The 57671-nt window shown below is 42.7% G+C and carries 55 protein-coding genes, 1 tRNA gene and 1 pseudogene (1 of these 57 running past the window's edge); 28 read left to right on the top strand and 29 right to left on the bottom strand.

Going from position 1 to position 57671, the window contains the following annotated elements:
- The 4 genes in view from nadE to BUB99_RS14465 are tightly spaced (at most 34 nt apart) and all read right to left on the bottom strand, a layout consistent with a single transcriptional unit that may run on beyond the window.
- Nucleotides 1–581, bottom strand: the 5' portion of a protein-coding gene (gene nadE, locus BUB99_RS14480) for an NAD(+) synthase (RefSeq protein ID WP_073123494.1). Its footprint begins 1282 nt before the window's first position; only the first 581 of its 1863 coding nucleotides appear in the window; the start codon lies at nucleotides 579–581; its stop codon lies off the left edge, out of view.
- A 12-nt stretch (nucleotides 582–593) separates the two neighbouring features.
- Nucleotides 594–1310 (bottom strand): ribonuclease III, encoded by a 717-nt coding sequence (gene rnc, locus BUB99_RS14475; protein WP_073123492.1) that lies wholly within the window; start codon nucleotides 1308–1310, stop codon nucleotides 594–596.
- A 26-nt stretch (nucleotides 1311–1336) separates the two neighbouring features.
- A complete protein-coding gene (fabF, locus tag BUB99_RS14470) occupies nucleotides 1337–2590 on the bottom strand; it encodes a beta-ketoacyl-ACP synthase II (protein WP_073123490.1) in 1254 nt (417 codons plus the stop codon).
- Between the two features lie 34 nt (nucleotides 2591–2624).
- Nucleotides 2625–2861, bottom strand: coding sequence for an acyl carrier protein (locus tag BUB99_RS14465; protein WP_073123488.1), 237 nt, complete (start codon nucleotides 2859–2861; stop codon nucleotides 2625–2627).
- Between the two features lie 893 nt (nucleotides 2862–3754).
- Between BUB99_RS14465 and infC the strand changes: the two genes are divergently transcribed.
- The 3 genes from infC (at nucleotide 3755) to rplT (ending at nucleotide 4968) form a co-directional block, all read left to right on the top strand.
- Nucleotides 3755–4315 carry a translation initiation factor IF-3 gene (gene infC, locus BUB99_RS14460; RefSeq protein WP_073123486.1) on the top strand — a complete coding sequence of 187 codons (561 nt, stop codon included), beginning with the start codon at nucleotides 3755–3757 and terminating at the stop codon, nucleotides 4313–4315.
- A 16-nt stretch (nucleotides 4316–4331) separates the two neighbouring features.
- Nucleotides 4332–4526, top strand: coding sequence for a 50S ribosomal protein L35 (gene rpmI / locus BUB99_RS14455; RefSeq protein ID WP_073123484.1), 195 nt, complete (start codon nucleotides 4332–4334; stop codon nucleotides 4524–4526).
- A gap of 97 nt (nucleotides 4527–4623) precedes the next feature.
- Nucleotides 4624–4968, top strand: coding sequence for a 50S ribosomal protein L20 (gene rplT / locus BUB99_RS14450; RefSeq protein WP_073123482.1), 345 nt, complete (start codon nucleotides 4624–4626; stop codon nucleotides 4966–4968).
- Nucleotides 4969–5496: 528 nt separating this feature from the next.
- Here the strand turns inward: rplT and BUB99_RS14445 are convergent.
- The gene (locus tag BUB99_RS14445; RefSeq protein ID WP_073123480.1) at nucleotides 5497–5997 is read right to left on the bottom strand and encodes a xanthine dehydrogenase family protein molybdopterin-binding subunit; all 501 of its coding nucleotides are present in this window, start codon (nucleotides 5995–5997) and stop codon (nucleotides 5497–5499) included.
- Between the two features lie 237 nt (nucleotides 5998–6234).
- Between BUB99_RS14445 and BUB99_RS14440 the strand changes: the two genes are divergently transcribed.
- Genes BUB99_RS14440 through BUB99_RS14430 form a run of 3 tightly spaced genes read left to right on the top strand, consistent with a single transcriptional unit; the run spans nucleotide 6235 to nucleotide 10414 of the window.
- A complete protein-coding gene (locus BUB99_RS14440; protein WP_073123478.1) occupies nucleotides 6235–8679 on the top strand; it encodes a YfhO family protein in 2445 nt (814 codons plus the stop codon).
- Nucleotides 8680–8688: 9 nt separating this feature from the next.
- A complete protein-coding gene (locus tag BUB99_RS14435; protein ID WP_073123476.1) occupies nucleotides 8689–9885 on the top strand; it encodes a glycosyltransferase family 4 protein in 1197 nt (398 codons plus the stop codon).
- Nucleotides 9875–10414 (top strand): class I SAM-dependent methyltransferase, encoded by a 540-nt coding sequence (locus BUB99_RS14430; protein ID WP_073123474.1) that lies wholly within the window; start codon nucleotides 9875–9877, stop codon nucleotides 10412–10414. Before BUB99_RS14435 ends, BUB99_RS14430 begins: the two co-directional genes overlap by 11 nt.
- A gap of 173 nt (nucleotides 10415–10587) precedes the next feature.
- Here BUB99_RS14430 and BUB99_RS14425 read toward each other — a convergent pair whose 3' ends face one another.
- The 3 genes from BUB99_RS14425 to BUB99_RS14415 all read right to left on the bottom strand — a co-directional run bounded on the left by BUB99_RS14425 (nucleotide 10588) and on the right by BUB99_RS14415 (nucleotide 13576).
- Nucleotides 10588–11988 (bottom strand): BspA family leucine-rich repeat surface protein, encoded by a 1401-nt coding sequence (locus BUB99_RS14425; RefSeq protein ID WP_073123472.1) that lies wholly within the window; start codon nucleotides 11986–11988, stop codon nucleotides 10588–10590.
- Nucleotides 11989–12241: 253 nt separating this feature from the next.
- Nucleotides 12242–12763 carry a lactoylglutathione lyase family protein gene (locus tag BUB99_RS14420; protein WP_073123471.1) on the bottom strand — a complete coding sequence of 174 codons (522 nt, stop codon included), beginning with the start codon at nucleotides 12761–12763 and terminating at the stop codon, nucleotides 12242–12244.
- 306 nt (nucleotides 12764–13069) lie between these two features.
- On the bottom strand, nucleotides 13070–13576 hold the full coding sequence (locus BUB99_RS14415; protein ID WP_073123469.1) for an FKBP-type peptidyl-prolyl cis-trans isomerase: 507 nt from the start codon (nucleotides 13574–13576) through the stop codon (nucleotides 13070–13072).
- Between the two features lie 149 nt (nucleotides 13577–13725).
- Between BUB99_RS14415 and BUB99_RS14410 the strand changes: the two genes are divergently transcribed.
- The 3 genes from BUB99_RS14410 (at nucleotide 13726) to BUB99_RS14400 (ending at nucleotide 15918) form a co-directional block, all read left to right on the top strand.
- Nucleotides 13726–13935, top strand: coding sequence for a hypothetical protein (locus BUB99_RS14410; protein ID WP_073123467.1), 210 nt, complete (start codon nucleotides 13726–13728; stop codon nucleotides 13933–13935).
- A gap of 207 nt (nucleotides 13936–14142) precedes the next feature.
- Complete coding sequence (locus BUB99_RS14405; protein WP_073123465.1) at nucleotides 14143–15291, top strand: BamA/TamA family outer membrane protein; 1149 nt, start codon at nucleotides 14143–14145, stop codon at nucleotides 15289–15291.
- A 51-nt stretch (nucleotides 15292–15342) separates the two neighbouring features.
- On the top strand, nucleotides 15343–15918 hold the full coding sequence (locus BUB99_RS14400; RefSeq protein ID WP_073123463.1) for a DUF4136 domain-containing protein: 576 nt from the start codon (nucleotides 15343–15345) through the stop codon (nucleotides 15916–15918).
- Between the two features lie 654 nt (nucleotides 15919–16572).
- Here the strand turns inward: BUB99_RS14400 and BUB99_RS14395 are convergent.
- A tRNA-Ile gene (locus tag BUB99_RS14395) sits at nucleotides 16573–16646 on the bottom strand.
- Nucleotides 16647–16725: 79 nt separating this feature from the next.
- On the opposite strand from BUB99_RS14395, the gene BUB99_RS14390 reads away from it, so the two are divergent.
- Both BUB99_RS14390 and BUB99_RS14385 read left to right on the top strand, forming a co-directional pair.
- A complete protein-coding gene (locus tag BUB99_RS14390) occupies nucleotides 16726–17343 on the top strand; it encodes an HAD family hydrolase (protein ID WP_158584120.1) in 618 nt (205 codons plus the stop codon).
- Nucleotides 17336–18073: pseudogene (locus BUB99_RS14385) on the top strand (site-2 protease family protein); the annotation flags it as partial. The gene BUB99_RS14390 and the pseudogene BUB99_RS14385, both read left to right, overlap by 8 nt.
- A gap of 398 nt (nucleotides 18074–18471) precedes the next feature.
- Here BUB99_RS14385 and bshB1 read toward each other — a convergent pair.
- The 4 genes from bshB1 to BUB99_RS14365 all read right to left on the bottom strand — a co-directional run bounded on the left by bshB1 (nucleotide 18472) and on the right by BUB99_RS14365 (nucleotide 22180).
- Nucleotides 18472–19188, bottom strand: a complete 717-nt coding sequence (gene bshB1, locus BUB99_RS14380; protein ID WP_073123459.1) for a bacillithiol biosynthesis deacetylase BshB1 — start codon at nucleotides 19186–19188, stop codon at nucleotides 18472–18474.
- Between the two features lie 22 nt (nucleotides 19189–19210).
- Nucleotides 19211–20233 (bottom strand): peptidoglycan DD-metalloendopeptidase family protein, encoded by a 1023-nt coding sequence (locus BUB99_RS14375; protein WP_073123457.1) that lies wholly within the window; start codon nucleotides 20231–20233, stop codon nucleotides 19211–19213.
- Nucleotides 20234–20251: 18 nt separating this feature from the next.
- Nucleotides 20252–21199 (bottom strand): thioredoxin-disulfide reductase, encoded by a 948-nt coding sequence (trxB, locus tag BUB99_RS14370; protein ID WP_073123455.1) that lies wholly within the window; start codon nucleotides 21197–21199, stop codon nucleotides 20252–20254.
- 117 nt (nucleotides 21200–21316) lie between these two features.
- The gene (locus BUB99_RS14365) at nucleotides 21317–22180 is read right to left on the bottom strand and encodes a sigma-70 family RNA polymerase sigma factor (protein WP_073123453.1); all 864 of its coding nucleotides are present in this window, start codon (nucleotides 22178–22180) and stop codon (nucleotides 21317–21319) included.
- Between the two features lie 432 nt (nucleotides 22181–22612).
- Here BUB99_RS14365 and BUB99_RS14360 point away from each other — a divergent pair, with 432 nt between their 5' ends.
- Nucleotides 22613–26869 (top strand): PAS domain S-box protein, encoded by a 4257-nt coding sequence (locus BUB99_RS14360; protein ID WP_073123451.1) that lies wholly within the window; start codon nucleotides 22613–22615, stop codon nucleotides 26867–26869.
- A gap of 113 nt (nucleotides 26870–26982) precedes the next feature.
- Entirely contained in the window at nucleotides 26983–27987 is a 1005-nt protein-coding gene (locus BUB99_RS14355) for a PAS domain-containing protein (RefSeq protein WP_139281023.1), read from the top strand.
- 14 nt (nucleotides 27988–28001) lie between these two features.
- Here BUB99_RS14355 and BUB99_RS14350 read toward each other — a convergent pair whose 3' ends face one another.
- Entirely contained in the window at nucleotides 28002–28637 is a 636-nt protein-coding gene (locus BUB99_RS14350; protein WP_073123447.1) for a response regulator transcription factor, read from the bottom strand.
- A gap of 207 nt (nucleotides 28638–28844) precedes the next feature.
- Here BUB99_RS14350 and BUB99_RS14345 point away from each other — a divergent pair, with 207 nt between their 5' ends.
- From BUB99_RS14345 to BUB99_RS14290, 12 genes are all read left to right on the top strand, one after another.
- Nucleotides 28845–29219, top strand: a complete 375-nt coding sequence (locus tag BUB99_RS14345; protein ID WP_073123445.1) for a response regulator — start codon at nucleotides 28845–28847, stop codon at nucleotides 29217–29219.
- 225 nt (nucleotides 29220–29444) lie between these two features.
- On the top strand, nucleotides 29445–29828 hold the full coding sequence (locus BUB99_RS14340; RefSeq protein ID WP_073123442.1) for an STAS domain-containing protein: 384 nt from the start codon (nucleotides 29445–29447) through the stop codon (nucleotides 29826–29828).
- Entirely contained in the window at nucleotides 29825–30205 is a 381-nt protein-coding gene (locus BUB99_RS14335) for a response regulator (protein ID WP_073123440.1), read from the top strand. The genes BUB99_RS14340 and BUB99_RS14335 overlap by 4 nt, the downstream gene beginning before the upstream one ends.
- Nucleotides 30202–32232, top strand: a complete 2031-nt coding sequence (locus BUB99_RS14330) for a chemotaxis protein CheA (protein WP_073123438.1) — start codon at nucleotides 30202–30204, stop codon at nucleotides 32230–32232. Before BUB99_RS14335 ends, BUB99_RS14330 begins: the two co-directional genes overlap by 4 nt.
- Nucleotides 32229–32741, top strand: coding sequence for a chemotaxis protein CheW (locus BUB99_RS14325; RefSeq protein ID WP_073123436.1), 513 nt, complete (start codon nucleotides 32229–32231; stop codon nucleotides 32739–32741). Before BUB99_RS14330 ends, BUB99_RS14325 begins: the two co-directional genes overlap by 4 nt.
- 2 nt (nucleotides 32742–32743) lie before the next feature.
- Nucleotides 32744–33286: a chemotaxis protein CheW gene (locus BUB99_RS14320; RefSeq protein ID WP_073123434.1), complete on the top strand. Its 543-nt coding sequence runs from the start codon at nucleotides 32744–32746 to the stop codon at nucleotides 33284–33286.
- 30 nt (nucleotides 33287–33316) lie between these two features.
- Complete coding sequence (locus BUB99_RS20440; protein ID WP_073123432.1) at nucleotides 33317–35299, top strand: methyl-accepting chemotaxis protein; 1983 nt, start codon at nucleotides 33317–33319, stop codon at nucleotides 35297–35299.
- 9 nt (nucleotides 35300–35308) lie between these two features.
- Entirely contained in the window at nucleotides 35309–36184 is an 876-nt protein-coding gene (locus BUB99_RS14310) for a CheR family methyltransferase (RefSeq protein ID WP_073123584.1), read from the top strand.
- Complete coding sequence (locus BUB99_RS14305) at nucleotides 36181–37071, top strand: sensor histidine kinase (RefSeq protein ID WP_073123430.1); 891 nt, start codon at nucleotides 36181–36183, stop codon at nucleotides 37069–37071. The genes BUB99_RS14310 and BUB99_RS14305 overlap by 4 nt, the downstream gene beginning before the upstream one ends.
- Before the next feature lie 71 nt (nucleotides 37072–37142).
- Nucleotides 37143–37544, top strand: coding sequence for a chemotaxis protein CheD (locus tag BUB99_RS14300; RefSeq protein ID WP_221407513.1), 402 nt, complete (start codon nucleotides 37143–37145; stop codon nucleotides 37542–37544).
- Nucleotides 37541–38602 (top strand): protein-glutamate methylesterase/protein-glutamine glutaminase, encoded by a 1062-nt coding sequence (locus BUB99_RS14295; protein ID WP_073123428.1) that lies wholly within the window; start codon nucleotides 37541–37543, stop codon nucleotides 38600–38602. The genes BUB99_RS14300 and BUB99_RS14295 overlap by 4 nt, the downstream gene beginning before the upstream one ends.
- A gap of 12 nt (nucleotides 38603–38614) precedes the next feature.
- The gene (locus tag BUB99_RS14290; protein ID WP_073123426.1) at nucleotides 38615–39235 is read left to right on the top strand and encodes a hypothetical protein; all 621 of its coding nucleotides are present in this window, start codon (nucleotides 38615–38617) and stop codon (nucleotides 39233–39235) included.
- Between the two features lie 276 nt (nucleotides 39236–39511).
- Here BUB99_RS14290 and BUB99_RS14285 read toward each other — a convergent pair whose 3' ends face one another.
- The 8 genes from BUB99_RS14285 to BUB99_RS14250 form a co-directional block, all read right to left on the bottom strand.
- On the bottom strand, nucleotides 39512–39697 hold the full coding sequence (locus BUB99_RS14285) for a hypothetical protein (protein ID WP_073123424.1): 186 nt from the start codon (nucleotides 39695–39697) through the stop codon (nucleotides 39512–39514).
- 440 nt (nucleotides 39698–40137) lie between these two features.
- Nucleotides 40138–41109, bottom strand: coding sequence for a VOC family protein (locus BUB99_RS14280; protein ID WP_073123422.1), 972 nt, complete (start codon nucleotides 41107–41109; stop codon nucleotides 40138–40140).
- Between the two features lie 21 nt (nucleotides 41110–41130).
- Complete coding sequence (locus BUB99_RS14275; RefSeq protein ID WP_073123420.1) at nucleotides 41131–41424, bottom strand: 4Fe-4S dicluster domain-containing protein; 294 nt, start codon at nucleotides 41422–41424, stop codon at nucleotides 41131–41133.
- 173 nt (nucleotides 41425–41597) lie between these two features.
- Nucleotides 41598–42470 carry an SDR family oxidoreductase gene (locus tag BUB99_RS14270; RefSeq protein WP_073123418.1) on the bottom strand — a complete coding sequence of 291 codons (873 nt, stop codon included), beginning with the start codon at nucleotides 42468–42470 and terminating at the stop codon, nucleotides 41598–41600.
- Nucleotides 42467–42868 (bottom strand): hypothetical protein, encoded by a 402-nt coding sequence (locus BUB99_RS14265; protein WP_073123416.1) that lies wholly within the window; start codon nucleotides 42866–42868, stop codon nucleotides 42467–42469. The genes BUB99_RS14270 and BUB99_RS14265 overlap by 4 nt, the downstream gene beginning before the upstream one ends.
- A gap of 5 nt (nucleotides 42869–42873) precedes the next feature.
- Entirely contained in the window at nucleotides 42874–43407 is a 534-nt protein-coding gene (locus BUB99_RS14260) for a YceI family protein (protein ID WP_073123414.1), read from the bottom strand.
- 70 nt (nucleotides 43408–43477) lie between these two features.
- On the bottom strand, nucleotides 43478–43882 hold the full coding sequence (locus BUB99_RS14255; RefSeq protein WP_221407512.1) for a DoxX family protein: 405 nt from the start codon (nucleotides 43880–43882) through the stop codon (nucleotides 43478–43480).
- Between the two features lie 72 nt (nucleotides 43883–43954).
- Nucleotides 43955–44473 carry a Crp/Fnr family transcriptional regulator gene (locus BUB99_RS14250; RefSeq protein ID WP_073123412.1) on the bottom strand — a complete coding sequence of 173 codons (519 nt, stop codon included), beginning with the start codon at nucleotides 44471–44473 and terminating at the stop codon, nucleotides 43955–43957.
- A gap of 530 nt (nucleotides 44474–45003) precedes the next feature.
- Between BUB99_RS14250 and BUB99_RS14245 the strand changes: the two genes are divergently transcribed.
- Entirely contained in the window at nucleotides 45004–45408 is a 405-nt protein-coding gene (locus tag BUB99_RS14245; protein ID WP_073123410.1) for a DUF4345 domain-containing protein, read from the top strand.
- Between the two features lie 4 nt (nucleotides 45409–45412).
- Here BUB99_RS14245 and BUB99_RS14240 read toward each other — a convergent pair whose 3' ends face one another.
- The 4 genes from BUB99_RS14240 to BUB99_RS14225 form a co-directional block, all read right to left on the bottom strand.
- Nucleotides 45413–46006, bottom strand: coding sequence for a Crp/Fnr family transcriptional regulator (locus BUB99_RS14240; RefSeq protein ID WP_073123408.1), 594 nt, complete (start codon nucleotides 46004–46006; stop codon nucleotides 45413–45415).
- A gap of 389 nt (nucleotides 46007–46395) precedes the next feature.
- Complete coding sequence (locus BUB99_RS14235) at nucleotides 46396–47781, bottom strand: pectate lyase family protein (RefSeq protein ID WP_073123406.1); 1386 nt, start codon at nucleotides 47779–47781, stop codon at nucleotides 46396–46398.
- Nucleotides 47782–48251: 470 nt separating this feature from the next.
- The gene (locus tag BUB99_RS14230; protein WP_073123404.1) at nucleotides 48252–48971 is read right to left on the bottom strand and encodes a hypothetical protein; all 720 of its coding nucleotides are present in this window, start codon (nucleotides 48969–48971) and stop codon (nucleotides 48252–48254) included.
- 672 nt (nucleotides 48972–49643) lie between these two features.
- The gene (locus BUB99_RS14225) at nucleotides 49644–50621 is read right to left on the bottom strand and encodes a hypothetical protein (RefSeq protein ID WP_139281022.1); all 978 of its coding nucleotides are present in this window, start codon (nucleotides 50619–50621) and stop codon (nucleotides 49644–49646) included.
- Nucleotides 50622–50693: 72 nt separating this feature from the next.
- Here BUB99_RS14225 and BUB99_RS20435 point away from each other — a divergent pair, with 72 nt between their 5' ends.
- Nucleotides 50694–50846, top strand: coding sequence for a hypothetical protein (locus tag BUB99_RS20435; protein ID WP_170863812.1), 153 nt, complete (start codon nucleotides 50694–50696; stop codon nucleotides 50844–50846).
- 363 nt (nucleotides 50847–51209) lie between these two features.
- On the opposite strand, the gene BUB99_RS14215 is transcribed toward BUB99_RS20435, so the two are convergent.
- The 3 genes from BUB99_RS14215 to BUB99_RS14205 all read right to left on the bottom strand — a co-directional run bounded on the left by BUB99_RS14215 (nucleotide 51210) and on the right by BUB99_RS14205 (nucleotide 55923).
- On the bottom strand, nucleotides 51210–51533 hold the full coding sequence (locus BUB99_RS14215) for a hypothetical protein (protein ID WP_073123394.1): 324 nt from the start codon (nucleotides 51531–51533) through the stop codon (nucleotides 51210–51212).
- A 242-nt stretch (nucleotides 51534–51775) separates the two neighbouring features.
- Nucleotides 51776–52705 (bottom strand): endonuclease/exonuclease/phosphatase family protein, encoded by a 930-nt coding sequence (locus tag BUB99_RS14210; RefSeq protein WP_073123391.1) that lies wholly within the window; start codon nucleotides 52703–52705, stop codon nucleotides 51776–51778.
- A 674-nt stretch (nucleotides 52706–53379) separates the two neighbouring features.
- Nucleotides 53380–55923, bottom strand: coding sequence for a DUF5686 and carboxypeptidase regulatory-like domain-containing protein (locus tag BUB99_RS14205; protein ID WP_170863811.1), 2544 nt, complete (start codon nucleotides 55921–55923; stop codon nucleotides 53380–53382).
- A 253-nt stretch (nucleotides 55924–56176) separates the two neighbouring features.
- On the opposite strand from BUB99_RS14205, the gene BUB99_RS14200 reads away from it, so the two are divergent.
- Complete coding sequence (locus BUB99_RS14200; RefSeq protein WP_073123387.1) at nucleotides 56177–57658, top strand: acetyl-CoA carboxylase biotin carboxylase subunit; 1482 nt, start codon at nucleotides 56177–56179, stop codon at nucleotides 57656–57658.
- Nucleotides 57659–57671: the final 13 nt, after the last annotated feature.

Here is a 57671-nt window from a genome sequence, read left to right as displayed (position 1 = left end):
AATGAAAAATGACTGGCACTCGGATTGAGTATAAGGTCAATATTTTTTTCTTTCAGTCGTTGTGCGGGTCTGTCTTTGCTCCAGGCATCTTCACATATTTCAAAACCTACCTGAAGCCCGCTGATGTCAAACGTAATGTCACCAATGGGGTAGTCACTTTCTTGAATACTGATGGTTTTACTTGTGTTCTTAGGCCAAGGGCTAAACCATCTTTTCTCATAGTGTATGCCATCGTTGGCTAGTGCTTGTTTGGCGTAGAATCCTTGAATCTGTTGGTCTTTGATTACGCAGCATGTGTTGTAGGTCTGTCCTTCAAGTATGATTGGCAACCCGACTACCACGGTGATGTCATAGCAGTGATCTAGCAGTTTTAAGAGTTGAGAAAGGGCTTCTTCTAAGACCCACTCTGCTAAGAATAAATCTTGGCAGCCATAGGAGGTGATACATAGCTCGGGTAGGCACAGCAGCTCAACTTGATTGTTTCTGGCATCATCTATGGCCGTTTTGATGTGGTCTATGTTACCTTTCCAATCTATGGGAGTTTGGTTTAGGCAAGCACCGCCGATTCTCATTTGCGTCATGGGCTGACTGGTTTATTCGATTTTGAGTACTTGACAGCATTTTTCGGCAGCTGCTTGTTCAGCTTTTTTCTTGCTGAGTCCATAGCCTGTACTGATTTCTTTTTTGCCGACGAAAAGCTTTGCTTCAAATTTTTTGAAGTGCTTTTGACTGTCTAGTTCTACTACTTCGAAGGATAGCTTTTTATTTTCCTTCTGTGACCATTCGATCACTTTACTCTTGAAATTCGTGTCGGTACTAATCACCATGTCAATATCTACATGAGGAATGATTAGTTTTTTGAGGATGAAATTTTTGGTGAATTGATGTCCTTTGTCTAGATATACTGCACCGACTAGCGCTTCTAGTGCATCACCATAGATGGATTTGAAGGATTGTTTGTTACCCTTCAGGTGGCCGTTGTATTCTAAAATTTCCTCTAGGCCTATTTTTTTTGAGAGTTGATTGAGGTTCTCACGGTTGACGATACGAGACCGTACTTCAGTGAGGAACCCTTCGTCTTTGAAGGGATACTTGTTGAATAGATACTCTGCCACGACAACACCGAGCACAGCATCCCCTAGGTACTCTAAGCGCTCGTTAGACTCCAAGAAACCCTTGCGTTTCTCCTGTGCAGCAGACGTGTGTCTCATGGCTAAGTAATACAAATCAATATTGGAGGGACTTCCTCCAATGATTCGTTTTACATAGTTAGAATAACTGCGATTCTTAGATTTTTTAAATAGAAACAGATTAGTTCAACTTTAGTTATCAACTATTACCCTTCAAATTTACGGAATATGATAGACGTATTGTGTCCACCAAATCCAAATGTGTTGCTCAAGGCAACTTTAATATCTCTATTTTGGGCTTTGTTGAATGTAAAGTTTAGCTTGGCATCAAATGCTTCATCATCAGTGAAGTGGTTGATGGTCGGCGGGGCTACTTGGTTTTGGATCGCCATGATACATGCTGCAGCTTCGATGGCTCCAGCGGCACCTAATAAGTGACCTGTCATCGACTTGGTCGAAGATATGTTGAGGTCATAAGCATGCGCTCCAAATACGTTTTTGATTGCCGAAGATTCGCTCAAGTCTCCTAGTGGAGTAGAGGTTCCGTGCACGTTGATATAGTCCACTTCTTCGGGTGATATGTTGGCATCTTTGATGGCATTTTTCATCACATTGGTAGCACCTATTCCCTCTGGGTGAGGGGCGGTCATGTGGTGAGCATCTGCAGACATACCACCACCGATCAACTCGGCATATATTTTTGCACCTCTTGCTTTGGCATGCTCTAGTTCTTCTAGAATCAAACAAGCGGCACCTTCTCCTAGGACAAATCCATCTCTGTCTTTGTCGAAAGGTCTTGATGCAGTTTCTGGAGAATCATTTCTCTCGGACAATGCTTTCATGGCATTGAACCCACCGACTCCTGATTCGGTCACTGCTGCTTCTGATCCACCTGAGATAAACATATCAGCCATGCCTAGTCTAATATAATTAAAGGAGTCCAGTAGTGCATTGGTACCAGAGGCACATGCACTCACCGTAGTGAAATTCGGTCCACGGAAACCGTATTTGATTGAGATCATGCCTGGTGCAATGTCTGCAATCATTTTAGGGATGAAAAATGGGTTGTATTTAGGTGTGCCATCTCCTGCAGCGAAGTTCATTACTTCGTCTTGGAAGGTTTTTAGTCCACCGATACCAGCTCCCCAGATCACACCAGCTCTATCTACGTCTATCTTGTCCAAGTCGATTCCAGAATCCTGCACTGCTTGTTCTGCCACGATATGGGCATACTGAGTGAATGGATCCATCTTGCGTGCTTCTTTTCTGTCAAAATGATCCAATGGATCATAATTCTTGATTTCGCATGCAAATCGTGTTTTGAATTTTTCTGCGTCGAAACGCGTGATAGGCGCAGCGCCGCTTACACCAGTAGATAATCCCTGCCAATATTCGTCAGGATTGTTACCTATTGGTGTAAGAGCTCCAAGGCCGGTAACTACAACTCGCTTTAATTGCATCTCTGTGAGTTCCCTATTTAGGTATAATTAAAAATTACTTTGCGTTCTCTTCCAAGTATGTGATAGCCTGACCAACAGTACCGATGTTTTCAGCTTGATCGTCTGGAATAGAGATGTTGAATTCTTTTTCGAATTCCATAATTAACTCTACTGTGTCTAGTGAGTCTGCACCAAGATCGTTCGTGAAGCTTGCTTCAGCATTAACTTCAGACTCCTCTACGCCTAACTTGTCGATAATAATTGATTTTACTTTTTGTGCTATATCAGACATTATTATTGTTTTTTGGTTTAAAAATCTGTGCAAAGAAATGAATTAAAAGCATTAATGCCAAACAAATTTATTCAATCTTAAAACGCTCTATTTGTGGCAATGCAGGGGTGTTTGTAACTCCCCTATAATGAGTTGCTTAAGAGCGTTGATTGTGAATGGCGTTTCAGTCTTAATTATGCAATTGAGGAATTAAAGGTTGAAAAGCAGACCGTTAAAAGGATAGATGGTCAATGTGCCGATTAGAATTTTACTAAACGTAAAATTTTAATCTAATAGGGTTAAGAACGTAAGCTATTGCTGACCTTCAGCTCCAAAGAAAGCCTAAACTCCTTTAGCTATAATGCTTTTTCCTGTCAGCCGTAATCCCGATGTAAATTAGGTGGGTATACATCTATATATAAGGTCTGCTGGAAATAAAGTCCTCTGGCGAAGTAAAGTGTAGATAGTCTCAAAGGCCTGTTTATGATGGCTGTCTAGTTTTTAGCCGTTGGTTTCCTTTAGTTTGTGCTGAAGAAATGGCCAAGAGCCATAATAGGTCATTAGATTAAGCATGATGTTTGTAAAACTGTGTATTCTTAAGTCAAGAGTTAGAAACTTATGCTGATCCATTGGGGGGTGGAGATGCTTTAGTCTGAGACGTGGGGATGAGATGTGCCATCTTTTGCGTGTTGGGCTATGATGTTTGTTGTCTTTTTTGCTTTCTTGAAATGTCCTTGCTAGAGATCATAGAGTATATTGTGAGGATGAATAATTTGTATCGATAAGATTGAAGAGTATTGTTGTTCTATAATAATTGTCTATAATTGATTTAATACTGAATGGAAGTATTGGTTTTGTTTTATAAAAGTCGATATTTGCAGTTCGAAATTTTTAAACCATAAACTTTAAAACAAATCGCTAAACAAAGATATCAGAGAAGGGGTTTTCGAGGTAGAGTAGAAGAGCCCTATAAAGTAAATGATAAAATAACCGCTCGAGAAGTTAGAGTCGTGGGTGAAAATGTAACCGTGGACGTGTATTCGTTGAACGAGGCATTGAAGCTTGCTAAAGAGCAAGGTCTGGATCTTGTTGAGATTTCTCCAAAAGCTGAGCCTCCTGTTTGTAAAATAACGGATTATTCTAAATTCAAGTACGAACAAAAGAAGAAGCAAAAGGAGATCAAATCAAAAGCGCACAAAGCAGTTTTGAAGGAAATCCGATTCGGTCCTAACACGGATGATCATGACTTTCAGTTCAAATTGAAACATGCCGTTAAGTTCTTGGAAGAAGGCGCTAAAGTGAAAGCTTATGTTCACTTTGTGGGTAGAACCATTGTCTTTAAGGAAAGAGGGGAAATTTTGTTATTGAAATTTGCGCAAGCTCTAGAAGAGTACGCCAAGGTGGAGCAGTTGCCTAAGCTAGAAGGAAAGAGAATGTTCCTGATGCTGTCACCTAAAGCTTTAAAGAAGAAATAAATAGTAAATAAATAAAATGCCAAAAGTTAAAACTAAAGCTGGAGCGAAGAAGCGTTTCAAATTGACAGGCAGTGGTAAGATCAAAAGAAAGCACGCTTTCAAAAGCCACATCCTGACCAAGAAGGAAACGAAGCAGAAGAGAAATTTGACAAAAATGGGTCAAGTCCATAAGTCAGATGTCAACAATGTTAAAGACATGCTTCATATTTAATCACGCCTAGGGCGAGATTAGGTTCAAATTTTCACCAGATGATTGGTACTAAGTTCGGTTTAATCACTGACGCCAATAATCAAAAAAGTTAAAAATTATGCCAAGATCGGTAAACACAGTAGCGAGTAGAGCTCGTAGAAGAAAGGTTCTGAAGTTAGCCAAGGGTTACTTCGGAAGAAGAAAAAATGTATGGACAGTTGCCAAAAATGCCGTTGAGAAAGGTTTAGGCTACTCATACAGAGATAGAAAAGTAAAGAAAAGAGAGTTTAGAAAGTTGTGGATTCAGAGAATCAACGCAGGTGCAAGAGAGCACGGTCTTTCTTATTCTCAGTTTATGGGTAAAGTTTCGGCTGCTCAGATTGAATTGAATAGAAAAGTATTGGCTGATTTAGCAATGAATCACCCAGAAGCTTTCAAAGCAGTTGTTGATCAAATCAAATAATCGACAACTCATATAATATCAAGAACCTCGGTCAATGGCTGGGGTTTTTTTATGTCCAGATTTTGATCATCTTCGTGTGAAACGGATCACCCTGTATTTCTGGGGGAGAGGTAGTCGATCACTTCGTTATTCAAGATTCATTGTGCGAAATTCGTGATTGTTTATTTTATAAAATAATCACCTATTATGAGTCTTTGAGGTAATATTTAAATGATTGGAATAATGAATATCGAATGCTCAATGTCGAATATTGATTTTTATCCTCAGAAATACCTACTGATCTAGTTTTAGTCTGTGTTTTAGAGATGCTCAGATTGCTTCGTTTTTCAAAATTTAGCATTTTGAAATCTGTCTGACATGTGATGATTTTTCCATTTTGTGCTTTTGCAAAGCGAGCTCAATTATGTGTAGCATTTTTATTGTGATTGGGTAATGAGCCAGCTTAATATAAGTGAGGCAAACGGATTATTTCACTAAGTCTCCCTATCCACTGGCTAAGTCAACAAATCCTTCGCTGAGGGACTCTCTTTAGGATTTGGGTTGTCGGTGTTGGAGGTAGAGTTCGGGGATGAGGGGGATGTCTCCTTGTTTGGCCTCTGTGATCAGTTCGCCCAGTTCGAAATCAAAGGATTTTTCCTTCTGTACTACTTTACCAGATTCCATTTTGCAGTGGGTGGGGCAGATGTTCCATCGATTGGCTGCTGCGTTGATGAGCATAGCGCGTGTGGTGGCACTGAGGGCTAGGATGGCTTGGGTACAGGCCGTGCTGGAGTGGCAGTTCGCATAGTCTCTGACGAGGGTGACTTGATCGAGTGGGATACGGAGTTGCTGTGAGACGAGTTGGGAGATGGCAGGGAGGTCATGTTTGCTGTACAGGGTAGCTTGGCTCTGGGGAGTGATGGCTAGGAGAGCGATACACTGTGCTGCCTCCGTGAGCGTATCGATCTGTACTACGCGTCGACCTGAGAATCCAGCATCTGTTTTGATACCGATCACAAATTCTCGGTTGGGGTCTAGTGAAGGTTTCATAGTATAGTAGAATCGTTTAATTATAGGATGCTCCGTCTATAGACTTAGTTGCATGTCTCGTGGTTTTTTGTCTAGGATCAAGGGTAGAAACGTCAGGTCAAACGACAAACCAGAGCTGCCCAATTCATAGTGCCTGTTATTTGGTGCAATCACTCAGATATTTGTTTTCGGAGAATCTATTCAGCCATGTTTTGTATAATATTACGACTTGAAAATTTTCAATTCCAGTTTCATCTCATGAAGAAATTCGATCTTAAAAAGGATATCCTTCCTCACCTCATCGCTGTATTGGTGTTTTTGATAGTTACGGTGGTTTTTTATGCCCCAGTATTTTTTGACAACAAAGAACTGCCTCAGCACGATATCACCCAGTGGGAGGGTAGTGCGCAGGAGTTAACGTCTTTCAGAGACCAAACAGGGGAAGAGGGCCTGTGGACCAATTCGATGTTTGGCGGGATGCCAGGTTATCTGATCAATGTGGAGTTCTCGGGTGAGTTGACCAAAGATATACACCAGGTGCTGAGTCTGTTTCTCCCTCACCCGACGGGGATTATTCTTATTGCATTTCTATCCTGCTACATCATGTTGCTCGTCTTGGGGGTACGTCCTTGGATTGCGATAGCAGGGGCTCTTGCTTTTGGTTTGACCTCATTCAACATTATTTCTATCGGAGCGGGACACAACTCGAAAGTTAGCGCAGTGGCTTATATGCCCTTGGTGATCGCTGGAGTGTATGCAGCCTTTCATCAGAAGCGCCTCATGGGTTTTGTCTTGACGGCATTAGGACTGGCGCTGCAGTTGCGTGTCAATCACCTACAGATTACCTATTATTTGATGCTGATGGTGTTGGTTTTTGGTTTGTTTCAATTGATTCAGAGTGTAAAAGAGAAGACGCTGCCTGAGTTTGCCAAGACGGTGGGCTTGCTGTTGGTCGCGGTACTGATGGCAGTAGGAGCTAACTTTGGACGCTTATGGACGATCATGGAATACAGTCCATACTCCATGCGAGGCAAGTCAGAACTGACCGTAGATGGAGTGAATGAAAAGAGTGGGTTAGAAAAAGATTATGCATTCCAGTACAGCAATGGCATCTTGGAGCCTTTGGTGCTCTTTATTCCGAATTTCTTTGGTGGTACTGCGCAGGAAGATCTCGGCAAGAACTCTAACCTAGAGCAAGCTTTGAAAAAACAAGGTGCGAGTCGCCAGCAGATCCAACAGTCTGTTCAAGCCGCACCTGCCTACTGGGGCGATCAGCCACTCACGGCACCTTATTATGCCGGGGCGATCGTAGTGTTTTTGTTTGTACTTAGTTTGTTGGTTTTGGATCGAAAATATACCCGATGGGTGGAGGTACTGGTGATTCTGTCTATCGTGCTCAGTTGGGGAGATAACTTTGAGACCTTTAACTATCTGGTCTTTGATTACTTGCCAGGCTACAACAAGTTTCGGTCAGTAACCTTCGTGATCATCATCGCGATTTTAACGATGGTGTTGTCGGGTTTCATGGGATTGGAAAAAGTACTCTCCGAGGAGTGGGATCAGGCGATGCAAAAGAAATTTATACTTTCGGTAGCCATAGCAGGTGGTTTTGCGCTACTGGCAGCACTGTTGGCAGGGATGGGGTCTTATCGTGGCGCGATAGATGAGCGGTTGGCTTCTTATCCAGCGTGGTATCTAGAGGCACTGCGTGCGGATCGTGCCTCACTTTTGCGTGTGGATGCATTTCGAACTTTGTTTTTCGTCATCGCTGCTGCGGCTGTGATTTGGCTATCCCAAAAGCAAAAACTATCCAAAGGACTGGCTTATGGTCTGATCATTACCTTAGTCTTGATTGACATGTTCGGCGTTGCGAAGCGCTATCTCAACGGGGACAGTTTTGCCAGAAAAGCAGGCAAAGGTGAATGGGCTATGAGCGAGGCAGACAAGCGTATCCTGCAGGACAGCGATCCTGATTACCGTGTACTCAACCTCATGAACCCATTCAATGATGCCAAGACATCTTACTATCATAAATCTATCGGGGGCTACCATGGAGCTAAGATGCGTCGCTATCAGGATTTGGTAGAAACGAGTCTGTCACCGGAGCTGTCTCAGGTGATCCAAGATTTGCAGGCTGGTAAGTTCAACTTTGAACAAGCACAGGTGCTCAATATGCTCAATACCAAGTATTTCAAAGCAGGAGAGGAAGCACGCGCTGTGATTCCTAATCCAGCCGCTAATGGCAATGCGTGGTTTGTCAAAGAGGTCGTGGAGGTGAACAATGCCGATGATGAGTTGATGACTATGATGTCTCTAGATACAAAGACGGAAGCTGTAGTAGATATGGCAAAGTTTGAGTTGGGGACGATAGCCTATGACTCAGCGGCACAGGTGACACTGACAGCGTATGCACCGAATCGTCTGGTGTATCAGTCGAGCAGTCGTGCTGATGGACTAGCAGTGTTCTCAGAGATCTACTATCCTATAGGTTGGTCCGCGACGATAGATGGTGAAGCAGTGAGTATCCTTCGAGCCAACTATGTACTGCGTGCACTCGAAGTGCCAGCAGGGACGCACGAGATCATATTTGAGTTCAAGCCAGAGTCCTACTATACGGGTAACACCATCACTTGGATTTTTAATGTCCTTTTGGTCCTTGGATGCTTGGCTTTTGTGGGGGTGAGTTTTAGGGAGGAGAAATAGAACGATTCTATGCGAATAGGGATGATATTGGATACGGATTTCCCCCCAGATCCTCGGGTAGAAAATGAGGCCGTGACGCTGATCGAGGCAGGCTTTGAGGTGTATCTTTTTTGTTTGGATTACAAGGGGTGTGCTCAACCTGCCGAAGAGATCAAAGGGATACAGGTCAGGCGTTTTTACTGTGGTAGTTGGGTGTACAAGTTGTCAGCATGGGCTTATACGTTTCCATTTTATCATTGGATACTTAAACGGTGGATCGCTGCTTTTTTATCAGACAATCCCGTAGATGCTATCCATATACATGATATTCAAATAGCCCGATCAGTTTTTAATCTCAAGTTGGATATCCCAGTGGTATTGGATCTTCATGAGAATAGACCAGAGATCATGAAGTTCTACGGGCATTTACAGAAGTTTCCTGGCAAGCAAACTATTTTTCCGTCCGAGTGGGAAAAGTATGAAAGTAAGTACATCCAGATGGCAGATCGCACGGTGGTTGTGACAGAGGAGGCCAAGGAGTATTATCTCAAAAAACTGGGATTGTCGCCTGATCAGTTGATCGTCGTACCCAATACAGTGCGGGCAGTGTTTGAAAAAGAAGCGAAGCATGATGCCACGATTGTGGATCGTTTGGCGAATAAATTTGTCATCTTGTATGTCGGAGATACAGGACTGAGGAGGGGGCTGTTGACAGCAATAGAGGCTATGCCTGAGTTGTCGAAACATATTCCTGATGTCAAACTCGTGATCGTGGGGAGCAATAAAACCGACGGGGTTTTGAAAGCCAAGGTAGAGGAGCTACGAGTTCATGATTATGTGGATTTTGAAGGCTGGCAGGACTTTACTTTGTTTCAGTCTTATATCACGGTGAGTGATGTCTGCATTAGCCCATTGCATAGAAACGTTCATCACGATACGACCTATGCTAATAAGATTTTCCAGTATATGGCCTTTGCCAAGCCGCTGATTGTTAGTGATTGTTTGGCACAGGAGACGGTGATTCGTCGTGCCAACAGTGGTTTGGTACATCAGGCTGAGTCTGTGGAGGACTATCAGCAGCAGGTTTTGAAGCTTTACGAGGATACTGATTTACGTCAGGAACTGGGAGAGAACGGAAAGGCTTTTGTCAGTCAGGATTACAACTGGGAGCGAACTTCTCATGAGTTAATTAATTACTACAATCAAATAGAAACAGATGTCATTTGATCAAAAATACAGCAAAACGCATCAGATAAGGTTCGCGCGTACGCTTTCATTTCTAAAGCGCAGTGTTACAGCACCAGCCAAGATCTTAGATTTGGGGCCAGGAAACCCGTTTGGGGAAATCATGAAAGAAGAGGGCTTTGATGTGACGAATACTGCGCTGGGCGTAGACCTTGATTTGGATTATGATGTCGTCAAAGACGAGCAATATGATGTAGTGACAGCTTTTGAAATATTCGAACACATGGTTGCTCCGTTTAATTTATTACGAGAGATTAAAGCAGATAAGTTGATTGCTTCGATACCACTCAAGCTTTGGTTCGCTAATGCCTATTGGAATGAAAAAGATCCTTGGGATAGACACTACCATGAGTTCGAACCACGGCAGTTTGATATGTTGTTGGAGAAGGCTGGCTGGAAAATAGTAGCTGCTGAAAAATGGATCACACCGATATATAAAATCGGTGTGAGACCTCTATTGAGAAGATTTACTCCGAGATATTATATTGTATCCTGCGAGCGTATTGGTTAGTTATAAGTTTGAGTCGTTGACTGTCGTAGAGTCTCTTCCGGTTTTACATCTCCATGTCAGATCTTCAGCGGGTTCGAATATGTTTTCTATCATGGTTTTGCGCATAGTATTAGTTCAATAAAAAAGCCCAATTGTGCGACACAATTGGGCCTAATAAAAATTATGCGTTCAGTTTAAAAACAGTCGCCTGCAGTAGGGGCTTGTTCTGGCGTAAGTGAAGAGTTATCACCAAAGGTGTTACAATAGATGACACTCGAAGTGTCCCAGCCTGACAAGTCTTGACTGAAAGCCGACGCGTTGTAAAACATATATTGCATATTCGTGACTTTGCTAACGTCCCATGCAGAAATGTCTTGATTAAATTTATAGGCTGATAAAAACATATTACTCATAGTGGTGACATGGCTGACGTCCCAGTGATCAAGGGGTTGGTTAAAATTGGTTGCTCCAGCAAAAACATAACTCATTTGCGCGATGTTGCTTACATCCCAGTGGTTTAGAGAGGCTTCTAGCGCGTAGGCATTGTCAAACATAAAGTCCATCTCGGTTACTTGAGAAAGGTCTGGAGCATCTGTGGCAGATATATCTAGCAGACCACAATACCTAAAGGCAGAGACCATAGACTTCCATTCTATATTTCCCCATTGTTGGACATCCTTTATTTTGTTTCGATCATCTCCTGATTTGTTGAAGTAGATCGCTGGAAAAACTCCTGTAATAGAGACGGTGTAAGTGCCAGCAGTAGCGTACTCATGGTCAATATTTCCTGTTACATTGTCATCTTGAGTATCATCTCCCCATGTGATTGTGTAGTTGTAGTCATAGCTAGGATGCGTAGGAATGGTAATGATATCATTTGCAATGGTGATTTCCCACGAAGTAATGAAGGGTATGTCCCCTGTAATTTTGATTACATCAAAAGAGAAGTCCGCTGAAACTGTTAGGTCGCCATCAGTTATTTGTACGCCAATCGTGTGACTTGTCGCCACCGCATAATCTAGGCTTTTGCCAGTGGCTAGACTTATTTCACCACCAGCGTTAATTTCAAATAGGCTATTGGGATTGCTACTTAAAGAGAAGGTAATGACATCTCCATCAGGATCTGATGCCACGATAGTCCCAATAACCACATCATCCGCTATGCCTTCAGAGACATCATCTAGATCGCTAGCATCCGAAAATGCTGGTGCTTTGTTTACATTAGTCACCGTAATGGTTACTTCTGCTACAGAAAAGAGTTCTCCGTCACTTACCATCACTTCTATGACGTAGACCGTAGTAGATTCAACCTCAAATCTTTGACCTAGCGCAATACTTAATATACCTGTAGTACTGATCTCAAATAAGTCCGCATCATCATTGGTAACTATACTAAAAGAGAGTTCATCTTCCTCAGGATCTACGGCATTCACGATACCAATGATGTCCCCAGCGGCCAATTCCTCAGACACATTGAAAGATTGCGCATCGATTGTAGGAGCTTCGTTTTGCTTTTGATTTTCATCATCATTACAGCTTGTAAGTGTCAAGAATAGTGAGAGGGATAATGTAGATAGATATAGTATTGTTTTCATTGTTATCAATATTTGTTGTTTACAACAAAGCTAGGTTAGCTACTATAGCCATATCGGTTGCTTGTTTATTCGCAGCGGTCTATTGATAATTCGTTATTAACTATTCCATATTGGTATCTGTGACTTAGTGGGGAAAACGAGATATACACGCTATCAGCATTATTGTGTGAGCGTTTTGATAATACCTCTTCGACAGGTTAAAACTTAACTCCATCATGATTCCTTGAACTAAATGGAGTTAAGTATACGGCCATTACTTATAGGCTCCAGCCGAATAATTTAGCTCGTATGAGTGCGAGTATATTTCAAATACGTTTCCAAATGGATCCTCTACATAGCACATACGGAATGGCTTTTCGCCAGGGTAATATTCTCTGATAGGCATTCTTTGTTTTCCTCCAGCAGCTATTATTTTCTCAATTAACCCCTCTACATCAGGATCTTGAACAGAAAAATGAAACAAGCCAGTTTTAAAAGGTTCAAAAGTAGGTTTTAAGTCTTTGCTGACGGGGAACTCAAATAATTCGATACCGATTCTGTCTCCTGTCGATAGATGAGCGATCTTAAAGGTCTCCCAATCATCACCAAATACATCAATGCACATCACACCGATGGCAGTTTCATTCTCTTTCTTAATCAGGGTAGGTTCCATGATTACATAAAAACCCATTACTTCTGTATAAAATTTAACAGCAGCCTCAAGGTCAGGAACTGTAATGCCAATATGCGAAAAGGTTCTAGGGTATGTTTTTACAGATTCATCTAAGTTACTCATAGTATTATTAGTTTGTGAATAGCCCAAAGTTGGACACATCAATATGTTAACCAACTAATGCAAATATTGTTTTTATTATCTATTGTTTTTTGTATAAATAAGTGTGTGATGGGATGGTTAACAATAGGATATATTAGGTGCATATAGTTACATAGATGTGTGTTTTAGTGGGTTTTAACGAATTAGGTGTAAAATTTAGTGATATATTAAACTTTATGAGGGTGTCGGTTTTTAGTAACTACTAAAACAAAAAAACGCCACTCGGTAGAAGTGGCGTTAGATGAAATATCGTTTTGATTTTTGGCCTTAGTGTTGGTGTCCGCCTTCGCCGTGTACATGACCGTGATCTAGTTCTTCGGCAGTAGCTTCTCTCACTTCGATAACCTCTCCTGCGAAGTAAAGGTCAACACCAGCCATCGGGTGGTTAAAGTCCATTTTGACACTTTCTTCGCCGATTTCAAGCACGAGACCTTGCATAGGATTGCCTTCTTGGTCGTTCATCGGTAGGAAAGTTCCGACTTGTACCGCGTCTGCAATTTTTCCATCTTCGCCTTGGAAGATGTTGATCGGTAGGTCTACGATCGCATCAGGGTTAGGCTCGCCGTATCCTTCTTCGCTTTTGATACCAAATTCGAATGTTGCACCGACTTCTTTGTCGATGAGGTTTTCTTCGAATTGGGGTAGGACTTGGTTCGCTCCGAAAAGGAATACGAATGGCTCTTTGTTGTCTACTTCTTGTATGGTTTCACCTTCTTTGTTGCTTTCTCTGAGGTGATAGGTGATAGATACCACCGAATTTTTTGAAATCTTCATGCCGCGAAGTTAGGAGCTTTATCTTCAATATGCAGAAAAAACGGGGATTTGTGTCCTAGATTACAAAATGGGTGTTTTACCTACGCCTTCTGGTACATCTCTTGTTATACATGTTTCGTACAAGGAACTAACTTAAAAAAGATAATAAAATGAATGTTTTAGCAAATAGAGAAATACAAAGAACGGCCATTCACAACATCGTGCAGTGGGTAGAAGAAATCGATCAAAGAGAAGAGATTTTGCCGTTAGGAAATCAGGATGAAATGTTGGCGTTATTAGAAAATGCCAAAGGTCAAAGACTCAACCCTGATGAGCAATATGTGGCTCAGCAGATGTTGATGAATTCGGTAGTGCACTAAGTTACGAGATTACTGATATCACACATGTAGCCACTCTAGGAGAATAAAGTGCGTTTGTCTTTCCCTAATAGGGTAGACGGACGCACTTTTTTATACTCCTTACGAGAGAAGGTAAATCAATATAGTACTGATTTTTTTGTGTAGAATCGTTCCCTATTCAAACAACGATTATGTAGTTTGCTTATAGAATTGACACCACCTAGATTTATGTTTTTTATCAAAAGAGTTGTCTTGCTTTCTCTGGTTCTTGCAGCGAGTTTTTCAAGCTATTCGCAGCGAGTTGACAAAAAGAGTGCATTACGAGATTCCTTGGATCATAAATTGGATGCCAGTGATTTTCTAATGACTGCAAACGGCTTTATTCCTTTGCCCCAATTCATTACCGAGCCGTCATTAGGGAGCTTTGGGTTGGCATTTTCTCCTATTTTTATACATCCTAATAAGTACCAAGAAAAAGGACGGTATGTCCCACCGAATATCACAGTCGCATTTGTAGCCTATACTGCCAACCAAAGCTGGATGCTGGGAGCGATGCGTATCGCATCATTGCCTAAGTATGGACTGAAATACAGGATAGGAGCTGGGTATGGGTCGGTGAATATGGATTTTTATAGAAATGTAGGAGGGCTGGGCGATAAGAAATTCTCCTTTAATTTTAGGTCGATCCCCATTTTTGGTTCTTTGACCAAAGAAATTGGCAAAACGAATATATACGCTGGGATAGAGTATTTTTATATGGATACCGATTTGTCACCTGAGTTTGGTTTTACGAGTTTGCCAGATTTTGTGAGTGAAAAATCTTTGAAAAGTCATGTGAGCAGCCCCGGTGTGCTGGTCGAGTACGATATGCGAGATAATAGCTTCACCCCGAACAAGGGGACGATGTTGTCTTCTAATTTCCGAATCAACGCAGCATGGACAGGTAGCGATTTTGAATTTAGAAATTTGGACTTCAAAGCGCTACAGTACTTTCAAACAACACCCTCACTGGTGAGTGGTTTTCGGTTCGAGAGCCAACTGCAATATGGCAAAGCACCATTTTATCTTAATCCCGGAGTTAACCTTCGAGGTGTTCCTATGGCGAGGTATCAGGGGCAGTCGGTTTACCTGCTAGAGACGGAGCAGCGCTATGATTTTACGATGCGGTGGAGTGGGGTCTTTTTTACAGGAATGGCCAAGGCTATACCCAAGGAAACGAGCTTTTCGGATGCGACATTGGTGTACAATTACGGGACAGGATTCCGTTATTTGATTGCTCGAAAATTCGGTCTGAGAATGGGGGTAGATGTTGCCGCTTCCAATGACGACTTTGGATACTACATCGTGTTTGGCTCAGCATGGAACAACAGAGGGTAGTCGGTGTGTAACTAATTTTAAAAATAATTTTCCACATAATATTATCAAAAAATGAAAACAACAATCAAATTTTTAAGTCTCATTTTGGTCATTGTTTTGACCAGTCAGATCGCATCCGCACAGGTAAAGAGTGACTATGACAAAGACGCAGATTTTTCCAAGTACAAGACCTATACCTTTGCAGGATGGGCAGAAGGTAGCGACGATAGTGTCAATGACATAGATCAGAAACGTATCCTGTCGGCCTTCAAAGCTGAACTGGATGCTAGAGGCATGACCAAAGTAGATACGGATGCCGATGCGACGATCACACTGTTTGTCTCTGTAGATCAGAAAACCAGTAAGACTGCCTATACCGACTACAATGGTGGTCTAGGCTATGGTGGTAGATGGGGGTATGGTTACGGATATGGATATGGTGGAGGGAGCTCTACGACGACTTATTCGGAGGTGGATTACAATGAGGGGACACTCGTACTCGATATGTACGATAGCGAAAGCAAATCTCTCGTATGGCAAGGGGTTGTCACTGCTGTGGTCAAAACCAAACCTGCTAAGCGTGAGAAGGATATCAAAAAGAAGATAAGTAAAATGATGAAGCAGTTTCCAATAGCTGCGTCTAAGTAGACTTCTAATTCTATTGTGTTCAAACTGCTACTAGCTTCAAGCTGGTAGTACAGGAGGTGTTTAGAAGTGTTAGAAGAAGGGCAAACTAACCAGCTAACAGCTGTTTAGTTTGCCCTTTATTGTGATCAAGCCTTTCAAAAGTTGATCTCTGATAATACTGTGGTTGTGGAGTGGAGTACAAATCGAACTCAGGCAAATAGTCATGTCAACATGATCGATTATCCTGCATCAGGGTTGATCCAGTTCTCACGTCAATGGGTAGCTTTTTCAAAAGCTTGCGCAACCTTTGCTTGTTGGTTGTACGATGTTTGGTCTTTGGTTGCGCAAGCTTGACCTCTTTGTTGTACAACCATGGAGTGTTTGTTGTACAACATTTTTACATAACCCCAGTTTGATGGATCAGTTGGTAAATTTGGAAGTGAAAATCAGTGTTCGACATTGAGCATTCGATATTCATTATTCCAATCATTTACATATTACCTCAAAGACTCATAATAGGTGGTTGTTTTATAAAAAAACAACGACGAGTTGGATAACGAAGTGATCTACTATCTCTCTTCCAGAAATACCGATTGATCCTTGATTCGTTAATTCTTCCCTTTCATCTAAGACGAGCATAAAAAAACCCTCATTGCATTGCAATAAGGGTTTTTGTGGGCCCACCTGGGCTCGAACCAGGGACCACCTGATTATGAGTCAGGTGCTCTAACCAACTGAGCTATAGGCCCTTCAAAATAGTCTTTGCGACTGCCTTGAATTTGGGAGTGCAATGTTACATATTTGCCGTTTATATCACAAACATTTCCTTTGAATATCAATACAATTATTTTCGATTTGGGTGGCGTTATCATCAATCTAGATGAACAAGCCACTGTCCGGGCTTTTGCAGAACTATCTGGTAAGCCGATAGCGCAGGTAGTCGAGATGTATCAGGTCTCTGATGTGTTCAAACGCTACGAGATGGGGCTGATCTCCAGTGTGGAGTTTAGAACTGCTATCCGCCAACTGATGGAGACGGATGCGACTGACGATGTGATCGATCAGGCATGGAATGCCATGTTAGGGGAGATCCCTATGGCGAGGTTAGATTTTATGCTGCAGTTGCAAAAAGAATATAGCGTGTTGATCCTCAGTAATACCAACGAGATACATGAGACGGCGTTTAACCAGATACTTGCTGAGGTGAGTGGGAAGGCGTCTTTGCATGACTTTGCCCATGAAGTGTACTTTTCGCACCGTCTCCATCTACGCAAGCCCAATGCTGATATTTATGAAGAGGTACTGCGGCAGTCAGGCAAATCAGCGAATGAATGTATCTTCTTAGACGACAAACCTGAGAATCTGAAGGGGGCAGCCTCTGTAGGGATTCATACGATGCATATCACTACTCCAGATCATATTTTTCAACTTACCGACCATGTTTAATACAGAAGGCAAGAAGCAAACTTATATTCAGATTGGACTCTTTGTTCTGACACTAATCACCACGACAATATCAGGTGCGGAGTGGATGAGTGGCAAGTCGCTACTCTATGGAGAAGAGACTGTAGGATGGGCTGAGTTTATGGATGGTTTTTCGTTCTCTTTGACCTTTCTACTGATACTGTCGGTACATGAGTTTGGACATTATTTTATGGCGCAGTATCACAAAGTGAAAGTAACGCTGCCTTATTATATACCGTTTTGGTTGGGGTTCATGGGGAGTCCATCCATTGGTACGATGGGGGCATTTATCAAGATCAAGGAGCGGGTAGAAAGTCGAAAGAAGTATTTCGATATAGGAATTGCTGGGCCATTGGCCGGTTTTGTGGTTGCATTTTTTGTGCTATGGTATGGGTTCTCGAATCTACCAAGTATGGATTATCTCTATGATATTCATCCCGAGTATGAGCAGTGGGGGGCTGATTACCCAGCACATGCCTATCAGGAAGAAGGGATGATGGTCATGGTCTTGGGACCGAATTTGTTGTTTTCCTTTTTTGAGGAGTATGTCGTGTCAGATGTGAGTTTGATCCCTCACAGTTACGAGTTGATTCATTATCCGTTTTTGTTTGCGGGTTATTTGGCACTGTTTTTTACCGCGTTGAACCTTTTGCCTATAGGTCAGCTCGATGGTGGACATATCATGTATGGGTTGATCGGGTCTAAAAATCATCGTCTTTTTTCCAAAATCTTCTTTTTGTGCTTTGTGTACTACGCAGGGCTGGGGTTGATGAGCCCCTTTGATGTGTCAGCTTGGATGATCGATGAGCTGATCTATTTCGGGTTTTTATATCTGTGTTTGCACAAGTTTACCGAGAGGAAAACAGATCGTGTGATGTATGCACTTGGGGTGTTTGCGGCACAGCTACTGACCGTATATTTCTACCCTATGGTAGAAGGCTATGCGGGTTGGTTGTTGTTTTCATTTGTCTTAGGGCGAGTGATTGGGATCTATCATCCACCTGTATTGATTGATCGGCCTTTGGATGTAAAACGCAAAATACTAGGCTGGATAGCTATCTTGGTGTTTATATTGTGTTTTAGTCCAAAACCATTCGATATCATCGAACCTCAGCGCAAGGAGGTCAAGTCAGACACACCGAGCATTCTGTCTTTGACGAATCCTTCTCCGTATTTGACACGAATGGCCATTCCATACTCTCTTGCTCGTGCTTCGAGCAGTTCCATGAACTCAGGAGAAGAAATGAGTGTGTTGGATGCTCCGGCCGATGGATTAAAAAACTGAGATTGGTACGCACGTACTGCTTCCATTCTTTTGGTCCAGTAGTCCGATACATCTACGACAAAGTCCGGGTGATGGTAGTCCGTCTGGATGTAGTGGTAGAGGTTATCTGCACGCCAAATCTCTTGAGTTTCACCTTCTAGTATCGTTTCTACTTTTTTTAGTCCTGCGATGAACAGGGCTTTCTTGACGATAGCAGCAGCTTTGCCATGATCAGGATGTCTATCCGATATCGAGTTGGCGAGAATGATACTCGGTTGGTACTTGCGTATCATTTTGACTACTTCAAGCACATGCGCATCGTTATTCTCAAAATACACATCTTTGAAACCTAGGTTCTCTCTGGCAGTCAGGTGCAATATCTGTGCAGCAGCGGCGGCTTCTTGGTCTCTGATCTCGGGGGTACCTCGAGTACCCATTTCCCCTCTGGTAAAATCAACGATACCAGTCTTCTTACCTTGTGCGGCTAATGATAGGAGGGTGCCACCGCAAGAGAGTTCGATATCGTCTGGGTGGGCAGCGAATGCTAATACGTCTAATTTCATAAGACTAAGTTATGTGTACAAGTTAGGTGATTCGGATTCTTTGTCCGATACGTAGAATTGAATTTCTACGAATTCCGTTAAGCCTACAGATCGTACTGATCGATACACCGTAGCGATAGCTGATGTAGCTCAGTGTATCTCCACTGCGTACGCGGTGATACCTTACTTTTCTGGCTTCTTTGAGATAGGAAAAGGTTGAAGCGTTGATTTCTAACTCTGGACTGATCAAAGCATTGTTGTCAAAATCAAAGACGTCTGTAGGCTTGATGGCATTGCCTTGGTAGCGTACCTCGAAGTGAAGGTGAGGGCCAGAGCTGCGTCCTGTACTACCACCTAGGCCGAGCACATCACCTGCTTTGAGAATGTCACCAGGTTCTACGAGTTGTTTACTGAGGTGACCGTACAGGGTCTCTAGGCCGTTGTAGTGACGGACGAGGATATAGTAGCCATAGCCATAGCGATCGTAGCGCGCCAGTCTGACGATCCCGTCAAAAGCCACATGTACTGAGTCACCAACATTGAGCCGGATATCGTCCCCATAGTGCCATTTCCATCTGCGTAGACCGAATGGGGAGGTGATGGTCATTTGCTCTAGTGGCATAGACCAGTCCAGTGATGGGTTGGCATAGGTGAGAGGTAGTTTGACTGTATCGGAGAAATTCTCTCCATCGAGATCGTAAGGGTTGATTTTGTTAGAGCTCCAGATGCTGTAATATTCACGGATCGTAACCCAGACTGAGTCGATGTAGAGTTGCTCTGAGACCTCCACAGGTGAATCATAGAAGAGGATGATTTGTCCAGTATCTATATCAGCTCTCATCTCTTCTTCTAATACGCGCTGTTCTTCCCATGCGAGACTGTCTAGGTAGGAGTCATCGATGGTAAACATGTTGTCGTCGATGACCTGAATGGTGTCGGGTGCTACTGCGCTTTCTATCTTTTTATTCTTGAAATGAAAAAAATCCTTTAGTCTTTTTTCTTGACTAAAGGATTTAGATGGTATCATTAAGAATAGAAAGAAGCCTATTGCTATACTTCTCTTCATGCTGCGAATGTACTAAGACTATTTTGCTAGTTCAAATTCTTTGGCCGCCAAGAAGCGCTCAGCATCTAGGGCACCCATACAGCCTGTACCTGCTGCTGTAACTGCTTGTCTATAAACCTTGTCCGCTGCATCACCTGTCACGAATACTCCTTCGATTTTGGTTTTGCTCGTACCTGGCTCGACAATCAGATAGCCTGCTTCGTCCGTATCGAGGTATTCTTTGAATATGTCAGTATTAGGTTTATGTCCGATAGCGACAAAAAATCCGCTAAGTGGAATTTCCTTTTTCTCTCCTGTGATATTGTTAATCACACGCATGCCTTCTACTTCGTCTTTTCCTAAGATTTCGTCTGTAGAGGTGTTCCAGAGGATCTCGATGTTTGGGGTGTTTTTGACACGCTCCTGCATGATCTGTGACGCTCTCATTTCATCTCTACGTACGAGTAGGTAGACTTTTGGGCAGATATTAGCGAGGTAAGTTGCTTCTTCTGCAGCGGTGTCTCCACCACCTACTACGGCTACTTCTTTTCCTTTGTAGAAGAAGCCATCACATACGGCACATGCAGATACACCTACGTTCATGAGTCTTTTCTCAGAGGGTAGACCGAGGTACTGCGCACTTGCTCCTGTAGAGATAATAACTGCTTCAGCTGTGATTTCGTGCTTCTCGTCCACGATCACTTTGTGCGGGTAGGATGAGAAATCTACTGATGTCGCTAGTCCGAATCTGATATCAGTTCCGAAACGTTCCGCTTGCTTTTGCAAGTCGGTCATCATAGCTGGGCCATTGATTCCGTCTGGGTATCCTGGGAAGTTCTCCACATCGTTGGTCGTAGTGAGCTGTCCACCTGGCTCGCCTCCTGTATACAATACTGGATTTAAACCTGCTCTAGATGCATATATGGCTGCTGTATATCCTGCAGGTCCTGATCCTATGATTAGTACTTTTATTTTTTCCTCTGTCATTTTTACAAATCTTGAATTGTCCGTTTGTGATGAACGCAAATATAGAATGGGTGTTCACCATATGCAGAACAATTCTCATCAAAAATAGTTTAGAGGAGATCGAAAAATTTGATGAGCCTACCCAAGGAAAACTTTAAGGTTTTGTGTTTTGGTCGTGTGACGTAGTCTTCTGATGGCTTTTTCTTTGATTTGCCTCACACGTTCACGGGTCAGCTCTATTCGGTAGCCTATCTCGTCCAGTGTCAAGGGGTGCCCGTCTTCTAACCCGAAATAGTATTTGATGACCTGAGATTCTCTATGTGTGAGGGTAGAGAGGACGCGTTTTACTTCACTCTTCAACGAGTCGTTTTCTAGTTCATCGTCTGGTTCTTTGCTGGCAGTATCTGGCATCACATCTAGTAGGCTGCCTTCTTCGCCTTGAGAGAAGGGGGCGTCCATGGAAATGTGTCTACTGGAATTTTTGGTGGCTAAGATCACCTCATCGAGTGTGATCTCTAGCATGTCTGCTATCTCTTCGTGCGTAGGCTCTCGTTCGAACTGCTGCTCTAGTACCGCAAATGCTTTGGTGATTTTGGAGATGGAGCCGACACGGTTTTGCGGAAGGCGCACGATTCGCGCTTGCTCGGCCAGTGCCTGTAGTACGGATTGACGTATCCACCAGACGGCATAGGAGATGAATTTGAACCCACGTGTTTCATCAAATCGCTGAGCTGCTTTGATCAATCCTAGGTTGCCTTCATTGATTAGATCACTGAGTGTTAGCCCTTGATTTTGGTACTGTTTGGCTACAGAAATGACGAACCTGAGGTTGGCTTTGATCAGGCGTTCTAATGCGATCTGATCGCCTGCCTTGATCTTTTGGGCCAGTAATACTTCCTGTTCGGCAGTGATGAGCTCTACCTTACTGATTTCATGGAGGTACTTTTCTAGAGAGGGACTCTCACGGTTGGTGATTTGCTTTGTGATTTTAAGTTGACGCATCTATGCTGGTTTTGATGATTTGAAACTTATTGACCAAACAATTCTCTTCGTAATATAATAAATTCTCTCAGGCGTAAATGTATGAGTTTTAATAAATTATAATCGATAGAAGGAAGTTCAATAAATTATCTGTGTGTAGACAGAGAAAAGAGGTTAGATTAGATATTGAAATGATGCAAAATCGCATATCAACCCAATGTTGGTCAGGGCAGCTGTGTTCAAACGGATTGTTTGCTAAAACGCATTTTAGGGCGAGCTTTTTCTAAAGTTCTATGTTTGATCTCCTGTGAAGTCCGAGTCTGTTGAAGTGATTGGAAATACTGATTTTGGAAAAGTAAGAGATTGTTTAAAGACGATTGTCTGTAAAATGAATAGTGTTTTTGATTAGATGTTGGGTAAATGATTAATTGACCTTAAGCGTTAGTTATAATTATGAAAGAAAAATCTGAACTGGATCATTTGGATAGTGTGATCAATCTGTTGCCCGATGTGTGGTATATCGTAGATACAGAGGGAGTCATATGTCGTACGAGTCATAAGATGGAACGGGAGTATGGTTGTTTGCAAAGTGATCTGATCGGCGTATCTATCGGAGAAGTGTTTAACAATCAGTTGGGGTTTGAGAGTCTGCATCAGGAAACTATAAAACAAGGACAAGTCGTCGCGAAGGTGATGGATGTGATTAATCCTTATGGTCAACCTTACACGCTTTCCATTAGTACGACATATAGCAAGGAGGGAGCTTATCAGGGTCTATTGATAGGTAATATTCGCAATGTGACAGGGCATGCGGTACTCAATAGCTACTATCAAGATAGTTTGCTCAATTTTGTCGATGTGATGAATTCCAGCCTAGATGGTATGCTGATCATCAACAAAGCAACCAAGCGCATCATAGAGGCGAATGAGACTGCGCTGAAGATCACGGGATACACCATAGAGGAGTTAAAATCAGTACCACTGAGTCAAGCTGCCTTTGTGTCCCCTGATGAGATGGAACGATTTGTACAGCTGCTAGAACAAAACAACGACCTTAGGTTTAATCGGCGTGTGATTCATCGCAGTGGTGAATACATCGATATAGAGATATCTGCACGTATCATGCACGTAGGAGAGGGCGAACTCTTTCAGTGCAATATCCGAGACATTACCCTCAAAAAGAAACTATACAAGATCAACCGGCTCAAGCAAGAAGTTCTGACGATGAAAGAGACTGGGCGTACGATGGTAGAGATTGTTAGAAATATTTGTGAACAGTTGGAAGAGATTTGCCCACGAATTGTATTTGCCTGTGTGACCTATGATGGACAAGGAGACAAGTGGATTTTTTCGGAGCAGACGATGCTTTCGGGCGCCAATCAGTCTAGCTTGATGGATAGTGATGATACATTTGATTTTCTAAAGATCAATAGTTTTAATAATGACTTTAAGGTTTTTACAGATCGGTTTCCTTTACTGTCAGAAGAGGAGCAGTACACCTATTGGTCAGTTTTTCCTATCTATAAAGGACTAGTACAGTCATCGTCTTTGGTGTTACTGAGTCAGTCTCCGTTCAAGACACCTATAGAGCAGTTAGAGAGTTTGCAGCAGTTGACGCATATTTTAGGGATTGTTCACTATCGAATAGAGCAAGAAAAGCGTTTGGTCAACAGCGAAAATCGCTACAGGGAACTCGTGGAGCATTCGCCGATGGCGATAGGTGTCTATGTGGATGGAGAAATAGTGTTTTCTAATCAGGAGTTTTTACACATCCTCCGTATACCTCAGGGGCAAGTGATAGATGCCAAGTGGCTCAGTGGGTATGTGCCAGTGGCGGATATGCCAGATATCTCAGGGTTGGTGACGCTCATTAGGGCGCATGGTCAAATACCCGTAACGGAGATTACACTAGAGCATAGAGATGGAGAGTTTTTTACGTTGATGTTTCAAGGGACACTAGTAGATTATCATGGACGTGAAGGAATACAGTTTGTGTTCTATGATATATCCCAAAGAAAGCAGTTCGAGTTAGAACTAAAAATGAGTCGTGAAAAATTCGAACTAGCGGCACAGGGTTCGGAAGCAGGAATCTGGGACCTATACGATCTAGAAGAAGGTAAAATGTGGTGGTCACCTCAGTTGTACAAGCTAATCGGGTATGAGCCAGACGAAATTTCTTTTAGTATGGCGAATTATGCTGAACTCATTCATCCAGAAGATAGAGTTTGGCTGAGAGAGGAGATGTTAGTTGTCAGAGAAAGACATTCGCATGAGTATCGACTTAGAACTAAATCAGGAGAGTACCGATGGTTTCACGTCAGTGGTCAGACGCAGTTCAACGAAGCAGGAGAGCCGATTAGACGCGTGGGGACATTGATAGATATTCATCATCGCAAAGAAGCAGAAAATAAACTCAGAGATAGAGAAAGATTGCTCAATACCACGGGGAAAGTTGCTAAAGTAGGTGGGTGGCAGCTGGATAGGGATACATCAGAGCTCAGATGGACTGACCAAACGTATACTATATATGGATTGAAAAAAGAGGAAGGAATCACTTTGGATCACTTGCTGAGCTTTTATAAAGAAGCTGACCAGATTAAGATAACAGAGGCTATAGCGGCATGTTTTGAAGGAGAGCCTTTTGAACTCACCTTTAGGTTGCAATCCCTGAAGGGTAAATTGCTATGGGTGGACTTCTCAGGTATGCCCGTGTATGAAAATGGAGAAGTGATTAAGGTTATTGGGGCACAGCGGGATTTGACACATTATATCCGTCAAATAGAAGGGATACGTGAAAATGAAGAAAAACTAAAGAATGCGAATCAACTGGCGCAGCTGGCTAACTGGGAATGGTATCTGGAAGATGATAGCTACTACTGGTCCGAAGAGTTGTTTGGGATTCTAGGTGTGAGTCGCCAAAAGCCCAGTTTTGAACTGTTTGAGTCAGTATTGGATAATGATTCGCAGCGATATTTTGCCGAGTTACTACAGGACTCACTCACAGTGTCTTCTGCTGTTAAGTGTGAACTGAAAGTTATTCATCCTGAGTTGGAAGAGATTAAATATATTTCGGTTCGAGCAATCAACCAACGCAATGAACGACACAAGGTGACCAAAGTACTCGGTACAGTACAGGATATCACCGAGCGTAAAATGATGGAGTTGGACAAGCAAAAACGTGAACTCTATGCCAAGGTCTCGCTCGAACTCAACGCAGAAGCAGCCCAAGCACGTAATGACTGGCAACTCACCAACGAATATTGCCAGGCACTCGTGATGCAGGTTGGGTTTGACTGGGCATGGATTGCAGACCATGGCAATGTCAAGTTGGGAGATTTTAACCCTCTAGCGCATCAGTTTAGTTTGCGCACCACCAGCGATCATGATGTGCATGAGATTGTTCAGTCCGAGAGTGCCGAGGTGTCTAGGGCGGTGATAGAGACACAACAGCCAATATGGATTGAAGATTTGAAGATGGATACCCGTTTTTCAGCGTGGAGTCGTGTCATGGTACATCATGGTTTTTACTCATACATCTGTTTGCCTTTCTATCAGGGAGATAGGCTAAAGGGCACGATCAACCTCTATAGTACAGAGCGAGTCGAGATGAGTGATGCATTGATGAAATTTTTGGGAAATCTGTCTAACGACTATGGAAAGAGCCTCTATGCAATAGAACTCAAGCGAAACCGCGATGAACTCAACGAATTTAACAGTATGCTGGTGGACTCATTAGATGTAGTTTCTGTTAGTTATGATCAATATACAGGGAAGGTATCAGTATTCGGGAATACTAAAAAGCTAGTAGGATTTGCCCGTGATCAGTTCATGGAGATGATTGTTGACGGACATGAATATGTACATATCAATGACCTTTCCAAAATCCGAAAGCAGGTCATGGAGTCTAAGTCTGCCAAAGGAAACTTCGATGTAGAGTTTAGGGTCAAGGGAGCTGATGGCAAAACCGTTTGGTTGCATTCTATCGGTAAAGTCTATTGGCAAAAGAATGTGATACGAAAGATCGTAGGTATCATGATCAACATGAGACATAGAAAGGAAGAGGAAGTCAACATGATCAAATCTCAAATAACAGTGCGTGACCAAGAACGTATGCGCATCGCTAGAGCCATACATGATAGTTTAGGACAAACACTCACGATCGCTTGCATGAGCCTAGATGCCCTGTCAGAGGATGTCAAAAAACTAGATAAGGATCGGCAGGAATTGTATCATGATGCGTACCAGTTGTTGATAGAAGCCATGGATGAGTCCCGTGCAATCTCTCATAACTTGATGCCTTCTTTGTTGATGGATTTTGGTCTGGTTAAGTCCATTAGGTCTGACGTGACCAAGCTCAACAAGTCCGGCAATATTCAATTTGATTTTGGTTTTGACGCATCCTGTGATAGGCGGTTTGATCAGGATATAGAGATGAACCTTTATAACATTAGCCGAGAGGCTATTACGAATATTATAAAGCATTCAGGGGCTACAGACGTAGATATTCAACTCCGGATGATAGAGAATACACTGCTACTCTCCATCGTAGACAATGGAGTAGGGTTCGATACGACCAAGATCAAAACCAAAGACGGGTTAGGGTTAGGAAGTATAGAGAGTCGTGCGATTAGCATAGGTGCAGATATTTATTTTTCAGGAGATCAAGGGTGTGCGATTCATGTCGAACTAGACCTGATTAAAGAAAATTAGGTATTCTAGCCTATTGAATCTGCTTAGTGCACTGTCTAACATTGCATTATGTTTTTTTTACCTATTGGATTTCAATAATCTTGATAGGAGAAAAAGTAACCAGCACTAGTCAGATGAAGCATACTGTTGATCAAACCGTAACGTATTGGCCAGATTGGATCGAGAATTCAGCAAGTCTTTTGGCAGTCGTATTCGATAGTTCTGGACAGGTATGTCGTGTCAATCGGGCCTATCAAAACAAGCTTACCAATGTGTCAGATAAGATCGCGCTAAAAGTAGCTGCCTTGACTAATCTCCATGGGATTATAAAGGCCAATGACTTTTTTGAATCCAAATCTAATGAGACCGCTCGAGAAGTGACACTATGGGTAGAGTATGATCATACTTGTGTCAATATGGGCTGTGGCTGGGAGGTGACTCCTAGAGAGATAGCAGGAGAGGAGATGGTTTTGGTAGCCATACGACCGTTGGTTTATAGGTGTGAATACCCGCGTCAGACCAAAGAAAGTCGATCGATACACAGTAGAATTCCGGGGCTATTTTTTAATTTTCTACAGACAGATACTGGGCATCAGAGTCTGCCTCATATCTCTGAGGGTATTGTCAAATGGCTAAAGATGGATGCAGCATTACTCAGAGATGATGCTGAGCCAGTGATGGAGCGTATCCACAGAGAGGATCAATCGATCGTCGCTGATTCGATCCGGCAATCCGCGGGTAATATGCAGCGATGGGAGGCTACTTTTAGGTTTGTGTGTAGCAAGGGGGACATCAGATGGGTGCAGGGAGTAGCGACACCAGAACTTCAGTTTGGAGCGATACTTTGGCGGGGAGTGTTGTTCGACGTGACAGATAAGGTCAACTACAAGCAGCAGCTTTTAGATCAGCAGCGAGAGCTCGAAGAGATCGCTTTTGTACAAGCACATGAGTTTAGACGCCCTTTGGCCAATATGCTCGGGTTGTTAGATCTTATAGAGATGAAAACAAAAGGAAGATCTTTTGAAATGGAGGAGATTGTCGAACTGCTCAGTATGCTCAATTTATCTGCCAAAGAAGTGGATGAAGTCATCGCACGAATCGTCACGAAGACCAGTCAAATTCGAAATTTGGTTAAGTGATTTTTGCTTACCGATCAGATTAAATTTTTCTCAATAGCCATTTTGACCAGTTGTGCACTGTTGCTGACATTGAGTTTTTTCATGATGTTTCGGCGATGCGAATCTATCGTGCGAGTACTTAGAAATAACTTCTCCGCAATCTCTTTATTGGTAGATCCCTCGACGAGTTCTGCCAGAATTTCTTTTTCTCTCTTGGTCAGCCATGATTTGATACTTTTGCCAGGACTTCTTTTTTTGATCAATGAGGCACCTAATATTTCTATGACTTCTGGGGTATAGAATAGGTCTCCAGTAGCTATTTTTTCTACTGCAGCGATGAGTTGCTCCGCCTTGGTGTTTTTGGGTAGATACCCTAAGGCTCCTGCTTCGAAGGAGACCAGTATGTATTCCTCATCGTTGTGAGTAGAGAGTACCAGGATTTGTGTGTCTGGTTTGTGCTTTTTGACCTGCGGGATGAGATCCAAGCCTGACATGCCTGGCATGCTAATATCAGTGACCAGTACCTGAGGTGCATGTTCTTTGACCAACTCTAGTGCTTGCTCTCCTGAGCTAGCTTCTGCCACTACTGTGATTGTCCCGCTTTCCTCTAGGAGGAGCTTTAGCCCTTTTCTTACTACGCTGTGGTCGTCTGCTAATATTACGCTTATCATGCTTTGATTTTAAAGAAAATTTGGTGTGACTAAGAGTGCCAATTGCTAAAGATAATCCACGTATTACAAAGTGACAATATTAAGTGTGTTTCTGGATGAAAGATTCCTAAGTCTTTTTGCTTAGATGTAAATGACAAAAACAGTGGATTGACCCTGAGCCACCCTAGGTCTACCTTTGATTTCAAGTTTAACTCAATCCAAGAACCTATGAAAACTGTTTTAGTAGTAGACGATTCTGCATACATGCGGGCACTAATTAAGATCGCGCTTAATGATGCAGGCTACAATGTCGTCGGAGAAGCCGAAGATGGTGCCAAAGCCCTAGAACTCGCCAGATCTCTTCAACCAGACCTGATTACCCTAGACAACATCTTGCCGGACATGTTCGGGATAGAAATTCTCCAGCAACTGACCAATGAGGGCAATGCCGCTCGTATCATTATGATTAGTGCGGTAGGTCAAGATCGTATCATCAACAAAGTCAAGAAAATGGGAGCCTATGGCTACATTGTCAAACCTTTCGAGCCAGAACTGTTGCTCAGTGTCGTGGATGAGGTTTGCAAAAGTACAGCCATCGCCTAAGCAAATACCCAGTCAGTACAATACCCAGTTGATAGAGTCTAAGTAAAAAAGCCTAGATGATATTGACAGATTTGGGGGATTGATATAGAGTCGTTTTGAGGCTAATATTATGTATTGAACCATTAACCAAAAACCTAAACATCATGTCTTGCATAAATTGGTATCGTATTACCCTCTTGGCTAGTTGGTTTGGTGTTTTTGTTATTCATAATTCTTAAAAAGACTATGATAGAATCGAATCAGCATATTGACTCACAGACTGAAGTAGATACTCTGGAAACTCCTAGCGACCATATTGCTAGAATCTCTCTCGAACCCTTCGGCAATCAAGAGGATGGAGTAACCGTGTATTTGGAAGGTGTCTTGACTCTAGACCATGTGACGGATATTCATCAAAAAACCGAGTTAGCCCTAAGTCAATTTGCACATGTTAGATTGGTGTTGAGAGCAGTAGAGGCTATTGATCTTTCGGTTGTGCAACTGTTGTATCATCTCCAAACCTTAGCAGACGAAGGAGGCAATAGTTTAGAACTCATACACGAACTACCTGTCTCCATGACAGCTTTGATAGATAAATCAGGATTGAAAATTAAACTAACCGTCGAATGAGTAGCAAGCATATATTAATCGTGGATGATTCGGAGAGCATCAGAGAGCTGGTCTCTGTGACGCTATCAGCACAGGGCTATACGGTCTACAAAGGAGTCAACGGTCTCGATGGAGTTGCACAACTGAGTCAGATTACAGAGAAGTTGTCATTAATCATTACGGATTTGTTCATGCCCGAGATGGATGGATTTGGGTTGGTCAAAGAGGTACGCCAAAATGATAAATACAAATATGTTCCCATCATCATGCTGACCACAGAGTCTCAAATAGAAAAGAAATTGATCGCCAAAAAAGAAGGGGTAACAGGCTGGATAGAAAAGCCCTTTGATCAGGATAGATTATTGAAAATAGTACAAAAAGTGATTGGTAAGTCATGAAAGAAGAAGACCTAATTCAACTTAGAAACATATTTATGGATGAGGCCAGTGAGCTTTTTGTGAAAATCGAAAAGAATTTACTCGCCGCAGAACAATCCCCTGACGATCCTACCTTGATCGCAGCATTGTTTCGTTCGATTCATACCCTCAAAGGAAGTAGTGGTATGATCGGATCCAAAAAAGTAACCGATTTCATTCACAACTTAGAAAGTATCTTTGATAAGATACGTTCAGGGATGGCACCTTTGACGCCAGAGATCATCGACTGTACACTTCAGTGCATGGATCACGTCAAGGTTCTCATAGTAGATCCAGAACTCAAGAAAGATAAAGACCAAACGAATGATCAAGCGCTAACCGACAGAATCAACCAGATCTTGTCTGGTTCTGCCAAATGGGCCACCGCTCAGCCTGCACAGACTCAGTCCGCAGTGGGTAGACATACTTATTATGTCTACTTCAAGCCCCACGCTCACTTTTTGAAGGATGGTTCTAATCCACTGCTGCTGATCGAAGAGCTGACCGAGATAGGAGATACACTGGTTTATGCTCATATCGACATGGGGCAGATGTCTGACTATGACCCTACGCTATGTTATACTTCGTGGCAGGTCGTCTTGTCTACTGACGAACCTATGTCGAATGTTCAGGAAGTTTTCATTTTTACTCAGGACGAAGATATCAAAGAAGTCAAGCTACTGTCCAATGAGGATTTATTAGCGAATCCAAGGTTTGTACAGCGAATGCCTAAACCGGAATTAGGAGCAGATTTGACACAAGAAAAAATACACGACATTATTAAAGGTTTAGAGCAAGAGGTCGAACCAGTTGAGACCGATTCGGCTACTAAAGTAGATGCAATCTCTAATATCAGAGTGGCTTCTACTAAATTGGATGAGTTGATGAATCAGGTGTCTGAGTTGATTACCTCGCAGGCTGCTCTGTCGCTCTATGCTAAGAATCATTTTGACCCTAATCTGGAAGTGATAGCCGATAACATGGAAAAGATCGCACGCCAACTGCGCGATACGGCCTTTGATATGACACTGCTAGAGATCGATCATCTCTTCACGCGTTTTCACCGATCGGTGAGAGACATTGCTACACAGTTGGACAAGTCAGTGCACTTCGTCACAGAGGGAGGAGATACAGAACTAGACAAGACTATCATCGATAATCTAGCGGATCCACTGATGCACCTTATTCGCAACAGTCTGGATCATGGCATAGAAACCAAGAGTATTCGGGCGCAGAGAGGTAAACCGGAGAAAGGAACAATACTGCTCAAAGCCTACTACTCTGGCGCGAAAGTTTATGTGCAGATCAAAGATGACGGTAAAGGTATAGATGTAGAAAAAATCAAACAAAAGGCACTCAAGAACGAAATCATCAAGGAATCCGATCAGTTGACTGACAAGGAGTTGTTGAATCTGATTTTTGTACCAGGCTTCTCTATGGCGAAGGATGTGACGGATCTATCGGGTCGTGGAGTAGGAATGGATGTGGTCAAAAAAAATGTACTAGACCTACGAGGAGATATATCAGTAGAGTCTGTCTTGGGTGAGGGTACGACGATTACTATCGGGCTACCACTGACTTTGTCGGTGATAGATGGCCTTCAGGTCAAGGTACATGACACGGATTACATCATCCCACTAGGGAGTGTAGAGAAGTGTTTCGAGCTAAAACGGTCTTCATTTGTCAATGATTTCAATCAAGTGGTGTCGCTTGATGAACAGCAGTACCCTTATATAGACTTGCGTGGAGAGTTTCAAATCTCAGAAGACAATGCACCAGTGACCAACAGTATCATTCTGGTCAAAGATCACGAAAGAGAGGTAGGGTTCTGTGTCGATGAGATCGTCGGAGAGTATCAGGCAGTCCTTAAGCCTGTGGGCAAGTACTACCGTGACCAAGAGTTCGTGTCAGGAGCTACCATACTGGGCGATGGAAAAATCGCCTTGGTGCTGGATACTAACAATCTAATTTCAAAAAAGCATAACAACCTAAAATTGGCTGCATCATGAGTAGTTTATTAGATAGTGAGGTCAAAGAGATTTTAGACCTTCGTTCCTTTTTAACTTTTGATCTCAACGAACAGACCTTCGCCGTACCAGTCGAGAGTGTGGTGGAGATACAGGATATGACTGCCATCACTAAGATTCCAAATGCTGCCACACACATGGCAGGGGTGCAGAACCTGAGAGGAAAAATCCTCCCCGTGATCGATACCCGTGTCAAGTTCGGGTTGCCGCCAGTGGTAGATACTGTAGATACTTGCATCGTCGTGATAGACATGGAGGTAGAGGAAGAGAAAGTCCTAGTGGGAGCATTGGTAGATGCAGTGGAGGAAGTCATCTCCATACCTGCTACGGAGATTCAGAGCTCGAAAAGCATAGAGGCAAAATTTGATTTGGAGTTTGTCTCAGGGATGTTCAAGCAGGATGAAAAATTCATATTGATGCTGGATCTCAATAAAGTCTTCGCGCTAGATGATGATAACAAAGTATCAGTGGATAATATAAAACAAGCCTAAAGATGGAAACACCTATAGCTATCAAAATACCAGAGCATGTACTTAGCTTTAGCTTAGATCAGGAATTCTTTGCAGTCAATGTTACCAAAGTGATAGAGATCATCGAAGTGCCCAAAATCTCTAAAATACCCAAAGCACCTGCATATATGAGTGGCGTGATCAATGTGCGCAAGCACATGGTGCCACTCGTAGATACCCGTGTCAAACTAGGCATGTCCGCTACAGCTTTTTCAGTAGATACGTGTGTGATAGTCGTGGAGATCAATGCCAACGGTCAGCGTTTGGCAGTAGGGGTTTTAGTAGATGAAGTATTAGAAGTGATTGATTTGACACGTGAAGAGATACTACCTCCTCCGAAGTTTGAATCCAATGATTATGAGCGATTTATCACAGGTATGTTTTCGGTAGAGGAACACTATGCCATGATACTGGATTTGGATCAAATATTTTCACTCCATGAGGTGATCGCGCTGGAGTCTGTTACGCAAGCAGAGAATGAAAAGAAAGATCAAACCACAAAAAGAACTAAACAACCAGCCCAATAGTCTTTGACTTAGCTATAACTGATCATAACCATGAGATTGACCATCAAGAAAAAACTAACGCTAACTGCTTCGGTAATACTCATTCTGATATTGACATTGGGATGGATGTTTGTCCGTACATTTCATAGCAATGAGGCACTGACACAGGTTGACCAAAAAACACACCTTATAGCACAAAATGCTTTGAAGATCGCAGGAGCCAAAAACGATTTTGTGTATCACGAATTGCTATCAGATGCGTATCTGTCCTCAGGGAGTAGTGCTGCGATGAAAGAAATCAAAGCGGATCATGAAGAGGTAGAACGTGCCATACATGCACTGAAGTCTAATGAATGGGTCAAAGCACAGGGGATGGAGCCTGAGCTTACCGCATTAGAACAGCTATTCATAACTTATGAAAATGAATTCGTAACACTATCAACTGCTATGAGGCAGAGAGGTAAGCATCAGGCTGGGCGAGTGGGAGAACTCAAACGTGCGCTAACAGAGCTGCCTCAGGTTGAGAATGTGTCAGCGCTTAGGGTTTACCTTGACTTGCACGATCTGGCTTTTCTCTATGATGGGGTGCATTTAGATATGGACTATGCAATCGGGCGATTGGATGCGTCATTGATGGCTGGTGATTTGGATAGTACTCAAGTACACGAAACCCGCACCCTTTTGACAAATCTGGATCAAGTGGAGCGTGAAATTGGTTACGATAACTCTCAGGGAATCAAAGAGGATATTCAAGTCGTAGCTGCTCAGACACTACAGGCAGTTGAACAATTAAATACAGGGATAAGTGAGCTAGTTGCGACGCAGAGAGCAGATAGCGAACGAGGTGTGATCATCGGTATGATACTGGTGACACTCGTTTTGATCGTGGTAATGTGGGTCGTGTTTTATCAAGTTTCTCGGTCTGTATCACACGCACTTCATACCGTCACTACCTTTGCCAATGGAGATCTGGAGGCCAAGATCAAGAAAGTTAGTGATGACGAACTAGGGGACTTGGTGGAGAAGTTTGAATCCATGACTACCAATTTTAGAAATCTCATTGGGACACTCAAAGCAGTGGGTAAGTCTATGGTCAAGGCCTGTGAGGAGATGAACGTAACGACGCATCGTATCGCAGAAGGGGGCACAGAGCAGGCGAGTTCTGCTGAGGAGATATCCGCCTCTATCGAAGAGATGGCGGCCAATATCAATCAAAACACCAAAAATGCAAGAGAGACCGAGGCGATCGCACAATCAGGCGCTGAAAACCTCAAAAACAGTAATGATGCCGTCAAGAAGACAGTCCTGTCGATGAAAATCATCACAGACAAAATCTCTATCATCGGCGAAATCTCTCGACAAACTAACCTCTTGGCACTCAATGCAGCAGTCGAGGCAGCGAGAGCTGGCGAGCATGGCAAAGGCTTTGCCGTTGTAGCTGCTGAGATACGTCGCCTGGCCGAACGCAGTCAGCTAGCTGCCAATGAGATCAACCAAGTCTCTGCGTCTAGCGTCTCTACAGCCATGGAATCTGGTGAGATGTTAGAGGTCGTCGTGCCAGAGATAGAAAACACAGCCCGTCTCGTACGTGAGATTGCCAGTAGTACTGTGGAACAAAACAACGGAGCAGAGCAGATTAACAACGCCGTACATGTCCTCAACGAAGTGGCACAAAAGAATGCCAATGGATTAGGAGATTTGGCGCACAATGCGGAGAACCTTATCAAACTATCTGGACAAATCCATGAAGTGCTTTCTTTCTTTAAAACCGCTGAACGTCAGGTGGATGATGTGAGTCAGCTCAAGTCAGTGACAGGCAATAGAACCATGGCATCTGTGTCCACCAAGAAGAAAACAGAAGTGCCAAAAGTGGATGCTAAAAAGAAAACAACAGTACAGAAAACAGAGACACCCAAAACTGCTCCAAAACCGACAGCAAGGCCAGTGTCTGCTCCTAAGAAAGTGGTGTCTGGAGTCAACATAGACTTGGGTACGCCTTCTTCTATTTCAGATTCGGATTTCGAAAGTTTTTAATCGATGGACATGCCAGTACCTAAACCCAATACCGCTATCACCCATACACTGTCTCGCAAGATGCTGAACCCAGAGCAGTTCATACAGCTCAGTGAGTTCATCACGACCAACTATGGGATCAAACTACCAGAGCACAAGAAAGTAATGGTAGAGGGAAGACTCCAAAAGCGTCTCAAAGAGTTGCAGTTGGAGAGCTTTGCAGAATATATAGATTTAGTATTGGGACATGAGGAGACCGAGGAGGTTGTCCACATGATCAATGCCGTATCGACTAACAAGACAGATTTCTTCAGAGAATCTGCACATTTTGATTTTATGAACGAAGTGCTGCTGCCTAGTCTGTTTGCAGAGAAGCGGGCAGGTGACATCAAGATATGGAGCTCGGCAGCATCTACTGGAGAGGAGATTTACACCATCGCCATGGTGATGGAAGAGTTCATGAAGAAGCATAAACTCACACACCGTTCGTACCGAATACTAGGTACCGACATATCTGTCGATGCTTTGCACACCGCCATCAATGGGGTCTATAATATTGCGCGGCTGATCAATATGTCGCAGCAGCTCAAAAAGGAGTATTTCCTCAAAAGCAAAGACCTTAATAAACCTATAGTGAGAGTGAAACCAGAGCTGCGTGCTAAGACTGCGTTTGGTAGACTCAACCTCATGGACGAAGAGTACAAGCTAGAAGATACCTATGATATCATCTTTTGTAGAAACGTGCTCATCTATTTTGATCGTGAAAACCAAGACAAGGTAATCAGTAGATTAGTCAAGAAACTCAAACCCGGAGGATACCTTTTTGTAGGACACTCCGAGTCATTGTTTAGAACTGCGACGAACCTCAAACTCGTTAAGCCCACCATTTACCAGAAAGCACTATGACTCAACTCTCAGACGAACAACTACTGGAGGAGCTGAAAGCACGCTTCGCCGAAAAGAACGAACTGCTACAGGAGCAGAAGCGGTTCATGGCAGATCTAAAGGTCGTCAATGATAAGCTCTTGCAGTCCGAGCGACTCAAGTCACAGTTTCTCTCCAATATCAAAAATGAAATCAACAACCCGATGACCTCCATCATGGGCTTGCTGCGATTGAATCTGTCTGGACATCTATCTCCTGAGGCCTGGGTCAAAAACACGAAACTGGTCTACCAAGAGGCATCCGCACTCAATTTTCAACTGCGAAATTTGTTCATGGCAGCTGAGTTGGAGGCAGGTGATGCACAGCTCGAGCTAGGGCAGTTTACCTGTGTGGAGGTGATTGGAGAGGCGATCGCGATGGTACAGAATCAGTTGAATGATTGTCAAGTTACCTGTCGAGTAGATGCAGATGTCAACGAAATCCTCTATTCGGATAGAAATAAGGTGTTGATGATCCTGTCTAATTTGATCTCCAATGCACACAAGTTTAGTGATCCTGAAACAGGGGAAATAGAGATCGAACTGTCACGCAATGCAGAAGATCATTTGGTATTCGTTATTCGAGACAATGGAGTAGGGATATCCGATGCGGATCGCGCCACTATCTATGACCGATTTAACCAGCTCGAAGGAGGGACAACCAAAACCTACGGAGGTCATGGTCTGGGACTGTCCATCGTGCATGCGTTGGTCGATATGCTGGATGGTACGATGCAGATAGATTCCGCATTAGGAGAGGGGACGGTCGCGACTGTGCGATTGTCATCAGTAACGTCTGAGGGTAACCTGTCACTCTTTGATGAGGATGACTTTGAATTGTTTTCAGATAGCAGCGAAGAGAGCTTTTGACAACTGTATCGAAGATATCGACTCATTTTCTGTACCCTTCACACTTATTCGTAGGGTCACAGCACACGGAAGTGACGACTGTATTGGGCTCATGTATATCGGTGTGTCTCTATGATACGGTCAGGAAAATAGGAGCGATCAATCATTTCATGCTGCCCTTCTGGAATGGTCAAGGTCTGGCATCTGTGAAGTATGGCAACATTGCTACAGAAAAACTGATCAAGGAGATGCTACGCCACAACTGCAGGGTAGAAAATATCATCGCCAAGGTATTTGGTGGAGCCAACCAAGTGGAATTTACAGCTCGGATAGGAGATAGAAATGCCGAAGTAGCACATGATATACTCAAAGAACATGGGATACGAGTCGTGGCAAAAAGTGTCGGAGGGAAAGTAGGAAGAAAGATCATCTTCGATACGGAATCAGGTGTCGTGAAGATGCGCTATGTAGGGTCTCAGAAGAAAACGCCATGAGTGTAGACAAGATTAAAATACTGATCATAGATGATTCACGTTCCGTGCAAAAAATGCTGGAATATGTTTTTGCACAAAGTGATGAGCTGGAGGTGATCGGTGTGGCCAATGATGCCTACGAAGCAGTCGATATCATGCGAAAGGTCAAGCCAAATGTCATACTACTGGATGTCAGAATGCCCAAAATGGATGGACTGACCTTCCTCAAAAAACTCATGAATCAGCATCCGATTCCTGTGATTGTGTTTTCATCTCTAATCACTAAAAACCCGGAAATAGGCGTCAAAGCACTAGAGTACGGCGCAGTGGAGGTAATAGACAAACCAGTGATAGACTACTCTAACATGACGACTACACTGGTGCAGGAGGAGAAGCTGCTACAGGTCGTACATGCTGTTGGTAGAGAACAGATCCCGAGTCGCAGTATCTACCAAACTAGCGTACCGAAGACACCTATGCCACTAAGTCAGGTACGACCAGATACTGTCGTGTGTATCGGTGCATCAGCAGGAGGGACGCAGGCGATCAAGCATTTGCTGTCGCAGCTTCCGGATAATTTTCCGCCGATAGTGGTAGTCCAGCACATGCCCGTGGAGTTTACGGGGCAGTATGCTCGTTATCTCGATAGTGTGTGTCCTATGGAAGTGGCAGAGGCAGTAGATCAAGAGACGCTCAGATCAGGCAAGGTCTATATCTCGCCTGGTGATAGACATCTCACAGTTGAAAAATATGGAGGAAGTTACCGAGCCAGGCTTTTTGATGGTCCCAAAGTTTCAGGACACAAACCCTCTGTGGATAGGCTATTTCAGTCTGTGACTGGCGACTGGGCCAAGTACGTCATCGGTGTGATCCTTACAGGGATGGGCAAAGATGGTGCTATAGGTATGCTGGGCATGCATACTGCAGGAAGTCATACCATAGCACAGGATGAGGACAGTTGTGTGGTGTTTGGGATGCCCAAAGAGGCCATTGCACTCCAAGCTGTCGATCAGGTATGCCCTCTAGATCAAATCCCACAGGTACTCATGAAACTCGTGATGAATAAAACTAAAAATTAACCATTCAAGATTATGATATTTGACTTACAAGAAAAAGAGCATCAGATCGCTACAGACCTGATCAAAGATGGACTGGATCACGCATCGGTGACCTTGTCTAGTATCCTCAAAACACCAATAGCAATCAAGAAAATCGATTTTGGCTTTGATTCCCTACAGCAAGTAGAAAGCGTGCGCCCGACGGACGATGCGAGTAGTAGTTATTACCTGCTACGGACAGGGTTGATCGGTGAACTCAAAGGGGTTTGTCATTTGATATTCACCGCAGAGGAGATAGAAAAAATCAATGCGGCCTGTTTGCCTGAGCATTTTCAGAAGAGTGCCTCGGTAGAAGCTGCCGCGCTCAGTGAAGGGTTTTTGACAGAACTGGACAATATCGTGTCTGCTGCTGTAATCACACAGTTCTCTAACTATCTCGATGTAGATTTATTTGGTCATGTGCCTAGCCTGCATATAATGCCAGCTGGCGAACTGAAAGATTATTTGCAGTCTGAGGCGGAGGAGTTCAACAACGTGGTTTATTTCAAAGCTAATTTTGTCGGGGAAGAATTGGACATTACACCAGACTTTACGTGGATGTTTCAGGATCAGTTCTTGAACAAGATTCGCGAACGTAGTGCGGAGGGGGCTTAGATATAGGGATTGAGAACCGCTTGGCCTGTCCTGACGAAGAAAGGACGTGGTGGTGTGAGCAGCCTGCGGCAAGCAGGTAACTAAGTAAGCCGCTTAGCGCCTGTTATATTCCTTGGGTTCTGAGCAGTGTGAAAGATACGAGAGATGGTTATTTTGTCCTTTGAAAGTCGATAAATGATCTTGTAGCCCCAACGATTTTGGCATATGAGTTCCCACGTTCTTCAGAGATGTATTTAACGATTCTTTCGAATTGGTCGAGAGAGGTCTTAGTCCAAACTACTTTACCCATTGGTTGAGTCGTTCCTTGACCTCCGAAGTTGTGAATACCCTATTCGCTTGCTCATCTTGTTCGGACTTTTCAATGTCTGCCAGCAAAGCAAGTTGTTCGTACACGTCTTCTAATGTTGAGTCAGGAGTCAGTTGCCCCGCTATGGTGTTCAGATGTTCCTTGAGATTGTCCATATATCAAATTTAGCAAATCCGCTTGTTAATTCCCACGACATTTTGCGACTGGACGAGTGGAATACAACGACCAGCTATGATGAGTGGGGATTAGAAAGTACTAACCTTTCGAGTTCCTCACCGCCACAGCAGCTTTTATCAAATATATTACTTGTGGCGGACTTTCCAATCCCCACAATAGAATCCTGACCGCTAAACCGCCATGCATCTCATATCAAATGTATGTGTCCAGTATGTGCATGTGTTAACAAAGTTAACACGAAAGTTCCAGCGGGTGAAAGTCCCTTACGAGCCGGCCTGTAGGGTAGGGATTGAGAACCGCTTGGCCTGTCCTGACGAAGAAAGGATCTGGTGGTGTGAGAGGCGCACCGGCGGTCATTTGACCGTCAGCCGTCTACTCGATTGTATGCCGTTTTTTTACCAGCTGAAATTTAAGCAGATCAGGAATACGTCAAGCAAATTTTGTTTCCGGAAGGGTCTAAGAACCAATACCCGTCATCTTTTTTCTTAAAGTCAGTCAGGTTACTCAAAGCCAAGTCTAATTTTTCCTTGCTGTTAAAAATGATATTGAAATGTCGCATCCCAGCGCTATCACCTGAAGCCAATGGTCTGTTTACCCCATGCCAGGAATTCATAGCAATTCGGTGCTTATAGGAACCTCCGGCTCCAACATCTGCGTACATGAATTGCGGTAAATTGTTGAAAGACTCAAAGCCCATCTTTTGATAAAAACTATTAGATTTTGCCACGTTATTCGCATAAAGATGCAGGTGACCAATATAGGTCTCGTTCGAAATGATTTTATCCATGTTTGGACTTCCTAAGTGACTCATTACTTCGTCTAGATCGAGACCATCGGATGCACTGCGAATGTTGCCATTCACATCTTCTATGCTTAGACCTCTATCGGTAACTACCCGCTTAAAGCGTTCTGGCGTTTCCAATGTAAACTCTATGTTGATTCCGTCAGGATCATCCAAGTAAACGGACTTAGACATGGTGTGATCTACAGGCGAAAACGGATACTTATTCAGCGCCAATCGGTAAACCATACTGGCAAATTCTTGAATGTTAGGTGCATGAATAGCCACATGATATAGGCCACTGTATCCTTTTTGAAATTTCTTTTTGGCGGTTTCATGAAGCACTACCAATGTATTTACGTCCGTACCCAATTCAGCAGTATTCCCAGAAGTGATTCGCAGTTTCATGCCTACTATTTCGGTCCAAAATCGGGTAGATTTTTCAAGATTGGTAATGTTGAGATGTATGGCTCCAAATGAAGCAAATTTTTCTAAAGTCTGTTGTTCTTTATTCATATCTGAAATAATGTGTGCGATGGATGCAAATCCATCCATAGAGGTGACAAGCGAAGCACCAAGGATTGTTTTTAGAAAAAGTTTTCGTTCCATAAGCCCAATATTGAAACTAACTCAAGTCGGTATTTTGATTAGTCTTACGGCTTTTTCGGGACAAGCTTGTACACATAGACCACAAGCATGACACAAAGATGGATCTGTGATATACGCTTTGTGTTTAAAAAAGAAGGTTTTTATTTTTCCTTTCAGGTTCAAGGCAGCCTTGTCTTCCAGACTTATGGGCCGCATTTCTAATACATCGTATGGGCAAATAGCGACACAGTCTTCCTTTGCTCCACAGCTATTGAAATCAACAAGTGGCATTAGTTTGCCACCACTTTCTGCACAATTGTTTTCTTCGCTTTTCATCTTTTAGATGTCATCTTGAATAGCTTTAGTGTCATTTTTATTCCCCTTGGGAAATAATTTTTACGACGAAAAAAGAATAAATGCAATTAGGAGAGCACTAAAATTTTAATGAGATCAGGTTTTCCTGGTTTTAGCAGATATCTAACTACATTTATTCCTTAAGTGATTGTTACTTATTTCTTAGCGTATAAGTCACTTAAATATGCTTTGTAACTCACAGCTTCTCTACCTAATAAGGTAGGCAAGTCTGTGTCTCCAGCTATCAATTCACCTTGTGCAATACCCGCAGCAAAACCTGCCAACATATCGGCCACCATTTGCGGAGCTCCTGCTCCAGTTAATGCACTTTTATATTCTTCTACGCCAGGGCTAAAGTAGTTTACCGGTTTTCCAGCAATGATTGACAAATGCTCGGCCACTTCTCTAAAGGATAATGAATGAGAATTAGAAATGTTGTAGACTTTGTCCTCATGGTCATCGCCCATCAAAATATTGGCTGTAGCCTCTGCTATATCCGAACGCAGTGTAAAGGCAATTTTTCCTTCTTGAGCCGGATAGAAAACACCCTTGTCAAAAACTTGTTCTCCCAGAATCCAAGGCAGAATATCCATATAAAGATTATTCTGAAGCAGTGTATATCTCATACCACTTTCTTTAATTGCATTTTCCGTAGCTAAGTGTGAATTACTTACAAAAGCGATAGGTGAATCTGGGCTGTCAGATTGGCGCTGGATGCTGGTATAGAGAATATGTCTCACTCCGGCTTCCTTAGCAGCTTTTACGACATTGATTTGCTGCTTATCCCGATTTTCAAGATCACTACTAGAAATAAATAACAGCTTATCTGTGCCTTCAAAAGCCGCGACCAAAGCGCTATAGTTATCATAGTCTCCTATTTTGATATTGACTCCTTTTTCTTTTAGAGCTTGGGCTTTTTCTTCATTTCTTGCAAGTGCTGTTATGTTTGCTGGGTTAAGCCCTTTTTGAATTAAATGTTCTATTACCCCAGATCCTAATTGTCCGGTGGCACCTGTAATTGTTATCATTTTATTTGAATTTTAATTTGTTGAAAAAAAGGTTGAATCGTGAAGTACGCCAGGGCAGGAAAGAAGTGCATAGGCACTACTAAGCCTGGGAAAAGTTCAGGAAATTCAATATCCAATGGTAACGCCATCCCAATGGGTCCAATAATGCTAGCAAATGACAACACGCAAATGAGGACATTGAGCCAACCTTGAAAGTTGGTTTTATCCAATTTGCACAAGATGATGTAGCCTAACGCAATAAGCATACAGCCTATGAAAGAAGAACCAATAATAGATCCCACGTTGATTATTTTATCAAAATCTGTTAGTAAGGTGCCCTGATATATATTCAAATAAATCACACTGGCCAATGATGATAACGCGCCAGCTACCAGACCTTGTACAAATATCTTTTTCATCTTAATTATTTTCTAGTGACTGGTACTGTGATATCTATTGACAACTCCTCTGGTACTTTTGCAGACATTCCTTTGCTAGTGCCGACCTTAAAGTCAAGTCGATTGATCGTAAAACTGCTGCTAAACACCTCATTTTCGAAGGTAAATGGCATAGTAAATTCTTTGGCTACACCGTGTATCTGCAATGTGCCTGTCACCTCATATCCAGTAGCTGTTTTAGCAAAGCTCTTAGAAGTGAAATCAATGGTTGGGTAATTGTCTGCATCGAACCACTTGTCACTTACAGCATGTTTGTTTTGCATGCCTCTGCCCGTGTTGATGGAGCTTACGTCTACTTTTACGTCGAACCTAGAACTCTGTAAATCGTCCGGATCAAAGGAAACATCACCATCCATTTTGGTAAAGACGCCAGTAGGGTCTTCGCTGGTGAATTTGATAGAAAAGTCGTCACTAATCTTCCAATCGATTGATGCTTTGATTGTGAAGGCTGAGAGTGCTATGACTGCTACTAAGGCGGTCAGAATATTTACTTTTTTCATTGTCTTATATTTTAAATCAATTATCTCATCATGGGCAACATTGAGCCACGAATGATGAAGAAACCTTTATTTATTTTGCTGCGATTGGAGTTTTTTTGCTTCTTCCCCAAGCAATGAAGAGTGCTACGGCCAACATGATTACATTGAATCCTATTGCTTCAAATTCTCCTCTTGATCCATGAAATATAGCAGCTAAGAGCATGATAGCGCCAATGCCTAGGGCTGCCCAGATAGTTAAAAATGGCTTGATTCGTAGAATGGCTGGCAGTAATAGACCTATTCCTCCTAGCAACTCACTAACGCCAATGAACCTCACCAATCCGAGAGGAGTGGATGTGACCCATACGAGTGATTCGGCCAACGCATCCACTGGTTGCGTGGCTTTCATAAACCCAGCCATGATAAACATCGCTGCTAATAATCCTTGTGCAATCCATAATGTGATATGCATTGCTTTGTTTTTCTTTTGTTCCATGTCTTAAAATTTTTATAAGACAAAAGTCCAAAAGGCTCGATAGATAAAAAATAAGAAATCTTAAGAAATGCGCTACTTCTTTTTAGCCAACTTGCCGCGAGTATAGCTTAAGTGCTCAGGGGTCATTCCAAGGTAGGAAGCGATCAGCTTTTGTGGTAACCGTTGAACTAGGGCAGGGTAGGTTTGTGTAAATTCTAGATATTTCTCTTCGGCTGTTCCGCTCAAAAGCGAAATCAATCGGTTATTTGAAGCAATCAGATTATTGCGGAACTTCAGTCCTAATTCTACTTGCCATTCATGATTCAATTCTTCAAAACTCGGTACAACTTCTTTACCAATCATTTGAACTTCTGAATTTTCTATGGCGTCAATGAATATTTTGCTGGGAGTTTGTTTTGTGAAGCTTTCCAAATCAGAAATGAACCATCCTTCTGGAGCAAACTGTAGAATATGATCCTTCCCAGAACTATCTAACACGTAGCTTTTCAGACAGCCGCTTATTACTCTGTAGCCATAGTTGCATTTTTGTCCAGGACTTAATAGTACTGTTCCTTTCTCTAGATTTTTCGTTTTGAGATTTTTAAAGTCCATGTTATTAGATTGACTTATGAGGTTAGCTCCAATGGTGTGTAACGCCTGTGTAGGACGATGTGCCCTCACAGCTTGATTAAGGCAGAAAGATAGCCGATCCGCGCACAACCACAAAAGCTTGTTTAGTCATTGACCGTTAGGTGTTGACCGACCCCCCTGTTCTGAAACGGGTCTAGACTATTTAATCACGTCTAAATTCGTGAAGGAATCCTAATATAGGGATAGCCTTCAATTAGGAGGACAAGATAGCAAGTCTGATTGGATGAACTGGGGCGGAGCGTAAAGAAAATGTCTGTTAGACATTTTTAGCGAGGAGCCGGCCTGTAGGGTAGGGATTGAGAACCACTTGGCCTGTTCTGACGAAGAAAGGATCTGGTGGTGTGAGAGGCGCACTGGCGGTCATTTGACCGTCAGCCGTTTACTCGATTGTAGATAGTTTTTTTCTATGAGTTTACTTTCTTACCCAAAGTCAAGAGAATTGAGCATTGCGCTTCTGATATTTGGATAATAATTGATTAAGTAAATAGCTCATGAAAAAGATTAATTCAATACAATTTACCTTATTTCTGTTTGGAGTAATTGCAGTAGGAATAGGCTTTTCAGTTTTGTTTTTTCCGGTGCAGTTTGAGGCCTCTGCTGATATTGTTCTTGAAAAAGATGCCAGCCTTCTTAGCGAATTACGTGCTTTTGGAGGACTTATATTTGTTGGTGGGATTGTGATTTTATTAGGTGTATTTAAGCAAAGTTTGATATTGTTGTCAGTCGGTACTTCCACCATTCTTTATTTGACTATTGCCTTCTCTCGTTTAGTTGGTATGGTCTTGGATAACATGCCATCACACACTATCGTCTCGGCAACTATTGCGGAGATCGTCATAGGAGTCATAAGTATGATTATTCTGTTAAAAGTGAACAGTTCAAAAAAGGTGGGGTGATGGTCTAAATGGCTTCTATATTAAGCTTATCCGTTAGCCTTTTTCGGATTCTGCTAAAGGATTCTGGGGTAACACCAATATAGCCAGCCAAGTGATGCAGAGGGACTTTTTGTAAGAGCTCTGGCTGGCTGTTTAGTATATTCAAATATCTTTCTTCAGGTGTTTGATTGATCATTGAAGATAGTCGTTTCTGTAAAACGATAAAATCCTGGGTCATCAGGGTATTTACCAAGTACTTTAGTTTAGGAAATTGGTCATGAAGTTTTTGTTCTTCCTCGTATGTCCCACATGTCAGGACAGCATCTTCTACACAGGAGAGATAGTATTCTGACGGAGTTCCTTCCATATAACTAGTATATAAAACTGCTGCCTGTCCTTCGGTAAAGAATGTGGTAGTTTTTTCAGTGCCGTTCTTTAGTTGATATTGACGGATACATCCATCCAGAACGTAGTAGCAGCTTCTGCAAATTTGTCCTTCTTTCAAAAGAACCGTACCTTTCTTGAAATGCTTTACCGATGTAGCATCCACAATAGCATTCACCTCAGAATAACTAAAGGTATCTAATTTGGTGAGGAATTCTTTAAGTCGGTCTTTCATTTGTCCTTCATACTTATCTACAACGTTTAGTACATGGCAAGTAGGGCAGTAGAAAGCAATAAACTTTCAGTTTTGCACTTAGCCAAAGCGTTGTATTTTGTTTTTAATTTATTCATTCATAAAAGCCAAATCAACGATTTGGCGGTGTTTGTAAGTAGCACTGAACTTTCGAAAACTACGGAACGCCCTATTGGCTATATACCGTGTGTGTCCAGTATGTACATGTGTTAACAAAGTTAACACGAAAGTTCCAGTGGGTGGAAGTCCCTTACGAGCCGGCCTGTAGGGTAGGGATTGATGTCCTGACGAAGAAAGGACCTGGTGGTGTGAGAGGCGCACTGGCGGTCATTTGACCGTCAGCTGTCTACTCGATTGTGTCGTCATGCTTTCTATTTAATGCTATTTAAATATTTTTCTAACAGAGTATATCCATCAGATGAAATGTTATTTCTATCATCTGGATTTGACTTATCTAAATCGTTATTATCTTCCCAATCATCGGGCATTCCGTCATGGTCTGTATCTAAAGGTGCTTCTAAACTTTTAAGTATCGGCCAGCCTCCGACATCTTCTTGCGTATCAATTATACCGCATATTTTTGTTGTGTCGGCTACTTGATATTCTTTTTTGTACGTTTTACCCTCATACGTTGCATAACCATCTGTTACTTCTTTAATAATTCGAGTATCTATTAGATCTCTTTTTGGCAATTTTGCTCCAGCATTATCAAGTACTAGTTTATACGCTTCTTCTGCTTTTTGTTGATTAATAGGCATTGATGTCCAAGGCGCTTGGAGTTTGATTTTTTCAAAAGATAGTTCAGTTTGCACTCCTCCATTCCAATTATCAGTTGAAACTTCTTCGTTGCCCTCTACTGTATTTTTAGCAATATACCATTTACCGTAATCATCATTACCATCACCTCTGAATGACGGATTTGCAATTCTATACATTATCTCTCCTGGTTTTGTAGCTGGGCCTGGTTTATAATAGTTGGCTACAATATTTAAGTTTGTAAAATTGAATTTATCATTTCCGCTTTGATGTTTCTCACCACCATAAAGACTTTGATAGCCCCAATTGTAAATTACATTATTTCTATAATCTGTATTTCCACATCCTGAAGCCATACGTGGATTACGACTTGAATGATGAGCTAATAAATTATGATGATATGTTCCGTAATTACTTCCCCAGATTCCACCAAAGCCATGAGAACCTTTGACATGATTGGAATGGCTCATACTTTCAGAGACGATACACCATTGCACTGTTATACTATCACAATGATAAATCGACATACACTCATCGATACTCCAACTTGTAGATATATGGTCTAAAATAATATGCTTACAATATCTACTTGACATTGCATCATAGTCATTGCCTGATTCATCCCCTAATCTTACTCGTAAATATCTTATTATTACATTGTCTGCTCCAATATTCAGAGGGTGTCTCCGTATGCAAATGCCATCTCCAGGAGCAGTTTGACCCGCTATTGTAATAAAAGGGTGCCTGATAGTTAAAGCGCTTTCAAGTATAATAGTTCCGGATACTCTAAAAACAACTGTACGTGGTACCGAAGCTTCAATTGCTGCTCTCAAGCTACCTTCTCCACTATCATTCAAGTTGGTAACTTCATAAACTACTCCACCTCGTCCGCCTTTTGTATATTTTCCATATCCTTCAGCAGTTGGAAAAGCTAATTGCTGCGACCATAAATTTATAATGGTCAATAGTGAAATTAGTCCGGTTAATAGTGTCTTTTTCATTTTACTAATTTTAATTTATTGCAGAATAGTTTCGGACAGCTCAAAACCGCCATCGGATATAGACCATGTATGTGCCCAGTATGTGCATGTGTTAACAAAGTTAACACGAAAGTTCCAGCGGGTGGAAGTTCCTTACGAGCGGGTTCGTAGCTCGAATTGTTAGCAAGTCGCAGGGTTGGATGCCGTGAGGTGTTGACCGACCCCCGTTCTGCAACGGGCAGGCTATTTAATCACATCTGAATTCGTGTAGGAATCCCAATATTGGGATAGCCTTCATTTAGGAAGACAAGATAGCAAGTCTGATTGGATGAACTGGGGCGGAGCGTAAAGAAAATGTCTGTTAGACATTTTTAGTGAGGAGCCGGTCTGTAGGGTAGGGATTGATAATCTTCCTGCTTTTAACTAACCTAAAAGTGCCTCATGCTGAATGTAGAAAAGCGCATTGCAAATGCTTAAAAAAAGCGTCCTCGTTACAAACGAGGACGAGTTGGTTTTACCAGTTTTATTGTTATCCATTCATGTGGTTCGGGTTCAAAATCCCCTTCGAAGACCACATTACGAATGTTCAGCATGTTCATATTTCTGAGTTGTTCTACCTCTGAGTTTGGAATGGTGTCTTGGTCAACAATCACATACGTTGGAGTTCCGTTGGTTTCGTTCGATCGAACGGTTTCGATGAGCTGTTCGATTGACTTCTTACGAAATTCAATAATTTCCTCGTCGGAGTAGTTATCATTTTCCCATTCGTAGATGTCAGCGTTGTTAACCTCGTTCTGAAACTTACGCTGGGAGCGGTTATAACTCCAATCAACCCAGACAAGCATCAAAACCCAGAGTAATATGCCAACGACTATTGAATAAAGCCGTTCCTTATGCATCCTCAGAAAACCTTCCTTTTTTAGACTCCAACCTCCAAATACAATTGTGTACGGCCATCTGATAGCCATCCAAAAAAGATCGTACCAACCAAAACTCTCTATGGCTCTTGTGGCCATTTCGATTTTATGTTCAGCGTGTAATTGTTTCTTCCACTCGGTTACCTTTTTCTGTTGCAGTTCCTCCGAAACACCTCTGTTCGAAAGTTCACATTGAGCCTGTTCAACGGCAGATGCATTCCAGTCTTCGGGAAAGTTGGCGATTTCAATTAGTTCGTCCGTACTTCGAGAGGCTATGGGAGGATCAAATTTCAATTTTGTGATTCAGTTTCGGTTACAAGATAGACAAATCTCTGATTTGAGCTATCCCTTTTTGATTCATAGGGCAAATCTGAGATATGGCGGAGTTTCAGAATGCAGAGAACTTTCATTCACAACTGAATCGCCATGATTTCATCACAGAATGTATGTGCCCAGTATGTGCATGTGTTAACAAAGTTAACACGAAAGTTCCAGCGGGTGGAAGTTCCTTACGAGCGGGTTCGTAGCTCGAATTGTTAGCAAGTCGCAGGGTTGGATGCCGTGAGGTGTTGACCGACCCCCGTTCTGCAACGGGCAGGCTATTTAATCACATCTGAATTCGTGTAGGAATCCCAATATTGGGATAGCCTTCATTTAGAAAGACAAGACAGAAAGTCTGATTGGATGAACTGGGGCGGAGCGTAAAGAAAATGTCTGTTAGACATTTTTAGTGAGGATCCAGCCTGTAGGGTAGGGGGTGATAATCTTCCTGCTTTTAACTAATCTAAAAGTGCCTCATGCTGAATATAGAAAAGCGCATTGCAAATGCTTAAAAAAAGCGTCCTCGTTACAAACGAGGACGAGTTGGTTGGATGAACTGCCCAGTACAGTCTGTCCCGTACTTGATACGGGAATAACCGTACGCTGGGTGGTGTGAGGAGAGGCGCACTGGCGGTCATTTGACCGTCAGCCGTCTACTCGATTACCAGCTTTTTCTTTCATTTCACAACGATTGGCGATTACATAAAGTAATCTTTCTTGAAAATCTCCAAGTATTATGTCACCCCAAAATTTTCCATATAGATTAATCTTGGATGTTAGTTGATAGTTTGAAGATAGTTTGAGTAACACTTTACCGTCCTCAAGTTCCTTCAATTTATATGTAGCATTCACAAAGTTGAAATAGTTTCCATTTAACACATGCTGATCAAATACATTTTGTCTTATCGATTCTGGTGTTACATGAATACTAAATGAAACTGAATTATTTAGATCATACTCACTGATGTGTTCTTTGAATTCCAAACCTCCTTCAAAATTCCCTATTCGCTGACCCCCAACTTCCTTTTTGTCAACTTCTGCACTTATTGGCCTTGGAATTCCTATTCGATTGAAGAATCCAGATTTGTACTCTGCCTCATGAATAGGTTTGACTTCTATAATGTTAGACCAGATATTCTCAGAAGTACTTGATATAACCACCTCGTTTTCTATCTGATAAATTGATGATGGACTGTTAATCGCTTGTTCTAATGGAGAAAGCAAAAACGGTACTAAAAGTAGTGAAAGTAATTTCCCTTTTCGTTTTTCCTTATTTAACTGAACCAGCCGATAGATAAATGCCCCTATCGTTCCAAGAATAAAGAATGGCCCGGCTAAAACAAGCAGACAAATGAATTCTTCTAATCCTATTAGGAACATCGTTAGAAAAAAAGTTGCCGTAGTTAACCAAGGAATAAAGATTATATTCTTGTATGATTTTAGTTGTTCGTTGTTGGCAAATCCTAGAGGAACAATTCCTAAGATAGTTGGGATTACGAAAAGGTATGTGACAGAAGCTAATGTTGCCTTTTCATCAAATACTACACGGGTTATTAGCCCATATAGAACTCCTATTGACACTCCAATTAGAAGGAGTCCGTATTTCTGTTGAATTTTCTTCATTCCAGTATTGCTGGTAACGCTCAACTATCGGTTGTGTGCCCAAAGTTGACAGAAAGCACTAAAATAACGGAAGTGCACCATACCCACTACGGTATCTATGAAAAACTGCGTTCCACAAGTGAAAATCCAGAAGCACAGATCTTTCCAAAAGCGATGAAGTTTCAGAAGGTGCACTTCCGTGGGCAAGTCCCGATGAAGCTGGAAAAGAGGCAGTCTGGCACATAACCGATAGTGTCTGTATGTGCCCAGTATGTGCATGTGTTAACAAAGTTAACACGAAAGTTCCAGTGGGTGGAAGTTCCTTACGAGCGGGTTCGTAGCTCGAATCGTTAGCAAGTCGCAGGGTTGGATACCGTGAGGTGTTGACCGAACCCCGTTCTGCAACGGGTAGGCTATTTAATCACGTCTAAATCCGTAAAGGAATCCCAATATTGGGATAGTCTTCATTTAGGAAGACAAGATAGCAAGTCTGATTGGATGAACTGGGGCGGAGCGTAAAGAAAATGTCTGTTAGGTCTTTTTAGCGAGGAGCCGGCCTGTAGGGTAGGGATTGATAATCTTCCTGCTTTTAACTAACCTAAAAGTGCCTCATGCTGAATGTAGAAAAGCGCATTGCAAATGCTTAAAAAAAGCGTCCTCGTTACAAACGAGGACGAGTTGGCTAGTGTATTCTTTGCCATCATCGGCAGTTGTTCGGAATTTCCGAACAACTGAATTTTCTTCTAATTCCCCCTCTTTAAAGATATTACTGATATGCTCACTAATGGTCGCTTTTGCTTTACCAAAGAGCTCTTGCATGGCTTTTTGGGTAAGCCAAACCGATTCGTCTTGAAGAAGCACATCTACTTTTACATCTCCACTTTGGGAGGTATACAAGATAAATGAGGATTGATTAGGGCTTAGTTTTTCCATTCTAAGTTTTGATTTGTGTGGTTTTTTTACGCTACACACATGGCATAGATATCGCCTAGCTATCCTCCGTGGTGCTTGAGGTGTGTTTTGTTTCGGTTACAAATTAGGAAAATCTTCGATTTTCATCACTACCTTTTTTGACTCAAGTGAGGAAAAGCGAAGATTTTCCGGTGCTGGTAAAAATCGCGGCAATCAAATCTAGCAGAAATCACCATGGAGGATCCGGTTATGTTGTATGCTTTTTATTCTATTCCGAGTTCTACTATTATTGGTAAATGGTCAGAACCTATAAATTGACCTACTCTTCGAGACTTAACAGTTATTCCTTCTGAAACTAAGCAATGGTCTAACGTTGTTTTCGCCATGCCAAACCATGTAGGCCATGTTGGTAGAATTCCAAAGCCTTTTCGTGTGTCAATTAAGTTAGTATTCTTAACGAGTTGTTTAAAGTGGTTTGAAAATGATGAGCAGTTCAAATCACCTATCAAGATGTGTTCATTTATAGCTGAGACGGAATAATTTGTTAAAGCCATCAATTGATCGTTCCTGCTGTCAAAGTATTCTTTTCCAACTGGAGGTAAAGGATGAGTTGCTAAAATTGTTAAACGGTCTTTTCCGTAATTGAACTGAGCTTCAATAGAAGGCAATCCTGAATTGCCAATATTGATAACACCAGAAGAAGTACTATCGACACGGCTGTAAAGTGCTATCCCAAAATTATCGGTACGTGGGATAACAGTCTTATATTGGTATGAAGCCAAAGTTGGTTCAAGCATCATTTGCCATAACTCCGTCATTTCTTGTAATACCAGAACATCAGGAGATTCTGAATTTATAAATGCTTCAACGGACTCAAATTCTCCGTTCGAACTGAGCAAGTTTATGCAGACAATTTTGACTGTTTCTTGAATGTCGGAATTCTTGGTGTCACCAAAATATAGAGGTACTATGTCAAGCCCTGTTATTATAGCTAAAGGCAAGAAATACAAACCAATTCTGCGCTTCATGAAAAGCAGAATTGTAATGCAAAGCAATGATAAAATGAAGTATTGGAATTTAAAGTGACTGAATAAATCAAAGAACCAATTATCAGTTCCAAAATATCCAATAATTGTCGCAATCGAAGTAAGCGCAAGAACTGCAATAAGAGAGTAGTAGAGTAGTTTCTTCATTCAGGTTTGAGTATTCCGCAATTGCATACAACACTTCGCTATACGCAATAGCGTATATATATTATTGGTATCAACACTATGTCAGTCATTGATATCCCCCAAGAATACCCCTTAGCCCTGATAGATACAAGCAAGTCTCTAATTATATATACCTAGATACAGGGGGCAGTGAAGTGTGTTGGAATATGCTCCTGACGTCTCCGAGCCTTCGGGTTTGTTCCTGACGTCATCGGGAAGGAAGCTGTGATGCTAAATACTGTCCTGCAGGCTGCAGGAAGGGGCTGTTTTTGTCTTTTCAAAAACCCGCGCAGGTTTGACTCAAAGTCTGCACGGGTTTGACCTAAAGTCTGCGCAGATTCGGAGCAAAGTCTGCGCAGGTTTGATCTAAAGTCTGCGCGGATTTCTAGCAATGTTGCGCGGGTTTTCTAACAAACCTGTACAGGTTTAGCATAAAGTATCAGCAGGTTTGTGGCAAAGTATCAGTAGGTTTTTGGTAAAGCTTCAGTAGGTTTGGGACAAAGTCTGCGCAGACAGATTAAAGTGAGGCGTATCTATAAATATCGGAGATGATATTAAACGCTTAGGTAGTCAATGCGGTTGGGAAAATAGTCCGCTTGATAAAAGCGGGGCAAACGGATTGTTTCTCTATGGGGGCTAATCATTGACCTAGGGAATCAGAACCCAAAGCCTAGACGAATGCCATGCGCTTCGTGATGGCCGTCGATGAAGGAGCTAAAGTAGTCTATGCGCATGAGTTTGAAGATATGTTCTACGCCAAAGCCCATTTCGAGATAGTTGTCGATAGCATCTGTGTATAGATAGTGCAGTGAGGCTACGGCCTGCACTTTCGTTTTCCTGATGAGGGGTAGTTTGTTAAACATGAATCCGTTGAAATGGTGCACCAGATGTCCTTCTGCCCAGTGCTGATCTGTACTGTAGTAGTAGTAGTCTAGCAACTGGAAATACCCCTCGTCATACCGTGCCAGTACCGAGGCATTGGTGTTGAAGTGTTGATAATCCATGAATTCCATGTTTTTACGATTCAGGAATGCTCCCGCTCCCAGTCGAAAGGTACTGGTCCCGAACAGTCCCATGGATATGTCATCTTCCACTTCTAGTTCTAGTTTGTCATAGTCTATGTCTGCACCTAGTGTCGCTATGCCTTTGGTGTAGGTGATGTTGAGTTTGGGATACTTGTTCTCTACGATGATCTTTTTGTCTGGCAGAGAGATATATTTCTGTCCAAAACGTATGGCTGCCCCTAGTTGAACCTGCAATGCACTGTGGTCTTCGAAACTCGTATCTACCACTTTGATATGGTCGGGTGTGTTCGAGGTGAAATCTCTGCTGTCTCTGTAAAAGAAAGAATAATCTGTCTCATTGTGGAGCTGGTGACGATGACTGTAACTGATGGCGGGTTTGAGCATGATGCCATTGGTGATTTCCCGTTGGTAGCCTAGGGCGAGGTAGGTTCTTTCATACAGCTTCATGTAGTTACGTCTGTCCAGTAGGGTCTCTAGTGTATTGATGAAAGGACTGATCGGGTCGTCAGGGTTGAACTGCTTGACGAACTGTCCGCCGCTGATAGTCACTGTTTCGAAATTGCGGTGGTTCAGATAGTGCCTGTATTCCATCTGTCCATAAAACCGATGGCTGGCTATGCCATAGCGTAGGTGTGTCGTGACCCGGTTGACCTTGTTGTCATCGCGTGACTGAGTGTATTGTATGCCGAGGTTAAAGAGTAAGCCTTCTACGGTGTTGTACTGCAAGGTCTGGATGATAGACGGGATGGAGAGCGTATATTCTTGATAGCTATTTTGATACTGATAGCCAGAGTAGAGGATGTTGCCGATACTTATTTTGTTTTGGATTTGGTCTGTGGAGTCTTTGTAGGCTTTGGCGTTTTTGATGACAGCTATGCTGTCTTTGATATAGTAGTCCTTTTTCTCGATAGTAGTCAGTGGGATAGGGCGCATTTTGTCCCAGTATGCATCGCTGCGTTCGTTAGAGCCTTCTTCTATTTTGAGTATTTCGTTTTTGATGTCTTTTTTGTCAATGGACGTGTAGGAGAGCTGTGGATTGGGTGCTGTGACGCCAGAGGTATCGATAGTCTCTGTGTTAGATGAGGTGAGGTCGTAGTACTCGGGATTGAGTTCGATCAGGTAATCAGAATAGGTCGCGGAGAAGTAACCCGATCCTTTGAATCCAAATGTGTTGAGATAGAACTCAAAATTCTGAGACAGCATCACCCATGTACTGTCTGCGACGGGCGCATGAACCTGCGTCACGGTGAGTTCGTCTAGAAATTCGAGCTGGTGATCCTTGGTCAGGGTCAGATCAAAACTGGTGACTCTCCATAGGTCTTCGAGGATGTATAGATGCCCCTCAAAGGTTGGGTCAGTTTTTCGCTTGGGATAGACACGGATTTTATTGATGAGGTAGTTGCCTTCTGTGATGACACCTTCCAGTTTATAATCATAGAAAAACAGTGCGTTCTTGGCCAGTGGCGATACATAGCCCCGCTCGGTGATGCCTTCGACCTTCAAGAGGTCATCATAGATAGAATACAATGTCTGAGAGGCTTGATTAAAGCTAAAGCTTGACTGGTTGCCACTGACTTTGGAGGAGATCATTCGTTCTTTGACTTTGTCGGGACGATGAAAAGTCAGTTCGGATACAGATTCGGATAAGTAAACGATCCCCGTGTCGATGGGGACTTCCACGCCCAGTATGCGGTCAGGGCGTTCGTCGAGTCTTTGCAGTCCTTTCATATAGACTTGACACTGGTAGGCGTTGATCTCTTCTCTAAATTGCTTTTTGTGATCGATCGTTTGTTGGACGATGGCATAGGCCGGGTCTTTGGACTGGGCATTGACGATGACTTCTCTGAGTTGTAGGGTCTCAGGTTGGAGTTGGATATTGAGTTGGACGTTGGCTTGCCCCACGGTGATCGACCGTTTTTGTTTGAGGTAACCGACATACTGAAATACCAAGTTGTAGTTGCCAGGGTTTAGGTTCAGGGCGTAATCCCCTTCGATATTGGTCGTGGTGCCGAGGGTAGTGCCTTCCACATAGAGCGTGGCATAGGAGAGTGGGTTGTCGTTTTCATCTGTGACCTTTCCTTTGACTTGAGCCGCATGAGCGAGCTGAGCCCCTAGCAGGAAGCTGACCCAGCAGCCAATTGAGAGGATGAAATGTAAGCGGTGTTTTCTGAACAAGGATGAAGCAGTTAGGCTGATGGTGTAATTAATTGAAGGCTAAAGATAATGGATCAATTTGGAATTGAAATGGACTGAAAAACATTCATTATACTAAGTAGCATGAATAATATAAACCCGTATGAACAGATTATGGATTGTGTGAAAAAATGGAGATATTGAAAAAGGAGACGCTAATGGTTTGTTTCTATGCTCTCAACAGGGGATGGAATGAATGAAATTTGATGATCTTAATTCACTAATAGCCCATAACATGATGAAATTCAAGAAGATATTAGTTGCTAACCGCGGTGAAATAGCCCTTCGGATTATGCGTACAGTACGTGAAATGAACATCGCTACTGTCGCAGTGTATAGCAAAGTAGACCGTGGCTCGCCTCATGTGAGTTTTGCGGACGAGGCGGTGTGTATTGGGGATGCAGTGGCGAGTGATTCGTATCTCAATATCGATAAAGTGATTCAGGTTTGTAAGGATTTGCATGTTGATGCCGTACATCCAGGTTATGGTTTTCTGTCCGAGAACCCTTTGTTTGCACGAGCACTTTCAGATCATGGCATTGTATTGATAGGGCCGAGTGCCAAATCCATGGAGTTGATGGGGGATAAATTAACTTCTAAAAACCTCATGGCAGAGCATCAAGTGCCTATGGTACCTGGCGTCAATAAGGCTGTTCGTGACGTAGAAGAAGCCAAACGCATAGCAAGCGAGGTGTCTTATCCTGTGATGATCAAGGCTTCAGCGGGTGGCGGAGGCAAGGGAATGCGGATCATTGAGAATGAAGCGGAACTAGAGTCGATGATGGCACGTGCAGTTAGCGAGGCTGCTTCTGCTTTTGGCAATGATGCCGTTTTCATTGAAAAGTATGTCACGAACCCACGGCACATCGAGATACAGGTTTTGGCAGACCAGCATGGACATACCGTGCATCTGTTCGAGCGAGAGTGCAGTGTACAGCGCCGACACCAGAAGGTGATCGAAGAGGCTCCTTCGTCGGTTCTCACGGAGGCCAAACGACAGGAGATGGGGGCAGCAGCAGTACGTGCAGCAGAGGCATGTGACTATGTAGGGGCTGGTACGGTAGAGTTCATGGTCGATGGTGACCTTAATTTTTTCTTCCTAGAGATGAACACCCGTCTGCAAGTAGAGCACTGTGTAACGGAGGAGATCACAGGGTTAGATTTGGTCAAAGAGCAAATCAAAATAGCGCAGGGTGAATCGCTGTCTTTTGGGCAGGATGATCTACACATCAATGGGCATGCCTTAGAGATTCGGGTGTATGCTGAAGACCCTACGAATGGATTTCTCCCCTCGACGGGGACGCTAAGCTTATACCAGCGACCACAAGGAGTAGGCGTGAGAGTGGATGATGGGTTTGAGCAGGGGATGAAAATAGACACACACTATGATCCCATGATAGGGAAGCTGATTTGCAAGGGAAAAGATAGAGCAGAAGCGATCGAGCGAATGAGCCGTGCCATCGATGAATTTCGAATCGGTGGGGTAGAAACCACACTACAGTTTTGTAAGTTTGCGATCAATCATGAGGCATTCAAGTCAGGGAATTTTGATACTGGGTTTGTAAGCAAATATTTCGATCCTGCGCTTTTGAATCCCATAGATGAAAATACACAAGAAGTCGCGGCGATCATGGCGGTGCATGTTTTGGATCAAGCTAAATCTACCCAGCTCCCCATCAATCAAAAGTCATCGGCATGGCAGTCTCGGAGATCATAAATCATAAAGTACA

It is taken from the genome of Reichenbachiella agariperforans (genome assembly GCF_900142205.1).
In the GTDB taxonomy this organism is placed as follows: Bacteria; Bacteroidota; Bacteroidia; order Cytophagales; family Cyclobacteriaceae; genus Reichenbachiella; species Reichenbachiella agariperforans.
The sequence above is the reverse complement of the archived record's forward strand: the minus strand, read 5'-3'. Positions and strand labels throughout refer to the sequence as shown.

Coding starts and splice junctions, on each gene's coding strand:
- fabF (WP_073123490.1), bottom strand. CDS start 2,590: ATGCAATTAAAGCGAGTTGTAGTTACCGGCCTTGGAGCTCTTACACCA.
- BUB99_RS14465 (WP_073123488.1), bottom strand. CDS start 2,861: ATGTCTGATATAGCACAAAAAGTAAAATCAATTATTATCGACAAGTTA.
- rpmI (WP_073123484.1), top strand. CDS start 4,332: ATGCCAAAAGTTAAAACTAAAGCTGGAGCGAAGAAGCGTTTCAAATTG.
- rplT (WP_073123482.1), top strand. CDS start 4,624: ATGCCAAGATCGGTAAACACAGTAGCGAGTAGAGCTCGTAGAAGAAAG.
- BUB99_RS14445 (WP_073123480.1), bottom strand. CDS start 5,997: ATGAAACCTTCACTAGACCCCAACCGAGAATTTGTGATCGGTATCAAA.
- BUB99_RS14440 (WP_073123478.1), top strand. CDS start 6,235: ATGAAGAAATTCGATCTTAAAAAGGATATCCTTCCTCACCTCATCGCT.
- BUB99_RS14435 (WP_073123476.1), top strand. CDS start 8,689: ATGCGAATAGGGATGATATTGGATACGGATTTCCCCCCAGATCCTCGG.
- BUB99_RS14430 (WP_073123474.1), top strand. CDS start 9,875: ATGTCATTTGATCAAAAATACAGCAAAACGCATCAGATAAGGTTCGCG.
- BUB99_RS14425 (WP_073123472.1), bottom strand. CDS start 11,988: ATGAAAACAATACTATATCTATCTACATTATCCCTCTCACTATTCTTG.
- BUB99_RS14420 (WP_073123471.1), bottom strand. CDS start 12,763: ATGAGTAACTTAGATGAATCTGTAAAAACATACCCTAGAACCTTTTCG.
- BUB99_RS14415 (WP_073123469.1), bottom strand. CDS start 13,576: ATGAAGATTTCAAAAAATTCGGTGGTATCTATCACCTATCACCTCAGA.
- BUB99_RS14410 (WP_073123467.1), top strand. CDS start 13,726: ATGAATGTTTTAGCAAATAGAGAAATACAAAGAACGGCCATTCACAAC.
- BUB99_RS14405 (WP_073123465.1), top strand. CDS start 14,143: ATGTTTTTTATCAAAAGAGTTGTCTTGCTTTCTCTGGTTCTTGCAGCG.
- BUB99_RS14400 (WP_073123463.1), top strand. CDS start 15,343: ATGAAAACAACAATCAAATTTTTAAGTCTCATTTTGGTCATTGTTTTG.
- bshB1 (WP_073123459.1), bottom strand. CDS start 19,188: ATGAAATTAGACGTATTAGCATTCGCTGCCCACCCAGACGATATCGAA.
- BUB99_RS14375 (WP_073123457.1), bottom strand. CDS start 20,233: ATGAAGAGAAGTATAGCAATAGGCTTCTTTCTATTCTTAATGATACCA.
- trxB (WP_073123455.1), bottom strand. CDS start 21,199: ATGACAGAGGAAAAAATAAAAGTACTAATCATAGGATCAGGACCTGCA.
- BUB99_RS14365 (WP_073123453.1), bottom strand. CDS start 22,180: ATGCGTCAACTTAAAATCACAAAGCAAATCACCAACCGTGAGAGTCCC.
- BUB99_RS14360 (WP_073123451.1), top strand. CDS start 22,613: ATGAAAGAAAAATCTGAACTGGATCATTTGGATAGTGTGATCAATCTG.
- BUB99_RS14355 (WP_139281023.1), top strand. CDS start 26,983: ATGAAGCATACTGTTGATCAAACCGTAACGTATTGGCCAGATTGGATC.
- BUB99_RS14350 (WP_073123447.1), bottom strand. CDS start 28,637: ATGATAAGCGTAATATTAGCAGACGACCACAGCGTAGTAAGAAAAGGG.
- BUB99_RS14345 (WP_073123445.1), top strand. CDS start 28,845: ATGAAAACTGTTTTAGTAGTAGACGATTCTGCATACATGCGGGCACTA.
- BUB99_RS14340 (WP_073123442.1), top strand. CDS start 29,445: ATGATAGAATCGAATCAGCATATTGACTCACAGACTGAAGTAGATACT.
- BUB99_RS14335 (WP_073123440.1), top strand. CDS start 29,825: ATGAGTAGCAAGCATATATTAATCGTGGATGATTCGGAGAGCATCAGA.
- BUB99_RS14330 (WP_073123438.1), top strand. CDS start 30,202: ATGAAAGAAGAAGACCTAATTCAACTTAGAAACATATTTATGGATGAG.
- BUB99_RS14325 (WP_073123436.1), top strand. CDS start 32,229: ATGAGTAGTTTATTAGATAGTGAGGTCAAAGAGATTTTAGACCTTCGT.
- BUB99_RS14320 (WP_073123434.1), top strand. CDS start 32,744: ATGGAAACACCTATAGCTATCAAAATACCAGAGCATGTACTTAGCTTT.
- BUB99_RS20440 (WP_073123432.1), top strand. CDS start 33,317: ATGAGATTGACCATCAAGAAAAAACTAACGCTAACTGCTTCGGTAATA.
- BUB99_RS14310 (WP_073123584.1), top strand. CDS start 35,309: ATGCCAGTACCTAAACCCAATACCGCTATCACCCATACACTGTCTCGC.
- BUB99_RS14305 (WP_073123430.1), top strand. CDS start 36,181: ATGACTCAACTCTCAGACGAACAACTACTGGAGGAGCTGAAAGCACGC.
- BUB99_RS14295 (WP_073123428.1), top strand. CDS start 37,541: ATGAGTGTAGACAAGATTAAAATACTGATCATAGATGATTCACGTTCC.
- BUB99_RS14290 (WP_073123426.1), top strand. CDS start 38,615: ATGATATTTGACTTACAAGAAAAAGAGCATCAGATCGCTACAGACCTG.
- BUB99_RS14285 (WP_073123424.1), bottom strand. CDS start 39,697: ATGGACAATCTCAAGGAACATCTGAACACCATAGCGGGGCAACTGACT.
- BUB99_RS14280 (WP_073123422.1), bottom strand. CDS start 41,109: ATGGAACGAAAACTTTTTCTAAAAACAATCCTTGGTGCTTCGCTTGTC.
- BUB99_RS14275 (WP_073123420.1), bottom strand. CDS start 41,424: ATGAAAAGCGAAGAAAACAATTGTGCAGAAAGTGGTGGCAAACTAATG.
- BUB99_RS14270 (WP_073123418.1), bottom strand. CDS start 42,470: ATGATAACAATTACAGGTGCCACCGGACAATTAGGATCTGGGGTAATA.
- BUB99_RS14265 (WP_073123416.1), bottom strand. CDS start 42,868: ATGAAAAAGATATTTGTACAAGGTCTGGTAGCTGGCGCGTTATCATCA.
- BUB99_RS14260 (WP_073123414.1), bottom strand. CDS start 43,407: ATGAAAAAAGTAAATATTCTGACCGCCTTAGTAGCAGTCATAGCACTC.
- BUB99_RS14255 (WP_221407512.1), bottom strand. CDS start 43,882: ATGGAACAAAAGAAAAACAAAGCAATGCATATCACATTATGGATTGCA.
- BUB99_RS14250 (WP_073123412.1), bottom strand. CDS start 44,473: ATGGACTTTAAAAATCTCAAAACGAAAAATCTAGAGAAAGGAACAGTA.
- BUB99_RS14245 (WP_073123410.1), top strand. CDS start 45,004: ATGAAAAAGATTAATTCAATACAATTTACCTTATTTCTGTTTGGAGTA.
- BUB99_RS14240 (WP_073123408.1), bottom strand. CDS start 46,006: ATGAAAGACCGACTTAAAGAATTCCTCACCAAATTAGATACCTTTAGT.
- BUB99_RS14235 (WP_073123406.1), bottom strand. CDS start 47,781: ATGAAAAAGACACTATTAACCGGACTAATTTCACTATTGACCATTATA.
- BUB99_RS14225 (WP_139281022.1), bottom strand. CDS start 50,621: ATGAAGAAAATTCAACAGAAATACGGACTCCTTCTAATTGGAGTGTCA.
- BUB99_RS14215 (WP_073123394.1), bottom strand. CDS start 51,533: ATGGAAAAACTAAGCCCTAATCAATCCTCATTTATCTTGTATACCTCC.
- BUB99_RS14210 (WP_073123391.1), bottom strand. CDS start 52,705: ATGAAGAAACTACTCTACTACTCTCTTATTGCAGTTCTTGCGCTTACT.
- BUB99_RS14200 (WP_073123387.1), top strand. CDS start 56,177: ATGATGAAATTCAAGAAGATATTAGTTGCTAACCGCGGTGAAATAGCC.